This is a genomic window from Streptomyces sp. NPDC093260 (genome assembly GCF_040683715.1).
GTDB classification, from domain to species: Bacteria; Actinomycetota; Actinomycetes; order Streptomycetales; family Streptomycetaceae; genus Streptomyces; species Streptomyces sennicomposti.
Genome location: NZ_JBFBEK010000010.1, coordinates 1 through 55,806, shown reverse-complemented (window position 1 = coordinate 55,806; position 55,806 = coordinate 1). Strand labels below are relative to the sequence as shown.

Annotated in this window: 50 protein-coding genes and 2 pseudogenes (1 of these 52 only partly in view); 32 read left to right on the top strand and 20 right to left on the bottom strand. The window is 73.2% G+C overall.

All coding sequences use genetic code 11. The features are described 5' to 3' along the window. Positions 1-345 carry the 3' portion of a DUF5709 domain-containing protein gene (locus tag AB0N63_RS14960; protein WP_365528895.1) on the top strand. The gene continues 126 nt to the left of window position 1, outside the view, so the window shows 345 of its 471 coding nt (coding positions 127-471); the start codon falls outside the window, past its left edge; it ends in the stop codon at positions 343-345. 57 nt (positions 346-402) lie between these two features. Next, the gene (locus tag AB0N63_RS14955; protein ID WP_365528892.1) at positions 403-675 is read left to right on the top strand and encodes a type B 50S ribosomal protein L31; all 273 of its coding nucleotides are present in this window, start codon (positions 403-405) and stop codon (positions 673-675) included. A gap of 98 nt (positions 676-773) precedes the next feature. On the opposite strand, the gene AB0N63_RS14950 is transcribed toward AB0N63_RS14955, so the two are convergent. Next, positions 774-1,568 carry a metal-dependent hydrolase gene (locus tag AB0N63_RS14950; RefSeq protein ID WP_365528890.1) on the bottom strand — a complete coding sequence of 265 codons (795 nt, stop codon included), beginning with the start codon at positions 1,566-1,568 and terminating at the stop codon, positions 774-776. A 145-nt stretch (positions 1,569-1,713) separates the two neighbouring features. On the opposite strand from AB0N63_RS14950, the gene AB0N63_RS14945 reads away from it, so the two are divergent. Together AB0N63_RS14945 and AB0N63_RS14940 are read left to right on the top strand one after the other, a co-directional pair. Next, positions 1,714-4,227: a DUF3516 domain-containing protein gene (locus AB0N63_RS14945; protein WP_365528888.1), complete on the top strand. Its 2,514-nt coding sequence runs from the start codon at positions 1,714-1,716 to the stop codon at positions 4,225-4,227. 19 nt (positions 4,228-4,246) lie between these two features. Then, positions 4,247-5,113, top strand: a complete 867-nt coding sequence (locus AB0N63_RS14940; RefSeq protein WP_365528885.1) for an acyl-CoA thioesterase II — start codon at positions 4,247-4,249, stop codon at positions 5,111-5,113. Positions 5,114-5,158: 45 nt separating this feature from the next. Here AB0N63_RS14940 and AB0N63_RS14935 read toward each other — a convergent pair whose 3' ends face one another. Both AB0N63_RS14935 and AB0N63_RS14930 read right to left on the bottom strand, forming a co-directional pair. Then, positions 5,159-6,193 carry a DUF6397 family protein gene (locus AB0N63_RS14935; protein ID WP_365529330.1) on the bottom strand — a complete coding sequence of 345 codons (1,035 nt, stop codon included), beginning with the start codon at positions 6,191-6,193 and terminating at the stop codon, positions 5,159-5,161. A 123-nt stretch (positions 6,194-6,316) separates the two neighbouring features. Beyond that, the gene (locus tag AB0N63_RS14930) at positions 6,317-6,730 is read right to left on the bottom strand and encodes a roadblock/LC7 domain-containing protein (RefSeq protein ID WP_365528882.1); all 414 of its coding nucleotides are present in this window, start codon (positions 6,728-6,730) and stop codon (positions 6,317-6,319) included. 96 nt (positions 6,731-6,826) lie between these two features. Here AB0N63_RS14930 and AB0N63_RS14925 point away from each other — a divergent pair, with 96 nt between their 5' ends. Next, complete coding sequence (locus AB0N63_RS14925) at positions 6,827-7,255, top strand: PPOX class F420-dependent oxidoreductase (RefSeq protein ID WP_365528880.1); 429 nt, start codon at positions 6,827-6,829, stop codon at positions 7,253-7,255. Between the two features lie 368 nt (positions 7,256-7,623). After that, on the top strand, positions 7,624-8,223 hold the full coding sequence (locus AB0N63_RS14920; protein WP_365528877.1) for a class I SAM-dependent methyltransferase: 600 nt from the start codon (positions 7,624-7,626) through the stop codon (positions 8,221-8,223). Positions 8,224-8,245: 22 nt separating this feature from the next. Here the strand turns inward: AB0N63_RS14920 and AB0N63_RS14915 are convergent, their stop codons facing one another. Beyond that, positions 8,246-9,001 (bottom strand): alpha/beta hydrolase, encoded by a 756-nt coding sequence (locus AB0N63_RS14915; protein ID WP_365528874.1) that lies wholly within the window; start codon positions 8,999-9,001, stop codon positions 8,246-8,248. Positions 9,002-9,130: 129 nt separating this feature from the next. Between AB0N63_RS14915 and AB0N63_RS14910 the strand changes: the two genes are divergently transcribed. After that, a complete protein-coding gene (locus AB0N63_RS14910; RefSeq protein ID WP_365529328.1) occupies positions 9,131-9,664 on the top strand; it encodes a PadR family transcriptional regulator in 534 nt (177 codons plus the stop codon). On the opposite strand, the gene AB0N63_RS14905 is transcribed toward AB0N63_RS14910, so the two are convergent. Further along, positions 9,641-10,510: an oxygenase MpaB family protein gene (locus AB0N63_RS14905; RefSeq protein WP_365529326.1), complete on the bottom strand. Its 870-nt coding sequence runs from the start codon at positions 10,508-10,510 to the stop codon at positions 9,641-9,643. The genes AB0N63_RS14910 and AB0N63_RS14905 overlap by 24 nt on opposite strands. 404 nt (positions 10,511-10,914) lie before the next feature. Here AB0N63_RS14905 and AB0N63_RS14900 point away from each other — a divergent pair, with 404 nt between their 5' ends. Beyond that, positions 10,915-11,844, top strand: coding sequence for a hypothetical protein (locus tag AB0N63_RS14900; RefSeq protein ID WP_365528872.1), 930 nt, complete (start codon positions 10,915-10,917; stop codon positions 11,842-11,844). Positions 11,845-11,863: 19 nt separating this feature from the next. On the opposite strand, the gene AB0N63_RS14895 is transcribed toward AB0N63_RS14900, so the two are convergent. Together AB0N63_RS14895 and AB0N63_RS14890 are read right to left on the bottom strand one after the other, a co-directional pair. After that, positions 11,864-12,046, bottom strand: a complete 183-nt coding sequence (locus tag AB0N63_RS14895; protein WP_365528869.1) for a hypothetical protein — start codon at positions 12,044-12,046, stop codon at positions 11,864-11,866. A gap of 163 nt (positions 12,047-12,209) precedes the next feature. Continuing rightward, a complete protein-coding gene (locus tag AB0N63_RS14890; RefSeq protein ID WP_365528867.1) occupies positions 12,210-13,265 on the bottom strand; it encodes an acyl-CoA desaturase in 1,056 nt (351 codons plus the stop codon). A 250-nt stretch (positions 13,266-13,515) separates the two neighbouring features. Here AB0N63_RS14890 and AB0N63_RS14885 point away from each other — a divergent pair, with 250 nt between their 5' ends. From AB0N63_RS14885 to AB0N63_RS14875, 3 genes are all read left to right on the top strand, one after another. Beyond that, positions 13,516-16,401: a DEAD/DEAH box helicase gene (locus AB0N63_RS14885; protein WP_365528864.1), complete on the top strand. Its 2,886-nt coding sequence runs from the start codon at positions 13,516-13,518 to the stop codon at positions 16,399-16,401. Then, positions 16,398-17,711, top strand: a complete 1,314-nt coding sequence (locus AB0N63_RS14880; protein WP_365528861.1) for an SWF or SNF family helicase — start codon at positions 16,398-16,400, stop codon at positions 17,709-17,711. Before AB0N63_RS14885 ends, AB0N63_RS14880 begins: the two co-directional genes overlap by 4 nt. Positions 17,712-17,864: 153 nt before the next feature. Beyond that, the gene (locus AB0N63_RS14875) at positions 17,865-19,235 is read left to right on the top strand and encodes an esterase-like activity of phytase family protein (RefSeq protein WP_365528859.1); all 1,371 of its coding nucleotides are present in this window, start codon (positions 17,865-17,867) and stop codon (positions 19,233-19,235) included. Between the two features lie 63 nt (positions 19,236-19,298). On the opposite strand, the gene xylA is transcribed toward AB0N63_RS14875, so the two are convergent. Continuing rightward, entirely contained in the window at positions 19,299-20,465 is a 1,167-nt protein-coding gene (gene xylA / locus AB0N63_RS14870; RefSeq protein WP_365528856.1) for a xylose isomerase, read from the bottom strand. A gap of 180 nt (positions 20,466-20,645) precedes the next feature. Between xylA and xylB the strand changes: the two genes are divergently transcribed. From xylB to AB0N63_RS14850, 4 genes are all read left to right on the top strand, one after another. Next, positions 20,646-22,091 carry a xylulokinase gene (xylB, locus tag AB0N63_RS14865; RefSeq protein WP_365528853.1) on the top strand — a complete coding sequence of 482 codons (1,446 nt, stop codon included), beginning with the start codon at positions 20,646-20,648 and terminating at the stop codon, positions 22,089-22,091. Positions 22,092-22,143: 52 nt separating this feature from the next. After that, entirely contained in the window at positions 22,144-23,352 is a 1,209-nt protein-coding gene (locus AB0N63_RS14860; RefSeq protein ID WP_365528851.1) for an ROK family transcriptional regulator, read from the top strand. A gap of 339 nt (positions 23,353-23,691) precedes the next feature. After that, positions 23,692-24,312 (top strand): N-acetylmuramoyl-L-alanine amidase, encoded by a 621-nt coding sequence (locus tag AB0N63_RS14855; RefSeq protein WP_365528848.1) that lies wholly within the window; start codon positions 23,692-23,694, stop codon positions 24,310-24,312. A gap of 188 nt (positions 24,313-24,500) precedes the next feature. Then, positions 24,501-26,606, top strand: a complete 2,106-nt coding sequence (locus AB0N63_RS14850; protein WP_365528845.1) for a SpoIIE family protein phosphatase — start codon at positions 24,501-24,503, stop codon at positions 26,604-26,606. Between the two features lie 98 nt (positions 26,607-26,704). On the opposite strand, the gene AB0N63_RS14845 is transcribed toward AB0N63_RS14850, so the two are convergent. The 5 genes from AB0N63_RS14845 to AB0N63_RS14825 form a co-directional block, all read right to left on the bottom strand. After that, a complete protein-coding gene (locus AB0N63_RS14845; RefSeq protein WP_365528842.1) occupies positions 26,705-26,899 on the bottom strand; it encodes a hypothetical protein in 195 nt (64 codons plus the stop codon). Between the two features lie 164 nt (positions 26,900-27,063). Beyond that, positions 27,064-28,137 (bottom strand): acyl-CoA dehydrogenase family protein, encoded by a 1,074-nt coding sequence (locus AB0N63_RS14840; RefSeq protein ID WP_365528840.1) that lies wholly within the window; start codon positions 28,135-28,137, stop codon positions 27,064-27,066. Continuing rightward, positions 28,134-29,327: an acyl-CoA dehydrogenase family protein gene (locus tag AB0N63_RS14835; protein WP_365528838.1), complete on the bottom strand. Its 1,194-nt coding sequence runs from the start codon at positions 29,325-29,327 to the stop codon at positions 28,134-28,136. Before AB0N63_RS14835 ends, AB0N63_RS14840 begins: the two co-directional genes overlap by 4 nt. Continuing rightward, positions 29,324-30,301 carry an NADPH:quinone oxidoreductase family protein gene (locus tag AB0N63_RS14830; RefSeq protein ID WP_365528835.1) on the bottom strand — a complete coding sequence of 326 codons (978 nt, stop codon included), beginning with the start codon at positions 30,299-30,301 and terminating at the stop codon, positions 29,324-29,326. Before AB0N63_RS14830 ends, AB0N63_RS14835 begins: the two co-directional genes overlap by 4 nt. Before the next feature lie 139 nt (positions 30,302-30,440). Next, positions 30,441-31,028: an XRE family transcriptional regulator gene (locus AB0N63_RS14825; RefSeq protein WP_365528832.1), complete on the bottom strand. Its 588-nt coding sequence runs from the start codon at positions 31,026-31,028 to the stop codon at positions 30,441-30,443. A 144-nt stretch (positions 31,029-31,172) separates the two neighbouring features. Here AB0N63_RS14825 and AB0N63_RS14820 point away from each other — a divergent pair, with 144 nt between their 5' ends. From AB0N63_RS14820 to AB0N63_RS14785, 8 genes and pseudogenes are all read left to right on the top strand, one after another. Further along, entirely contained in the window at positions 31,173-32,144 is a 972-nt protein-coding gene (locus AB0N63_RS14820) for an NAD(P)/FAD-dependent oxidoreductase (protein WP_365529324.1), read from the top strand. An 806-nt stretch (positions 32,145-32,950) separates the two neighbouring features. Further along, a complete protein-coding gene (locus AB0N63_RS14815) occupies positions 32,951-34,489 on the top strand; it encodes an ATP-dependent DNA ligase (RefSeq protein ID WP_365528830.1) in 1,539 nt (512 codons plus the stop codon). Between the two features lie 161 nt (positions 34,490-34,650). Next, positions 34,651-35,106, top strand: a pseudogene (locus AB0N63_RS14810) (NUDIX domain-containing protein); the annotation flags it as partial. A gap of 75 nt (positions 35,107-35,181) precedes the next feature. After that, the gene (locus tag AB0N63_RS14805; protein ID WP_365528827.1) at positions 35,182-36,567 is read left to right on the top strand and encodes an NADP-dependent succinic semialdehyde dehydrogenase; all 1,386 of its coding nucleotides are present in this window, start codon (positions 35,182-35,184) and stop codon (positions 36,565-36,567) included. A 25-nt stretch (positions 36,568-36,592) separates the two neighbouring features. After that, positions 36,593-36,829 (top strand): DUF6213 family protein, encoded by a 237-nt coding sequence (locus AB0N63_RS14800; protein ID WP_009187382.1) that lies wholly within the window; start codon positions 36,593-36,595, stop codon positions 36,827-36,829. 560 nt (positions 36,830-37,389) lie between these two features. After that, positions 37,390-38,457, top strand: a pseudogene (locus AB0N63_RS14795) (type III polyketide synthase); the annotation flags it as partial. Continuing rightward, positions 38,454-39,725 (top strand): cytochrome P450, encoded by a 1,272-nt coding sequence (locus AB0N63_RS14790; protein WP_365528825.1) that lies wholly within the window; start codon positions 38,454-38,456, stop codon positions 39,723-39,725. The pseudogene AB0N63_RS14795 and the gene AB0N63_RS14790, both read left to right, overlap by 4 nt. Before the next feature lie 7 nt (positions 39,726-39,732). After that, positions 39,733-40,299: a cupin domain-containing protein gene (locus AB0N63_RS14785; RefSeq protein ID WP_365528822.1), complete on the top strand. Its 567-nt coding sequence runs from the start codon at positions 39,733-39,735 to the stop codon at positions 40,297-40,299. Between the two features lie 76 nt (positions 40,300-40,375). On the opposite strand, the gene AB0N63_RS14780 is transcribed toward AB0N63_RS14785, so the two are convergent. Then, positions 40,376-41,602, bottom strand: coding sequence for an acyl-CoA dehydrogenase family protein (locus tag AB0N63_RS14780; protein ID WP_365528820.1), 1,227 nt, complete (start codon positions 41,600-41,602; stop codon positions 40,376-40,378). 385 nt (positions 41,603-41,987) lie between these two features. On the opposite strand from AB0N63_RS14780, the gene AB0N63_RS14775 reads away from it, so the two are divergent. Beyond that, complete coding sequence (locus AB0N63_RS14775) at positions 41,988-42,632, top strand: TetR family transcriptional regulator (RefSeq protein WP_365528818.1); 645 nt, start codon at positions 41,988-41,990, stop codon at positions 42,630-42,632. Between the two features lie 161 nt (positions 42,633-42,793). On the opposite strand, the gene def is transcribed toward AB0N63_RS14775, so the two are convergent. After that, entirely contained in the window at positions 42,794-43,393 is a 600-nt protein-coding gene (gene def, locus AB0N63_RS14770; protein ID WP_365528815.1) for a peptide deformylase, read from the bottom strand. Between the two features lie 158 nt (positions 43,394-43,551). Between def and AB0N63_RS14765 the strand changes: the two genes are divergently transcribed. From AB0N63_RS14765 to AB0N63_RS14745, 5 genes are all read left to right on the top strand, one after another. Further along, positions 43,552-44,790 (top strand): MurT ligase domain-containing protein, encoded by a 1,239-nt coding sequence (locus tag AB0N63_RS14765; protein WP_365528812.1) that lies wholly within the window; start codon positions 43,552-43,554, stop codon positions 44,788-44,790. 20 nt (positions 44,791-44,810) lie between these two features. Further along, a complete protein-coding gene (locus AB0N63_RS14760) occupies positions 44,811-45,539 on the top strand; it encodes a glutamine amidotransferase (RefSeq protein WP_365528809.1) in 729 nt (242 codons plus the stop codon). Positions 45,540-45,828: 289 nt separating this feature from the next. Continuing rightward, the gene (locus AB0N63_RS14755) at positions 45,829-46,854 is read left to right on the top strand and encodes a 6-phosphofructokinase (RefSeq protein WP_365528806.1); all 1,026 of its coding nucleotides are present in this window, start codon (positions 45,829-45,831) and stop codon (positions 46,852-46,854) included. A 150-nt stretch (positions 46,855-47,004) separates the two neighbouring features. After that, positions 47,005-47,955 (top strand): cytochrome c oxidase assembly protein, encoded by a 951-nt coding sequence (locus tag AB0N63_RS14750; RefSeq protein WP_365528803.1) that lies wholly within the window; start codon positions 47,005-47,007, stop codon positions 47,953-47,955. A gap of 164 nt (positions 47,956-48,119) precedes the next feature. After that, the gene (locus tag AB0N63_RS14745; protein ID WP_365528800.1) at positions 48,120-48,290 is read left to right on the top strand and encodes a hypothetical protein; all 171 of its coding nucleotides are present in this window, start codon (positions 48,120-48,122) and stop codon (positions 48,288-48,290) included. A 52-nt stretch (positions 48,291-48,342) separates the two neighbouring features. On the opposite strand, the gene AB0N63_RS14740 is transcribed toward AB0N63_RS14745, so the two are convergent. From AB0N63_RS14740 to AB0N63_RS14725, 4 genes are read right to left on the bottom strand one after another with little or no spacing between them, the layout of a single operon-like run. Beyond that, on the bottom strand, positions 48,343-49,557 hold the full coding sequence (locus AB0N63_RS14740) for a histidine kinase (protein WP_365528797.1): 1,215 nt from the start codon (positions 49,555-49,557) through the stop codon (positions 48,343-48,345). Continuing rightward, positions 49,554-51,284 (bottom strand): cation acetate symporter, encoded by a 1,731-nt coding sequence (locus AB0N63_RS14735; RefSeq protein WP_365528794.1) that lies wholly within the window; start codon positions 51,282-51,284, stop codon positions 49,554-49,556. Before AB0N63_RS14735 ends, AB0N63_RS14740 begins: the two co-directional genes overlap by 4 nt. A 12-nt stretch (positions 51,285-51,296) precedes the next feature. Continuing rightward, the gene (locus tag AB0N63_RS14730; RefSeq protein WP_365528791.1) at positions 51,297-51,656 is read right to left on the bottom strand and encodes a hypothetical protein; all 360 of its coding nucleotides are present in this window, start codon (positions 51,654-51,656) and stop codon (positions 51,297-51,299) included. Between the two features lie 14 nt (positions 51,657-51,670). Beyond that, positions 51,671-52,426 carry a LytTR family DNA-binding domain-containing protein gene (locus tag AB0N63_RS14725; protein ID WP_365528789.1) on the bottom strand — a complete coding sequence of 252 codons (756 nt, stop codon included), beginning with the start codon at positions 52,424-52,426 and terminating at the stop codon, positions 51,671-51,673. Positions 52,427-52,503: 77 nt separating this feature from the next. On the opposite strand from AB0N63_RS14725, the gene AB0N63_RS14720 reads away from it, so the two are divergent. The 3 genes from AB0N63_RS14720 (at position 52,504) to rocD (ending at position 55,161) form a co-directional block, all read left to right on the top strand. Continuing rightward, positions 52,504-52,989 carry an Lrp/AsnC family transcriptional regulator gene (locus AB0N63_RS14720; protein ID WP_365528786.1) on the top strand — a complete coding sequence of 162 codons (486 nt, stop codon included), beginning with the start codon at positions 52,504-52,506 and terminating at the stop codon, positions 52,987-52,989. 142 nt (positions 52,990-53,131) lie between these two features. Continuing rightward, positions 53,132-53,944, top strand: a complete 813-nt coding sequence (gene ddaH / locus AB0N63_RS14715; protein ID WP_365528783.1) for a dimethylargininase — start codon at positions 53,132-53,134, stop codon at positions 53,942-53,944. Further along, positions 53,941-55,161: an ornithine--oxo-acid transaminase gene (rocD, locus tag AB0N63_RS14710; RefSeq protein ID WP_365528781.1), complete on the top strand. Its 1,221-nt coding sequence runs from the start codon at positions 53,941-53,943 to the stop codon at positions 55,159-55,161. The genes ddaH and rocD overlap by 4 nt, the downstream gene beginning before the upstream one ends. A 92-nt stretch (positions 55,162-55,253) precedes the next feature. Here the strand turns inward: rocD and AB0N63_RS14705 are convergent, their stop codons facing one another. Continuing rightward, positions 55,254-55,673 carry a CBS domain-containing protein gene (locus AB0N63_RS14705; protein ID WP_365528778.1) on the bottom strand — a complete coding sequence of 140 codons (420 nt, stop codon included), beginning with the start codon at positions 55,671-55,673 and terminating at the stop codon, positions 55,254-55,256. Positions 55,674-55,806: the final 133 nt, after the last annotated feature.

Genomic DNA, 55,806 nt, shown 5'->3' with positions numbered 1-55,806 from the left:
CGCGGCTGGTCCCCTCCGGAGCGGCCGTGGGCGGTGGACCACACCGGTGTGACCGCGGCGGAGCGCCGACAGGGCGAGACCCTGGACCAGCGCCTGGCCGAGGAGCTGCCCGACCTGGCCGCGCCGGACGGCGACGGCATCGGCGACTACGACGGCGGGGACGGGGAACTCCTGGACGACGAGGTCGGCGGCGCCCGCTCCGGCCGGCTGGTCGCGCCCGACGAGGGCGCGCACGAGGACGAGGAGAGCGCCCTGGTCGCCACGGACGTGGGCATCGACGGCGCCGCCGCATCGGCCGAGGAGGCCGCGGTACACGTCGTGGACGAGGACACCCTGTACGGCTGACCGAGGCGTCCGCGTCCCGCCGTCCCGACCTTCCCCACCGCCGCACGAGGAGCAGCCATGCAGCAGGACAAGCATCCCGACTACCACCCCGTGGTCTTCCGCGACCGCGCAGCCGGCTACGCGTTCCTCACCCGGTCCACCGCGACCAGTGAGCAGCGCATCGAGTGGGACGACGGGGAGACGTACCCGGTCGTGGAGGTGGAGATCTCCTCGGAGAGCCATCCCTTCTACACCGGCAAGGCCCGCACGGTGGACACCGAGGGCCGTATCGCCCGGTTCGAGCGCCGCTACGGCGGGACAGGGCAGGACACCGGCGACGCCCCCGCCTGACCGGCCGCACGCGTGGGGGCCGGGGGCAGGGCCGGAGGCCGCACGGCCGCGGGGGCGCGGCCCCTGGCGAGTCCGGCCCCGGCCGCCGTGCGGGCGCCTCAGATGAAGTTCAGCGCGGCCGCGCAGCCGATCCCGCCGAGCACCATGAACACCGGCATCAGCACCTTCAGCTCGACCCAGCTGCCCGCACGGAACCGCATGGCCTTCGGTGGGCCGATGGGGTACCAGCGCTTGCGGCCCACCGGTATCGGCCACAGGATCGGGCAGCCGGAGACGGTCAGCGCGTCCCCGATGTCGTGCACGAGCGCACCGAGCACGATCGGCAGCCCCAGCCAGAGGTACTCCTGGCCCGGTTCCGTGAACAGCCAGTCCGAGCCGTTCCCCGGCTTGTCCAGGATCCCGGCGAGGATCCAGGCGCTGGTCGCGGCCAGCAGCCACACCAGGACGTCGCTGCTGGAGCCTCGGGCCGCCCGCCACAGCAGGCCCTCGATGGCCAGCACCATATGGGCGAAAAGGATCGCCAGGACCGCCCAGCGCCCTCCGGTGATCGCCGCCGCGGAGGCGCCCGCGCCGATCAGCACCGCCCACAGCCAGGTGTGCGTGAGCGTGCGGTGGCCGCCGGAGCGGCGCGGGTCGCCCTTCTTTCGTGTCGCCTTGTAGACGGCGTAGGACAGCTTGTCGACGATCTCGCAGAGCCAGCGGGAGAGCGGTCCGAAGGCGCGCGAGATGGTGGCGGCCTTGTGGTCCAGGTCGGGGGCGAGTGCGGCGCCGGCGCAGATCAGCGCGCCGACGAGCAGCACCGGCCAGGGCATCGGGTGCCCTGCCGCCGCGGTCGCGGCTCCGACGCCGAGCCAGGCCGCCGCGCCCGACAGTGAGTGTGCTGGTCCCATCATGGCCGCTTCCCGCCCCATTCCTCGTATGCCGTTGTCCAGTTGGCCCGCTGCGCCGATCCCGCGTCGGCGACACAGCGTAGCGGTCGTGATCTTCGCTCCGGCATCCGATTCCCGCCCCGGCCGTGCGGCCAGGCAAGATGGGGGCGTGACCCTCATCGACCAGCTGCCGCCGACCGCCGACCCCGACGCCCTGTACGAAGCCTTCGAGTCGTGGGCCCAGGAGCGGGGCCTCACGCTCTACCCCCACCAGGAGGAGGCGCTGATCGAGGCGGTCTCCGGTGCGAACGTGATCGTGTCCACGCCCACGGGCTCCGGCAAGAGCATGATCGCCGCCGGCGCGCACTTCGCCGCCCTGGCCCGTGACGAGGTCACCTTCTACACGGCTCCGATCAAGGCGCTGGTGTCGGAGAAGTTCTTCGAGCTGTGCAAGCTGTTCGGCACGGAGAACGTCGGCATGCTCACAGGCGACGCCTCCGTTAACGCCGACGCGCCGGTGATCTGCTGCACCGCCGAGGTGCTGGCCTCGATCGCGCTGCGCGACGGAAAAAACGCCGACGTCGGCCAGGTCGTGATGGACGAGTTCCACTTCTACGCGGAGCCGGACCGCGGCTGGGCCTGGCAGATCCCCCTGCTGGAGCTGCCGCAGGCGCAGTTCGTCCTCATGTCGGCGACCCTCGGCGACGTGTCCTTCTTCGAGAAGGACCTGACCCGCCGCACCGGCCGTCCGACGTCGGTGGTCCGCTCGGCGACCCGTCCGGTGCCGCTCTCCTACGAGTACCGGCGCACCCCCCTGACGGAGACGCTCACCGAGCTGCTGCAGGCCCGGCAGGCGCCCGTGTACATCGTGCACTTCACGCAGGCCCAGGCGGTCGAGCGGGCGCAGGCGCTGATGAGCATCAACATGTGCTCGCGCGAGGAGAAGGACGAGATCGCCGAGCTGATCGGCAACTTCCGCTTCACCACGAAGTTCGGCCGCAACCTCTCCCGGTACGTGCGGCACGGCATCGGTGTGCACCATGCGGGGATGCTGCCGAAGTACCGGCGCCTGGTGGAGAAGCTGGCGCAGGCCGGTCTTCTGAAGGTGATCTGCGGAACGGACACGCTCGGCGTCGGCGTCAACGTCCCGATCCGCACGGTGCTGTTCACGGCGCTCACCAAGTACGACGGCAGCCGGGTGCGCACGCTGCGCGCCCGGGAGTTCCACCAGATCGCGGGCCGGGCCGGCCGGGCGGGCTTCGACACGGAGGGTTTCGTCGTCGCCCAGGCTCCCGAGCACGTCATCGAGAACGAGAAGGCGCTCGCCAAGGCGGGCGACGATCCGAAGAAGCGACGCAAGGTGGTCCGCAAGAAGGCGCCGGAGGGTTTCGTCGCCTGGTCGGACACGACGTTCGACAAGCTCATCGCCTCCGAGCCGGAGCCGCTGACGTCCCGGTTCCGGGTCACGCACACCATGCTGCTGTCGGTGATCGCCCGCCCGGGCAACGCCTTCGAGGCGATGCGGCACCTGCTGGAGGACAACCACGAGCCGCGCAAGCAGCAGCTGCGGCACATCCGGCGGGCGATCGCCATCTACCGCTCGCTGCTGGACGGCGGCATCGTCGAGAAGCTCGACCAGCCGGACGCGGAGGGCCGCATCGTCCGGCTCACGGTGGACCTCCAGCAGGACTTCGCCCTCAACCAGCCGCTGTCGACGTTCGCGCTGGCCGCGTTCGAGCTGCTGGACCCCGAGTCGCCGTCCTACGCGCTGGACATGGTCTCCGTGGTGGAGTCCACGCTGGACGACCCGCGGCAGATCCTGGTCGCCCAGCAGAACAAGGCGCGCGGCGAGGCGGTGGCCGCGATGAAGGCGGACGGCGTCGAGTACGAGGAGCGCATGGAGCGCCTCCAGGACGTCACCTACCCCAAGCCGCTGGAGGAGTTGCTCTTCCACGCCTACAACACGTACCGCAAGAGCCACCCGTGGGTGGGCGACCACCCGCTGTCGCCGAAGTCCGTGGTCCGGGACATGTACGAACGGGCGCTGACCTTCACGGAGTTGGTCTCCTTCTACGAGCTCGCGCGCACCGAGGGCATCGTGCTGCGCTACCTGGCGAGCGCCTACAAGGCCCTGGAGCACACCGTCCCGGACGACCTGAAGTCCGAGGACCTGCAGGATCTGATCGCCTGGCTCGGTGAGATGGTGCGCCAGGTCGACTCCAGCCTGCTGGACGAGTGGGAGCAGCTGGCCAACCCGGAGGTGATGACCGCCGAGGAGGCGCAGGAGAAGGCCGACCAGGTCAAGCCGGTCACCTCCAACGCGCGCGCCTTCCGCGTCCTGGTCCGCAACGCCATGTTCCGCCGGGTCGAGCTGGCCGCCCTCGATCAGGTGGAGGAGCTGGGCGAGATGGACGCCGAGTCCGGCTGGGACGCCGAGGCGTGGGGCCGGGCCATGGACGCGTACTGGGAGGAGTACGAGGACCTCGGTACCGGTCCCGACGCCCGCGGCCCCAAGCTGCTGATGATCGAGGAGGAGCCGCAGCACGGGCTGTGGCGCGTGCGGCAGATCTTCGACGACCCCAATGGCGACCACGACTGGGGCATCAGCGCGGAGGTCGATCTCGCCGCCTCCGACGCCGAGGGCCGCGCGATCGTCCGGGTGACCGCCGTAGGACAGCTGTGAGCACAGGAGAATCCAGCCCATGACGAACCCGGCCGACAGTCTCGTCGACCTGTTGGACCTCGAACAGATCGAGGTCAACATCTTCCGCGGCCGCAGCCCGCAGGAGTCCCTGCAACGGGTCTTCGGCGGGCAGGTGGCCGGCCAGGCGCTGGTCGCCGCCGGCCGCACCACGGACGGTGAGCGCCCGGTGCACTCGCTGCACGCGTACTTCCTGCGCCCCGGCCGGCCGGGGGTGCCGATCGTGTACCAGGTCGAACGGATACGGGACGGGCGGTCCTTCACGACCCGCCGGGTCACCGCGGTGCAGCAGGGCCGCACGATCTTCAATCTGACCGCCTCCTTCCACAAGCCTGAACAGGGGAGTTTCGAGCACCAGTTGCCGCCGGCCCGCAAGGTCCCGGACCCGGAGTCCCTGCCTACGGTGGCGGAGGAGATCCAGGAGCATCTGGGCGCCCTGCCCGAGCAGCTGGAGCGCATGGCGCGCCGCCAGCCCTTCGACATCCGTTACGCGGACCGGCTGCGCTGGACCGCCGAGGACGTGCGGGACGCCGAGCCGCGCAGCGCGGTGTGGATGCGCGCGGTGGGCCCGCTGGGCGACGACCCGCTGGTGCACACCTGCGCGTTGACCTACGCCAGTGACATGACGCTGCTCGACGCGGTGCGGCTGCCGGTCGAGCCGCTGTGGGGGCCGCGGGGCTTCGACATGGCCTCACTGGACCACGCCATGTGGTTCCACCGGCCCTTCCGCGCGGACGAGTGGTTCCTGTACGACCAGGAGTCGCCGATCGCGACGGGTGGCCGCGGCCTGGCCCGCGGGCGGATCTACGACAGGGAGGGTCGTCTGCTCGTGTCGGTGGTCCAGGAGGGGCTGTTCCGCTCCCTGTAGCCACCGGCCCGCCGTCGGTCGGACCCGCGCCGCCCCGGGCGGCGGTCACCTGGAGGCGACGCCTCTGCGGAGGATGCGGCCCAACAGGCCGTGCGGTCGTCCGGAGCCGTGGGGCGCTCTGGCCTGTGCGGGATGGTGCACGCACCGGCCCGAGCACTGACCGGGACCGGCCCGGTGGGTCTGCGTGCTCAAGCTCCGCAGCGGGTGCGGCGCCTCCGCGGCGCCGCGGTCGCCGTGCCGGGGAGTCGGGCGGGGCGCGGGCCGGTGGGCTCGGGCCTCGGTCACCGCTTGAGCCAGCTCGGCCCGCAGCCAGTCGATCTCATCGGCGTCCTGCGCCGTCGTGATCCGCTCCGTGAGGCGGGCCGCGGGTGATCCCGGCGCCCCGTGGGCTTCCGGGCGTGGCCGGAAACGGTTCAGATGGGCGTGTTCACAGGGGTCCGTGACGACCTCGGAGACCTGGAGCCGGTCCAGCAGGGAGGCCACCGCCGCCGCCCGCTCCCACGGGTCGTCGGACCGGCGCAGCAGGAACCCGAGGTGCCGGCCGCGCCAGTTACGCGGGCGCAGGTCCACCCTCGCGTCCAGTTGGTCGCGCAGTGTCTCGGGCAGCGGCTTGCTCAGCAGTTCGGCGTGTTCGGCGGCGGCCGCGAACTCGCGCAGGTCGTCCGCCAGATAGCGCCAGACCACGGTCCGGTACCGGTTGAGGTAGAAGGCCGAGGGGACGACCAGGCCGAGGCGGGCCAGCCGCGTGAACCTCGCGGAGGTGATCTCCAGGATCTCCGCGCCGTCCTTGGTCCCCACGGTCTCGACACGCTTTCGCAGCGCCTCCGGGAAATCCTCCCGGTCGAGCAGCCGCTGGACCTCGGCGCGGGCGACACGCCGTCCGCCCCCGCCTTCGTCGGGCAGGGTGCGGATGTGGCCGAGGTCGACGGCCAGGTCGAACTCCCTCCATTTCAGGCCGAGTTCACGGGCCGCTCGGCTCTGAGTGAAGGGCGCCTCGCGCGGCCGCGTGGTCGGGCGCGCCGTGGTCGTGATCTCGTGCGCGATGGTCCTGTTCTCGGGCGTGATGGTGTTGCCGGACATGTCCGTGCCCCCGTCGAGTATGTGGCCGGCGCCGTCTGCGCTCACCTGCGAAAAACCGTAGCCGGTGGCGAAGATCTGCGCGCGAGCCTGTGGATAACTCACGAGGTACGACGAACATGCAGGTCAGAAGCCTGACGGTGAGTCGTCCCCCGGTCTCCGGGCGTCCACGTCGAGGTGCTCGCCGACCCGGTTCACCAGCAGGGTCATCTCGTATCCGATCTGGCCGATGTCGGCCTCGGCACCGCTGAGGACGCACAGGCAGCTGCCGGCTCCAGCGGCCGTCACGAACAGCACGGCCTCGTCGAACTCGACCATCGTCTGCCGCACCGAGCCCGCCCCGAAGTGCCGACCCGAGCCCTTGGCGAGGCTGTGCAGTCCGGACGAGACGGCCGCGAGATGCTCCGCGTCCTCGCGCCGAAGACCCGTGCTCGCGCCGGTGACCAGTCCGTCGTTCGACAGCACCAGGGCGTGCCGTACGTGCTCCACCCGTTCGGTCAGATCGTCGAGCAGCCAGCCGAGTGTCTGGTTGTGCGCCATGCCGCGGTCTCCCCCCGTGGTCTCCTCCCCCGTGGCCCGGAGGAATCTCCCGCCAGCCTTCCCCACCGTCGCCGTGGCGGCAAGCAAGATGGACACATGGCACAGAACATGACCGATGAGGAATGGCGGGCCTTCGTCTCGTCCGGCACGCGTACCGGCAAGCTGTCGACCGTCCGCGCCGACGGGAGCCCGCACATCGCGCCGATCTGGTTCCTGCTCGACGGGGACGACGTGGTGTTCAACACCGGCAAGGAGACCGTGAAAGGCCGGAATCTGACGCGCGAGGACCGGGTCGCCCTGTGTGTGGACGACGACCGGCCGCCGTTCAGCTTCGTGGTGCTGCAGGGACGTGCCCGGCTGTCCGAGGACCTGGACGAGCTGCGCCACTGGGCCGCCCGGATCGGTGGCCGGTACATGGGCGAGGCCCGGGCCGAGGAGTTCGGGGAGCGCAACGGCGTTCCGGGCGAGCTTCTGGTCCGGGTCAGGGTCGACAAGGTGGTCGCGGTCCGGGACCTGGCGGACTGAAACGGGGAGGAGCCGGACGGACACCCCGCCCGCGTGGCGCCGCCTCCGGCTGACGGCGTCGAACTCGCCCGCGCGGACCCGCCCTCAGCTCACGGTGTCGAGCAGCCGGGCGGTGCGCATCCGTCCGGCGTGCTCGACGGGCCGGATCAGCACCCGTTGAGGCCCGGTCCGCACGGCAGCGGCGTCCGCGCCGATCCGGGTGACACGGGTGCGGCGTGCTCATGATGGCGACGGTGGCGCCGGTTCGGGCGGTCGGACCGGCCTTCCCTCCATGTGACCGCCTCGGTCGCCCGGACTGCCCGTACGGACGCGCTTCGCGTCTCGAAGGTGCGCCCGCGCCGTGGGCTCCGATGGAGGATCATGCGGTCATGAGCGAGGATCACATCCATGTCCGGGACTTCTTCACCGCACGCGCGGCCGACTGGGACAGCAGGTTCCCGGACGACGGCCCGGCGTACGCTGCGGCGGTCGCCGAACTCGGGCTGCGCGAGGGCGATCGCGTGCTCGACGCGGGGTGCGGCACCGGGCGCGCCCTGCCTCCGCTGCGCGCCGCGGTGGGGGCCTCGGGTGTCGTCGTGGGCGTCGATCTCACCCCGGCCATGCTGGACGCCGCCGTGCGGGCAGGACGGGACCGGGACGGGCGGCTGCTGCTCGCCGACGTCGGTGCGCTGCCGCTGAGGTCCCGGTCCCTCGACGCCGTGTTCGCCGCGGGCCTCGTCGCGCACCTTCCCGATCCTGCACGGAATCTGCGGGAGTTGCGGCGTGTGGTGCGCCGCGGCGGCACACTGGCGCTCTTCCACCCGATCGGGCGGGCGGCGCTCGCGGCACGACAGGGACGCCGGCTCACGCCGGACGATCTGCGCGCGGAGCCCAACCTGGGACCGCTGCTCGCCGCTTCGGGGTGGCGCATGACGTCCTACGCCGACGAGGACGCCCGTTTCCTGGCGCTGGCGGTGCGCGAGGACTGAGGCCCGCCCGGCGGGAGAGCCCTCAGAGGGTTCCGGCGACGGCAGCCGTGAACACGTCGGGGTTGTCGAACATGATGTTGTGAGCCGCTCCGGGCACGGTGACCACCCGCACTCCCGCGGCTTCGAGGCCGTCCCTGCCCGGCAACTCGCCGCTGTGCTCACCCTGCAGGTAGAGCCGGTCTACGGGGAGCGCTTCGAGGATCGCGCGCATCGTGGGGTCCGCGCCGCGTCGCAGGCCCACCGCGCTGCGGTGCAGGGCGCGCGGGTCGGTCAGCCGCATGGTCGCCGCCCACAGGGGGCCGACGCTGTGCAGCACGCGCGCGTAGCCGTCGTCGACGAACGACTCCTCCTCGAAGGAGGCGATGGCGCTGCTGCCCGCCGTGGGCGGCGGAGACGGGTCGAGGTTGGCCTCCGCGAGGACCAGCCGGGAGACGAGGTGGGGCCTGCGATGGGCCAGCACGATCGCGACGGCACCGCCCATGCTGTGCCCGATCAGCTCGCAGCCGGTCAGCTCCGCCGTGTCCAGCGCGGCGGCCAGGGCGTCCGCGTGGTCCTCCAGCGTGTAGCCGAAGTGTGCGGGCCGGTCGCTGATCCCGTGTCCCGGCAGGTCGACGAAGAGGCTGCGCCGGCCCGCGAGTTCGGGGCGGGCCGCGATGTGCGCGTGGTACACGGAGGAGACCGAGCCCAGTCCGTGGACATAGACCCGCGCGGGTTGTTCCCCGGGCACCTCCGTCCAGCGGATCCGGCTGCCCCGGCCGTCGAACTCGGCCTGTCTCATGCGGTTCTCTCCCTCCCCGACGCGCCGCCGCTCCGATCAGCGCCCACTGATGATACATCGGGAACGAGGTATCACTGAGACGATACACACAGGAAACGATGTACTACGCTCGTGCGAGAGAATGCGGGCATGCTGGAACTGGCGATCCTCGGTTTCCTTTACGACACCCCGCTGCACGGGTACGAACTGCGCAAACGCATCACGGCGCTGACGGGGCACGTGCGGCCCGTCGCCGAGAGCACGCTCTACCCGGCGATCAAACGGCTGGAGAAGGCGGGGCTGCTGGAACGGGCCACCGAGCCGGGAGCCGTGGCCGCGCCACGCCACGTCCTCACCCTCACCGAGGACGGCGAAAGCGAGCTGCGCCGCAGGCTCGCCGAGCCGGTGCGGCGGGACATCACCGACGAGAACCGCTGGTTCACCGTCCTGGCCTTCCTCAGGCACCTCCCGGACCCCGCCGCTCAGGCGGCCGTGCTGCGGCGCAGGCTGGCCTTCCTGGAGACGCCCGCCAGCTTCTTCTACGAGGGCGACCGGCCCTTGCGCGCCGAGGAACTGGACGATCCGTTCCGGCGCGGCGTCCTCACCGTCGCGCGGGCCACGACGCAGGCCGAACTGGCCTGGCTGCGCGCCACGATCGCCTCACTGGAGGGCGTCACCCGCTGAACCGCCGGCGTGTCGCACGGGGCAGCCCCGCAGGCCGGGGACCGGATGGGTGCCGAGGTCGGCCACCCGGTAGCCGTCCGGGTAGCTCTTGATCTCCCAGTTCTGCCGCGCGAAGTGCGGGGCCCGGCGCGGCGGCAGGAGGCGCACCGCCCGGCCCCGGGCGCGCACCGCGCGGTGCACGAAGGCGCGGGTGAGGGCGGTGGGCGGCTCGTAACGGAAGGCCTTGAGCAGGGGTTCGTCGAGCAGGGCGAGGGTGGCTCGGCGCAGCAGGGGCGCGAGGGGGCGCGGATACCAGGAGGCCATCAGGTCGAGGGTCGCGTCGGAGACCTCGCGGGATCTCTCGTCCCAGCCGAAGTTGAGCTCCTCGTAGGCGTCGAGGTGGGCTTCGAACTCCTCGTACGTCTCGGGGATGCCCCTGATGCCCATGTGCCGGCCGAGGGTGCGGTAGTGGACGGCGGACGCGATGGTCTCGTGGCGGGAGAGCCTGCGCCATCCGTAGGCGTCGATCCAGCGCCTGGGCACCACGACGAAGGTGCAGAGCACGTAGCGCATGTCGTCGTTGCTGATGTCGTAGCTGCGGTGCATCTGGTTGATGCGCCGGATCGCGGTGCGGCCCGCATCGCCGGCGAAGCCGTGCTCGACGATGGTGTCGAGGAGCAGGGACGTGTCGTCGTAGCGCTTCTGCGTGCGGTCGGTCAGCTCCGCGGTCTCGGCGAGCAGCCGGCCGATGCTCGGCACGGCGTACGTCCGGTAGAGGGCCAGTTCCAGGGCGCGGGTGATGTCCCAGGGGAACTCATAGGCGACGGTGAGCCGGTAGATCTCCGAAGCGTCGGCCACCGGATCCATGCGGCGGATCTGCTCCAGCCGTTCGAACCGCTTCGTCACGCCGTGCCCCTTCTGCCGTCGGTGCTCCAACTGTACGGGGGACAGCGGGAGATGCGCGGTCGGCGCGGGGAATCACGTGCGGACCGGGGGCGGATCTGCGAGGCAGCGGCCCGGGGTGTCCCCGGAGCCGCCGGTGTCCGGGGCGGCGGGCCCGGCCGCCGCGCGCTGAACACCTTGGCACGGGAGCGGGACGGGCCGACGCGGGCGCTGCCGGGCCTTCCCGCGGACTGACAGGATGCGGCCACGACGGCCGTTTCGCCCCCGTCCGGATGGAAAACTGCAGGTCCCGAAGGTCGAGGAGTCGTGACAAGCGGCTTCCGGTCGCACTAGGGTGCGCGCCGTTGGACGAACCGAGGGAGGCCTGGATGGCCGGGACGGACGAGGAAGCCGTCACCGCCGCGGACGACGCGCTCTATGTGCTCACGGCGGTACTGCTGACGCCCGCGCAGTTCCCGAGCGTGCTCGGCGACGACTACCCGGAGGCCTGCGCCGCTCTCGGGCTGGCGCCGCTGGCCGACGGGTACGGCCTGGTGCTGGGGCAGGACGGCGCCGGGGCGCGATGGACCGTCGTCGTCGACGACGTCTCGCTGGTCGCCGTCGCGATCGCCTCCTGGGACTGCGGCATGGAGTACGACCTGTCGCCCGACGAGCGCTCGGTCGTGGCCGCGCTGCCGGGCTGGCCCCTGGCCGTCGCTGTCGCGGCCCCCGGCGTGCCCGCGCCGCACGACCCGGACCCGAGTACGGCGGACGGACCGCTGCTGACGCCGCCGGACACCACCGTCTGGGGTTCGGCGCAACGCCGCCTGGGCGCCGACGAGATCGCGCGGCAGTGGACCGTGTGGCGGGGCCAGATCGCCGACGGCGCAGGCACGGCTCCCGGGCCCGCAGCGGACCCGGTGGAACGATCCCGTGCGGATGCGGACCCGGAATCGGGGACAGCGCCAGGTGCGGGAGCGGCACCGGAACAGGCCCCCGAGTCGGGCGGTGGCTCCCCGGACGCGCCCGCCGCGGGGACTGCGCCCCTGAGGCATCTCGGCGTCCGGCGCGTCCTCGCGGAGGCCCGCGCCTACGTGGACTCACCGCCGCCGCTGGGCCGGGTCAGGTCGTCCTTCGCTCCGGGCGACGCACGGACCCTGCGCGCCGACGGACCGGGCTGGTCGCTGGTGGCCCGCACCGACGACATGGCCTTCGTGCTCCTGGACGAGCAGCCCGGCGAGGTCCTGCCGGTCGGCCGGGGCCCTGAGCTGCCCGGCCTGCTCGAAGCCCTGGACAAGCTCGCGGTCCGCCCGCACTGATCCGGCCGTCGGCGGCCTCTCAGCGCCCGAGTTCCTTGCGGGTGACGCGGCGCAGCCGCCGTCGCTGCGACGGGTCCAGCGCGAGGTAGGCGGCGGTCGGGACTCCCAGGACGATCAGGAGGACGGCCCACAACGGCAGCCAGATCCACAGGATCAGCCCGACCGCCACACCGCCGACTGCGATCTTCGCTCTCTTCGACATCTGTCGCCTCCTTCGCGGCCGCTGCCGCTCTCTGTCGTGGAAACGGCTTCGCGCCCCCGACGGTTCCGGACCCCACCCCTGAGAAGCCCCCGAGACGTCCCGGCGCCGACCCCTACGGGTCGGCACGGAACGCCGCCGTACCCGGATGCCGGCGCACCGCGGCCTACGGCGTCCTGAGGTCCGCGCCCACCTCGTGCAGATGCCGCAGGGCCTGCCGGTAGGAGTCGAGGAGACCGGTCTCCGTGTAAGGAATTCCCACGTCACGGCAGTGGGCACGCACGAGAGGCTGCGCCAGTCGCAGGTGCGGTCGCGGCATGCTGGGGAACAGGTGGTGCTCGATCTGGTAGTTCAGGCCGCCCAGCAACCAGTCCGTCACGGCCCCGCCCCGGATGTTGCGCGAGGTGAGCACCTGACGGCGCAGATGCCCCCAGCGCTCGCCGTCCGGGTCGGGCATCTCCATGCCCTTGTGGTTGGGCGCGAAGGCGAGACCGAGATGCAGGCCGAACAGCGCCTGGTGGAAGGCGGCGAACGCCAGGGCCTTGCCGGGCGACAGGACGGTGAGCAGCAGCCCCGTGTAGGCGGCGACATGGGCCACGAGCAGTGTGCCCTCCACCAGGGCCTCGCGCGGCGGCTGCCGGCGCAGGTCCCGGAAACCGTGCACCTTCAGGGCGACGCCCTCCAGGAGGGTGAGCGGGAAGAACAGCCAGGCCTGGTTGCGGGTGAGCCAGCGGCGCAGGCCCTGCCGGCCGCCGGCCTGGTCGCCTGAGAACACCAGCACGTCGGCGGCGACGTCGGGGTCCTTGTCCACATGGTTGGGATTGGCGTGATGCCGGTTGTGCTTCGCGTTCCACCAGGCGTAGCTCAGCCCGAGCAGCAGGTTGCCGTGCACCAGCCCGATCAGCCGGCCGGTGTCCTTGTCGCCGGTGATCTGCGCGTGGCCCGCGTCATGGCCTATGAACGCGGTGCGGGCGAAGAGCACGGCGAGCGGCACGGCGAGGAGCAGCGCCCACCAGGAGTCGCCGACCAGCACCAGCCCGGTGACGACGCCGGCCAGGGCGAGCGCGTTGCCGACGACGACGCGCGCGTACCAGGCGTGACGTCGTTCCAGGAGCCCTCGGGCTTGGACCGTGCGCAGCAGGGGTGCGAATTCGCTGCCGGCGGACGGTCCGCCGGTCCTTGCTTCGGAACCGTCCGCGACGGCTGCGGCGGGCTGGGGCATGGTGAGGTCTCCGGCTCTCTCGGCAACGGCCTGACCTGGAGAAACGTACGGATCGGAGGCCGGTGACGGCCATGGCGCCAGCACCCGGGTGCGCACGGGGGCCAGCCCCGCGCGCTGGAGGGGGGTTGACGGCACCCGTAAGGGTCTGGCCTGCCGCAGCGTCTTTCGGCGCGTGCCCGGTCGGTCGTCGGAGTGCGGTACCCTCGGCGGCTCCACCCCCACTAGTCAAATTTGAGGAATCGACGTCTCCGTGCAGAGGACTTCCTTGACACCACCGAGCGAGATTTCCGAACTGGGCGACTGCTGCGCCGTGTTCGTGCCCGGCGATCCGGCGCGCACCGGCCGGGTCGCCCTCTGGCGCCCGAACGGCAGCGCGCCCGCGGTGACCGGTCGGACGGCCGTGGCCGAACTGACGGTGGCCCTGCCAGGGGACGGTGACGTGGCGCGCGTGACCGTGCCCGCCGTCATGCTTCCCCTGTCGGCGGCCCTGCCGTTGCTCACAGGCGCGCGTGCCACCGGGCGAGGTCATCGGGCGGCCGTGTTCTGGGGCGCGGCGGCCCTGTTGGGCCTGCACTTCACGGCTCGCGGTCTGCTGCTGCCGGGCCTGTCGGCCGAGGACCACGACGCCTGGCGCGCGGCCCCCCTGCGGGAGTCGGACGCGGAGCAGGTCCGGATGCTGGCCGCCGCGATGCCGCCGGAGGCGCACGCCGTCCCGCTCGACGGCACCGGGGTCATACGGCTGCCCGATCCGGAGCGTCTGCTGCGGGCCTTCCTGGACGCCGTCGCCGACACTCTGCCCCGCTCCCCCGCGGCTGCGCTCCTGGCGGGCGGGCCGGCGTACGCCGCGCGGGAGCCACAGCGCGTGCCCGAGCAGCGAGCCTGGGCCGCCGAAGTGGCCGCGGGCCACGACGCGGGCGTACGGGTCTCGTTGCGCGTCGAGATGACGCACCCGGCGGAGACGGAGCGGGACCGCCCGGAGCCGCGCTTCCGGGCGGTGCTGCAGGTGCAGAGCGTCAACGGTCCCGCGCGGGTGGCCGATGCCGCCGAGGTCTGGGCCGGTCACGGCGCCCCGGGCGGTGCGGGAGCCCTGGGCGAGCCGTTCGGTCCGCAGGCGCGGACGGACGTCCTGCTCGCGCTGCGGCGCGCGGCCCGGACCTGGCCCGCACTGTCGCCGCTGCTGTCGGCGGCCGTGCCGGACGCCGTCGAACTCGCCGCCGACGAGGTCGCCGACCTCCTCGGCGAGGGCGTGCGCCGGCTCGCCGCGGCCGGTGTGGACGTGCACTGGCCGGCGGAACTGGCCCTCGGGCTGACCTCGGGGGTGAGCGTCGGATCGCCGTCCGAGCACGTGGACCGTCCCGGCGGCGGCGCGTCGAGTCCCCGGACGGCCCTGTCCGCCGACGCCCTGCTGCCCTTGGACCAGTGGTTCTCCCTGGGCGGCCGGCGTCTGACGCGCGAGGAGCTGGACCGGCTGGCGCAGGCCGAGCGCCCCGTGGTGCGGCTGCGCGGTCAGTGGGTGCTCGTGGACCCCGACGAGCTGCGCCGGGCGCAACGGCTCCGGGACCGGAAGATCACCGCCGTGGAGGCGCTGGGCGCCGCTCTGACGGGCTCCGCCGAGATCGACGGCCGCACGGTCGAGGTCCGGTCCACGGGATGGCTGGCGGATCTGCGGGACCGGCTGACGGGGCCGCGGGCGCAGGAGCCCGTCGCGCAGCCGGCCGCGCTCCGCGCCCGGCTGCGCGACTACCAGTTGCGCGGGCTGGGCTGGCTGGTGCGGATGACGGAGTCGGGGCTGGGCTGCTGCCTGGCCGACGACATGGGACTCGGCAAGACGATCACGCTGATCGCGCTGCACCTGCACCGGCAGGGCGATCCGGCGACCACCGGGCCCACCCTCGTGGTATGCCCGACGTCGCTGATGGGCAACTGGCAGCGGGAGATCGAACGGTTCGCGCCGGGCACGCCGGTGCGGCGCTTCCACGGTGCCCGGCGTGATCTGGCCGACCTGGCCGACGGCGAGTTCGTGCTGACCACCTACGGCACGATGCGGCTGGACGCGCAGCGGCTCGCCGACGTGGCGTGGGGCATGGTCGTGGCGGACGAGGCGCAGCATGGGAAGAACCCGTACTCGGCCACCGCCCGGCAGCTGCGCACCATCGGCGCACGCGCGCGCGTGGCGCTCACCGGCACCCCGGTGGAGAACAATCTGTCGGAGCTGTGGGCGATCCTGGACTGGGCGACGCCGGGCCTGCTGGGCCGGCTCGGGGCCTTCCGCACCCGCTACGCGCAGGCCGTGGAGAGCGGGCGCGACCCGGTCGCCGCCGAGCGGCTCGCCCGGCTGGTCGGGCCGTTCCTGCTGCGCCGCCGCAAGTCCGACCCGGGCATCGCGCCCGAGCTGCCGCCCAAGACCGAGACCGACCACGCCGTGTCCCTCACCGCGGAGCAGACGGGCCTGTACGAGGCACTGGTGCGCGAGACGCTCGCGGAGATCTCCGGCGCGGGCGGCATGGCGCGGCGTGGCCTCGTGGTGAAGCTGCTGACCGGGCTGAAGCAGATCTGCAACCACCCGGCGCAGTTCCTCAAGGAGGACCGGCCGAGGATCTCGGGCCGCTCCGGGAAGCTCGAACTGCTGGACGAGTTGCTCGGCACCATCCTCGCCGAGGGCGCGAGTGTCCTGGTGTTCACGCAGTACGTGCGGATGGCGCGGCTGATCGAGCGGCATCTGGCGGCACGCGGCGTGCGGGCGCAGTTCCTGCACGGTGGCACTCCGGTGGCCGAACGGGAGGCCATGGTGCGGCGGTTCCAGGACGGTGAGGCGCCGGTGTTCCTGCTGTCGCTGAAGGCGGCCGGCACCGGGCTCAACCTCACGCGCGCGGAGCACGTCGTGCACTACGACCGCTGGTGGAACCCGGCGGTCGAGGCGCAGGCCACCGACCGGGCGTACCGGATCGGGCAGAGCCGGCCCGTGCAGGTGCACCGGCTGATCGCCGAGGGGACGGTCGAGGACCGTATCGCCGGTCTGCTGCGCCGCAAGCAGGACCTGGCCGAGGCGGTCCTCGGGGCGGGCGAGGCCGCGCTCACCGAACTGACCGATGCCGAGCTCGCCGAACTGGTGGGGCTGCGAGGGGGAACGCGATGAGGGAGCACGACACTTTCGCGGAGCGGACGTTCGAGGCGCTGCCGCCCGCGCACGGGCGCGGGTTCGCCGAGACGTGGTGGGGCCTGGCGTGGCTGAAGGCGCTGGAGGAGACGGCCCTGGACGGCCGCCAGGTGCGGGCGGGCCGCCGGCTCGCCCGGGCCGGAGCCGTGGGCGCGGTGTCGGTACGGCCGGGCCGGGTCACGGCCGTGGTGCGCGACCCTGACGGTACGGCGCACCGCGCGGACGTCCTGCTGGAACGCCTGTCGGACGAGCAGTGGTCGGGGTTCCTGGACGTGGCCGTCGAGCGCTCCGGGCATCTGGCGGCGCTGCTGGACCGTGAACTGCCGCCGCACCTCGTGGAGGACGCGGCGGCCGCCGGGATCGAGTTGCTGCCCGGGATCGGTGATCTCGAACCGGAGTGCGGCTGCGGGGTCTGGGACCACTGTGGGCACACGGCGGCGCTCTGCCACCTGGTGGCACGGCTGCTGGACCGCGATCCCTTCGTGCTGCTGCTGATGCGCGGGCGTGACGAGCGCGCTCTGCTCGGCGAGCTGCGCGCCCGTGACACCGCCGCCGCCACGGGCACCGGTGAACCGCCCGTTCCGGACGGTGTGGACGCGGCGGACGCCTACGCGGCGGACCGTGTGTTGCCCGCGCTGCCGCCGCTGCCCGCCGTACCCGGGACGCCCGGCCCGCCGCCCTCCTTGGGCACGGGGACGGCTCCGGCGCCCGGCGTCGATCCGGACGCGCTGGAGTCGCTGGCCTCACAAGCCGCCGCGGCGGCGCACCGGTACCTCGCCGAGGCGCTGGAGGGCTCCTCGGGAGAGGAAGCGCCAGACCGGTCCCGGTGCGCCATCGGTCTCGGTCTTCAGCTGACGGCCGCTCAGGACGCCGTGCGGCTGGCCGTGGGCGTGACCGACGGCGCTGCCCTGCGTCGGCTGGCCGAGGGGTCGGGGCGCGGGGGCGAGGAGCTGGCGCGGGCCGTGCGGGCCTGGCGGCTGGGCGGCGCGACGGGGCTGTCCGTGCTCGAGGAGACGTGGGCGGTGGACGGCGAGGCGCGGGCACGCGCGCGTGCCTCCCTGGAATCGGCCTGGGAGGAGGACGAGCGGCCGCCCCTGCGCGCGAGGGGCGACCGGTGGACCGTCGTCGGTGCGGACCGCCAGCTCCGGCTGGACCGGGACGGCCTGTGGTGGCCGTACCGGAGGGAAGGGGGCAACTGGACGCCGGTCGGCGGCCCGGCCCGGGATCCGGCGACGGCCCTGGCCGTGACGGAGGGCGACACCATGCAGGAGGAGCCGGAGCAGCCCTGAGGCGCGGGGCGTGCCGGGACCGTACCGGCACGCCCCGGGGCGGGAGCAGTCCGACCGACACCGGTCGCCCGGTGTTCACCGCTGCGACGCCGGGCGTTGCGCACGGGGGCCGACCCTGACGGCTGTCAGCGCACTTGTCTCTCAGGAGGCCGAATGTCCCCGCACGCCCCCGGCCGGCGCCGCGCCCACCGTCGTCTCGCGGCGGGAGTCCCGCTCGCCCTCGTCGCCGCCCTCACGGCCCAGGGCGCCGCGGCGGCCGCACCGGCCGGGACGGACCACGCCGGAAGCGGCGGCGGCCGAGGCGCCCAGGTCGTCCGCACCGCGACGCTCGGCGACATACCGCTCGGCGCGTTCAGCAACGCCCTGCTGCCCGGCACCGTGGGCGACGACCGGGGCGTGGACCTCGGGGGCATCGGCAGCGACATCTACCCGGCGGGCCGCAGGGGCGAGTTCTGGACGGTCACCGACCGCGGGCCCAACGGCCAGATCAAGGTCGACGGCAAGAAGCGCCGCACCTTCCCGGTTCCGGGCTTCGACCCGGCGATCGTGAAGGTCCGGGTGACCGGCGACACGGTGCGGGTGCTCGACGCAATCCCCCTGACCACGTCCTCGGGCAGGCCCGTCACCGGCCTGCCCGACCAGGCGGGCCGCGACGAGGCGCCGTACTCCTACGACGCCTCGACACCGCTCGCCTACGATCCGGACGGCCTGGACACGGAAGGCATCGTGCGGGCCGCGGACGGCGGCTTCTGGCTCGTCGACGAGTACGGTCCCTCGCTCGTCCACGTCTCCGCGCGCGGGAGGGTGCTCGCGCGGTACGTGCCCAAGGGGCTCGGCCTGAAGGGCGCCGGGTACCCCGTCGTGGAGGCGCTGCCGTCCGTGCTGCTGCACCGGAAGATCAACCGGGGTTTCGAAGGCCTCGCCCTGCTTCCGGACGGCGATCTGGTGATGGCCCTGCAGAGCCCGCTGTCCCTGCCCGACGCGGACGCCGGCGACGCCTCGCGCACCACCCGGCTGCTGCGCTTCTCGCCGCGCGAGCGGGCGGTCACCGCCGAGTACGCCTACCGCTTCGACCCGGTGGGCGTGGTCGATCCGGGCGAGGACGACACCTCCGAGCTGAAGATCTCGTCCGTAGTGGCTGTGGGCCGTGACCGGCTGTTGGTGGAGGAGCGCACCGACAAGGCGGCGCGGCTTCAGGTGGTGCGACTGGCGCGCTCGGCGGACATCCTCGGGAGCCGCTGGGACGACGACACCGCCACCCCGTCGCTGGAGCAGCTCGACGACCCCGCCGCCGCGGGCGTGCCGGTGCTCGCCAAGCGCCTGGTCGTCGATCTGGGCACGGTGCCGGGTGTGCCGGGGAAGATCGAGGGCGTCGCGCGCGTGGACGACCGTACGCTCGCCCTGGTCAACGACAATGACTTCGGGATGACGGACGGGGCGGGCGCGTTCGACGCGCACGGCCGGCTGGTGGACAGCGGGGTCGAGACGACGGTGACCTACGTGCGGCTGCCGCACCGCGTCTGACGACGCACGGGCACGCAGGCCGTGGGGCACGCGTGCGTGCCCCACGGCCTGCGTGTGTCCGGGTCAGCCGCGGGCGCCCAGCAGGTGGTCCATCGCCAGCTGGTCCAGCCGCTCGAAGGCCATCCCGCGCGCGGCGGCGGCGTCGACGTCGAAGTCCTCGAAGGCCGAGCCGTCCGCGAGCAGCGCCTGCAGGCCGTCCGCGGCCGTGGGCTGCGCCAGTTCGTCCAGGCGCGAGGCACGCAGGGCCTCCTGGACCTCCGGGTCGGCGCGGAAGGCGGCGGCGCGCTCCTTGAGGATGAGGTAGTTGCGCATGCAGCCGGCCGCCGAGGCCCACACGCCGTCGATGTCCTCGGTGCGCGGCGGCTTGAAGTCGAAGTGCCGCGGGCCCTCGTAGCCCGCGCTCTCCAGCAGGTCGACCAGCCAGAAGGCGGCGCGCAGGTCCCCGGCGCCGAAGCGCAGGTCCTGGTCGTACTTGATGCCGGACTGGCCGTTGAGGTCGATGTGGAAGAGCTTGCCGGCCCACAGGGCCTGGGCGATGCCGTGCGGGAAGTTGAGGCCCGCCATCTGCTCGTGGCCCACCTCGGGGTTGACGCCGTACAGCTCCGGGCGCTCCAGGCGCTCGATGAACGCCAGTGCGTGGCCGACGGTGGGGAGCAGGATGTCGCCGCGCGGCTCGTTGGGCTTGGGCTCGATGGCGAAGCGCAGGTCGTAGCCCTGGGTGGTGACGTACTCGCCGAGGAGGTCGAACGCCTCCTTCATGCGGTCGAGGGCGGCCCGGACGTCCTTGGCGGCACCGGACTCGGCGCCCTCGCGGCCGCCCCAGGCGACGTACGTCTTCGCGCCCAGCTCGGCCGCCAGGTCGATGTTGCGGATCGTCTTGCGCAGCGCGTAGCGGCGCACGTCACGGTCGTTGGCGGTGAACGCGCCGTCCTTGAAGACGGGGTGCGTGAAGAGGTTGGTGGTGGCCATCGGCACGGTCATGCCGGTCGCGTCGAGCGCCTGCCGGAAGCGCTTGATGTGCGACTCGCGCTCGGTCTCGGAGGACCCGAAGGGGATCAGGTCGTCATCGTGGAAGGTCACTCCGTGGGCGCCCAGCTCGGCCAGGCGCCGCACCGTCTCGACCGGGTCGAGGGCACCGCGGGTGGCGTCGCCGAACGGGTCCCGTCCCTGCCAGCCGACGGTCCACAGTCCGAAGGTGAACCTGTCCTCGGGGGTGGGCTGGTAGTTCATGCGGCGGCTCCTTGCTCGCTTGCGACTATTTCGTCATGGCGATTTACAAATTAGTATGCCGACGCGTCCCTGGGAAGGGACAGGAGGGGCCCGACCTCGGATCCACCCCGTCGGCGGGACCCGCGCAACCCACACAACCGCTGGTCAGATGCGGTGAGCCGCGAACATGAGGGAGAACCGATGTCAGCAGCCGAGGGTCCGCTCGTCGTCGGTGTGGACTCGTCCACCCAGTCCACCAAGGTGCTCGTCGTCGACGCGGCCACCGGTCGCGTCGTGGCGAGCGGCCAGGCGGCGCACGCCGTCTCCGGCGGGGCCGGGCGCGAGAGCGACCCGCGCCAGTGGTGGGACGCGCTGCGCGCGGCGCTGCACCAGTGCGGAGAGGCGGCGCACGAGGCCGCCGCCGTCTCGGTCGCCGGCCAGCAGCACGGGCTGGTCACCCTGGACGCGCAGGGCGATCCGGTGCGCCCCGCGCTGCTGTGGAACGACGTGCGCTCGGCCCCGCAGGCGCGGCGGCTGGTGGCGGAGCTGGGCGGCGGGAAGGCGTGGTCGGAGCGCACCGGCAGCGTGCCGGGCGCGTCCTTCACGGTCACGAAGTGGGCGTGGCTCGCCGAGAACGAGCCGGAGGCGGCGCGGTCGACGGCCGCGGTGCGTCTGCCGCACGACTACCTCACCGAGCGGCTGACGGGGCAGGGCACCACCGACCGGGGCGACGCCTCGGGGACGGGCTGGTGGGCGTCGGCGACCGAGACGTACGACGAGGAGATCCTCGGCCGCGTCGGCCTCGACCCGGCGCTGCTGCCCCGTGTGGTGCGGCCCGGCGAGGTGGCGGGCACCGTGCGCGACGGCCACGACCTGCCCTTCTCCAAGGGCACCCTGGTCGCGCCCGGCACCGGTGACAACGCCGCCGCCGCACTCGGCCTCGGGTTGCGTCCCGGCACGCCGGTGCTCAGCCTCGGCACCTCCGGCACGGTGTACGCGGTGTCCGTGCACCGGCCCGCCGATCCGTCGGGCACCGTGGCCGGCTTCGCCGACGCGCGCGGCGACTGGCTTCCGCTGGCCTGCACCCTGAACTGCACGCTCGCCGTGGACCGGATCGCCGGCCTGCTCGGCCGGGACCGGGAGGCGGTGGAACCGGGCGGCGCCGTCACGCTGCTCCCCTTCCTGGACGGCGAGCGCACCCCGAACCTCCCGGACGCCTCCGGGCTGCTGCACGGACTGCGCCACGACACCACGGCCGGGCAGCTGCTCCAGGCGGCCTACGACGGCGCCGTCCACTCCCTGCTGGGGGCGCTGGACCTGGTCCTCGACCAGGACGCCGACCGCACCACCCCGCTGCTGCTGATCGGCGGCGGCGCCCGCGGCACGGCCTGGCAGCAGACCGTACGGCGGCTGTCGGGCCGGCCGGTCCAGGTGCCGCAGGCCCGGGAACTGGTCGCGCTGGGCGCGGCGGCGCAGGCGGCCGGCCTGCTGACCGGCGAGGACCCGGCCGCGGTCGCCCGCCGCTGGAAGACGGCAGACGGCCCGGTGCTGGCGGCCGTCGAGCGGGACGAGGCGACACTCGCGCGGATCTCCGGGGTACTCTCCGACGCGTCCCCGCTGCTGGAGCGGGCGGCGCGAACCCACTGACGGGCGCCGGCGGGCGCCCGCCGGCCGGACACCGACCGAGGACGACGGAGGCATGAGCGCACCGCTGCACGAACCCCACCCGGCCGGTCCCGGGCGCGCGCTGCCCGACACCCAGCAGGGCATGCGGCGGCGCAATCTGGCCCGGGTCATGCACGCCGTCAGTGCCGAGGGGCCCCTGTCGAGGGCGGCGGTGGCCTCCCGCATCGGGCTGACGCGTGCGGCGGTCTCCACCCTGGTGGACGAGCTGATCCGGTCGGGGCTGCTCGAGGAGCTGGGCCCCGAGCGGCCCGGCCGGGTGGGCAGGCCGGGTTCGGCGCTCGCCGTCAGCGGTCGCGGTCCGGCCGGGGTCGGCGCCGAGGTCGGCGTCGACCACCTGGCGGTCTGCGTGGTCGATCTGCGGGGCGAGGTACGGGCGCGGGCCGTACGGCACGGCACCAACCGCGGCCGCTCCCCCGAACCGGTGGCAGAGGAACTCACCGCGCTGATATCCCAGGTCGTCGCCGAGACGGAGGCCCAGGGCCTGTGGCCCGCGGGGCTCGCCGTCGCCGTGCCCGGTCTGATCGCGCGGGACGGCCGTACGGTCGTGCGGGCGCCCAACCTGGACTGGCACCACACCGATCTGAGCGCCCTGCTGCCGGACGAGTTCGGCCCCGTCGTGGACAACGAGGCGAATTTCGGCGCCCTGGCGGAACTGTGGCTCGGCGAGGGCACACCGCAGGACTTCCTGCATGTGTCGGCGGAGATCGGCATCGGCGCCGCCGTGGTGGTCGACGGACGGCTGCTGCGCGGAACGCGCGGTTTCGCGGGCGAACTGGGGCACGTCCCGGTCGAACCGGAAGGACCCGCCTGCCCGTGCGGCGGACGCGGCTGCCTGGAGCAGTACGCGGGCGAGGAGGCCGTGCTGCGGGCGGCCGGCCTGACGGCGGGCGAGGGGCGGGTGGGACTGCTCGCCACCCGCGCCGCCGACGGCGACGAGGCCGTACGGCGGGCGCTGCGCGAGGCCGGCCGGGCCCTCGGGATCGCCCTGACCGGCGCGGTCAACCTGCTCGACCCCGAGGCCGCCGTGCTGGGCGGCGCGCTGGCCGGACTCGCGCCCTGGCTCCTGCCGGCGCTGGAGGCCGAACTCGACCGGCGCACCGCCGGTCCCGCCTGCCCGGTGTCCGTCTCCCGGCTCGGCCCCGAGGGGCCGCTGCTGGGGGCCGCTCATTCGGTGATCCGGGCCGTCCTCGACGACCCTGCGGCGGTCGCCGGACGCGCCTGACAGCACGTCATTCACTCGTTCGGGCGGCGGAGTTGTGCACAAGTCGCGGCCCGTCCACCGATCTTTGCCGTGCTCTTCTGCCCAACCCCTGAGCGCCGTACCGTGATTCACGCGAGACGCCGTCCCCGGGCCCGGGACGACGGCACGCGGCGCGGACGGACGCGGCATACGTACGTCGGCGCGAACCCGCCACACGCGTGCGGCCGGGCTCCGCGAGGAGCGGCCGGCCGTGCGCGACACTCGCCGCACCGGGCGGTGTCCCCGCGCGCAGTCGAGCACTCCCACGCCCCCACGCAGTCGAGCACACCAAGAGGACGCCCACGAGAAAGGTGATCGCCCATGAACCGCGCCGGACCCCCGCCGAGCAGACGGCGGATCATCAAGGGCGCCGCCGCCCTGGCCGCCGTCCCCACCGTCTTACTCCCCGCCGCCCATGCGGTCGCCCGTCCACGGCCGGCCGCGCGCTCCGAGACCGCCGCCTACCCGGCCGTGGAGTGGCAGCCGGCGAGCACCGCGAACTACACGGCCTCCAACCGGCCCACCAGCTACTCCCTCGACCGGGTGATCATCCACATCACCCAGGAGACCTACGCCGACACGCTGGCCATCTTCCAGAACCCGCAGAAGAAGGTGTCCGCGCACTACCTCGTCCGGTCCGCCGACGGGCACATCGCGCAGTGCGTGAGCGAGGCGAACGTCGCCTGGCACGCGGGCAACTGGGACTACAACACGCGCAGCATCGGCATCGAGCACGAGGGCTGGGTGGACCAGCCCGCCTACTTCACCAACGTCCTGTACGCCGAGTCGGCCCGGCTCACCGCGGCCGTCTGCGACCGCTACGGCATTCCCAAGGACCGCGCCCACATCATCGGGCACTACGAGGTGCCGGGCACCGACCACACCGACCCCGGGCCGAACTGGGACTGGGTCCGCTACATAAGAATGGTCAACTTCTCCTGACGGCCTCCGCCCCCGGGCCGCGGGAACGACCGCCCGCGGCCCGGCGCGGAACCGGGCGACCGCATCGGGCGCCGCCCCCGGCCGGGCGCTGCGCGTGCGACGGACCTGCGGCTGGAGCACGCTGGAAAAGCGCCCTCGGTCCACGTGTCGCGGCGGGCGCCCCGGCTCGCGGCCCGAAGGAGGTCCCAGTGGCGCACGGCGATCCGGGCCGGCCCGTGGACGAGACCTCGGCGGCCATGCTCCAGGCCCTGTTCACCAGCTCGCCCGTCGGGCTCCACCTGCTCGATCCGGATCTGCGGGTGGTGCGGCTGAACACGGCGACGCCCGCCACGCGTGGCGTGTCCCCGGACGACGTCGTCGGCCGGCCGATCCGCGACATCTACCACATGGTCGAGGGCAACGAAGCGGAGATCGTGCTCCAGAACGTGCTGGAGACCGGCGAACCGCTGTGGCAGCACATCATCCGCGCTCGGATCAAGGGAGAGGAGCCGGAACAGCGCTATTTCGAGATCACCGCACTGCGACTGGAGGGCCGCGACCACAAGGTGCTCGGTCTGGCGGTCACCGCCATCGACGTCACCGAACGCGAACGGGGCCGCTCCCGCACCAAGGTGCTGGAGGCCGTGCGGCGGCAGGTGGGACGCACCCTCGATCCGGCGGTGACCGGGTCGGAGCTGGTCTCAGCGCTGGTCCCGGAGTTCGCCGACGTCGCGATCGTCGAGGTGGTGGACTCGGTGATCCGCGGGGACGAACCCCCGCCGGCGCCCATGCCGCCGGGGACGCCGCTGATGCGCACCGCGTTCCGCAGCGGTGAGGCGCACCCGCCGCAGGCCTTCCCCGCGGGCGAGGTGCGCCGGCTGCCGGCGCCGACGCCGTTCACCCAGGCGCTGAGCGATCTGCGCCCGCGGGTGGTCCCGCTGCGCCCGGGAGCGCCGTGGATGCCCGTCGATCCGGTTCGCACGGAGGCGATGCACTCCTCCCGCTCCCACACGCTGCTGGTGGTGCCGCTGGCGTTGCGCGACGCGGTGCTGGGCCTGGTCAGCCTGTACCGGACCGGGGAGTCGCCGCCGTTCGACACAGGCGATCAACAGCTGGCGGTGGAGCTGGCCGCGCACACCGCCCTGGGCATCGACAACGCGCGCCGCTTCATCCGCGAGCACACCGTCGCCGCCACGGTCCAGCGTCAGTTGCTGCCCCGCAGGCCCGAGACCCACACCTCACTGGAAACCTCCTACCTGTCGGTCACGGGCGCCGATCCGGGCGCCTGGTACGACTCGATCGCCCTGTCCGGGGCGCGGACCGCGCTGGTGGTCGGCAACGTCTCGGGGCGGGGGCTGAACGCGGCGGCCACCATGGGCCAGCTGCGCACGGTCGTACGGTCCCTGGCGGCGTTCGACCTGGCGCCGGACGAGTTGCTGGCCCGGCTGCACGACACGGCGCTCGCGCTGGCCTACGAGCGGGCGAACCTGCCGCTGGGCGATCCGCTGCGCCGGGAGGCGCTGACCGCGAACTGCGTGTACGCCGTGCACGACCCGCTGGCCGGGACCTGTGTGATGGCGACGGCGGGGCGGCTGGCGCCGGTCGTGGCCCGACCGGGCGACCGCGTCACCGTGCCGGACACCCCGTCCGGGCCGTGTCTGGGTGCGACGGAGGACGCGCCGTTCGCGACGGCCGAGTTCGAGGTGCCGCCCGGCAGCGTGCTGGTCTTCACCAGCGACCCGGTGGTCACCGCCTACCTGGCGGACTCGTCCCCGCAGCTGCGGGGAGCGGCGGAGTACGCGGAGCGGCCGCTGCGGGACCTGTGCGACGCGGTCGTCTACGCCCTTCCCGACGGGCTCGGCGCGGGCGACGCCGCGGTGATCATCGCGCGGACCCAAGCGTTCCCGGAGTCCGACTTCGTCACCTGGCGGCTGGAGGCCGACCGTACCTCGGTCGCCTCCGCACGGCGCCACGCCCGTCGGCAGCTCGCCGACTGGGGCGTGGACGAGGAGACGTCGTTCAACACGCAGCTGATCGTCAGCGAACTCGTCACCAACGCGGTCCGGTACGGGACGCCGCCCATCGAGGTGCGGCTGATCCACGACCGGGCGCTCACCTGCGAGGTACGCGACGCCAGTCCGGCGGCGCCGCACCTGCGGCACGCGCATGTGGCCGACGAGGGCGGCCGCGGGCTGTTCATCACCGCTCAGGTGGCCCAGTCGTGGGGCATCAGGTACTCGCCCACGGGCAAGACCGTCTGGACCGAGCAGTCCCTCCCGGATGACGCCGAGCAGTCCCTCCCGGACCACCACTGACACCGCGCGGGGCCGCGCCGCCCGGGACGCCGACGGCCGTGTGGTCGACGTCCTCGGTCGCCGCTGACGTCCGGAAGAGCTTCGCGGGCCGGTGCGGTTCAGGGGTGCAGGCTGCTGACGACCTGCGCGGTGGCCAGCAGGCCCTCGTGGATGGTGGGCGCCATGCTGGAGTCGGCCAGGAAGAAGCCGAGCATGCCGCAGACCAGGGCGTGCGAGAACTTCAGCGCGCAGTTGCGCACGAAGATGATCGCCAGGATCGCGAGCAACAGCACCACAGAGATGGAAATCGCCATCGTCAGCCTCCTCCGCCACGCCCACTTCGCGGCTTTCGGCGGCAAGTGTGACGTAGCGGGGGGTTCGTCCGGGCGGCTGACATGTCGGCCGAACGTGTGGTTCTGCGCTTCGGCTCCCGTCGTGTGCCCGCCCCGGCCGGCGCGGGCACACGACGGGGTGTGCGTCAGGGGGCCTGGAGGTCCACCAGACCGGCCAGCGTCTCGCGGTGGGCGCCCGCGGTGCCGTAGGCGAGGGAGTCGGCCTTGGCCCGTTTCAGATACAGATGGACCGGGTGCTCCCAGGTCATGCCGATGCCGCCGTGCAGTTGCAGCGCCTCCTCGGCGGCGTGGACGGCGGCCGGGGCGGCGTGGGCCTGGGCGACGGCGGCGGCCACGTCGGCGTCGTCGTCGCGCGCGAGGGCGTCGGCGGCGTTGCGGGCGGCGGCGCGGAGGTTGACGACTTCCAGCCACAGCTGGGCGAGCCGGTGCTTGAGCGCCTGGAAGCCGCCGACCGGCCGGTTGAACTGCTTGCGGTCCTTCAGGTAGCGCACGGTCTCGGTCAACGACCAGTCGGCGAGGCCGAACTGCTCGGAGGCGAGCAGTCCCGCGCCGGTGCGCAGCGCACGGCGCACCGCGGGCCCGGCGTCGCCGACACGGCGGCCGGCGGCGCCGTCGAACCGTACGGTCGCCACCGGGCGGGTCAGGTCCAGGGACACCTGGCCGGTGACGGTCACCGCGTCGGAGTCCACCGCGTACAGGCCGCCGTCCTCGGCCGGGACGAGCAGGACGTCGGCGGCGGCCGCGTCCGCGATGCCGGTCAACTCCCCGTACAGCACACCGTCCTGGACCCGTACGGCGGGGAAGGCGGCGCCGGGGGCCAGGTGGAGGGCGACCGCCAGGACGCCGACGGAGCGGCCGGAGGCCAGCCGGGCGAGCAGTTCCTCCTCTCCGCAGGCCAGCAGCGCCTCGGTGGCGACGACGGCACTGGTGAGATACGGGACCGGAGCGACCGCCCGGCCCAACTCCTCGAGGACGACGGCCGCTTCGCGGTGCGTGGCACCCTGCCCGCCCTGCTCCTCGGGCACCAGCAGACCGGCAAGACCCATGTCCTCGGCGAGCGACTTCCACAGGGCGAGGTCGTGCGGCGCCTCCGACCCGGCCCGCGCGAGCACGCCCGCCGCGTCGCAGTGGTCCGTGAGCAGGTCGCGGACCGCGGCGCGCAGTGCCTCCTCCTCCTCGGAGTAGAGAAGATCGGTCATCGGGCCAGGTCCTTCCAGGCGACGTCCTTGTCGGTGCGCGGCTCGGCGGGCAGGCCCAGGACGCGTTCGGCGACGATGTTCAGCAGGATCTCGCTGGTGCCGCCCTCGATGCTGTTGCCCTTGGCGCGCAGATAGCGGTATCCGGCGTCGCGGCCGGTGAAGTCGACCAGTTCGGGGCGGCGCATGGTCCAGTCGTCGTACAACAGGCCTTCTCCGGCGAGCAGTTCCACCTCCAGGCCGCTGATCTCCTGGTTGAGGCGGGCGAAGGCGAGTTTCATGCCGGAGCCCTCGTAACCGGGCTGGCCGGCGGCGAGTTGCTGGCGCAGACGTTCGGCGGTGAGCCGGGAGACCTCGGCCTCCACCCACAGCTTCAGCAGCCGCTGGTGCAGGTCGTGGGTGCGCAGTTCCGGGCGTTCGCGCCAGGTCTTCGCCACCGGGCCGATCATGCCGCCCTCGCGGGGCAGCCGCATGCCGCCGATGGAGACCCGCTCGTTCATCAGCGTGGTCTGCGCGACCCGCCAGCCCTCGCCGATGCCGCCCAGACGGTGGGAGTCGGGGATGCGGACGCCGGTGAGGAAGACCTCGTTGAACTCGGCCTCGCCGGTGATCTGGCGCAGCGGCCGGACCTCGACGCCGGGGTCGGTCATGTCACACAGGAAGTAGGTGATGCCCTGATGCTTGGGCAGGTCGGGGTCGGTGCGCGCGACGAGGATGGCCCAGCGGGCGACATGGGCGCTGGAGGTCCACACCTTCTGCCCGTCGATCACCCAGTCGTCACCGTCGCGGACGGCGCGGGTGCCGAGCGCGGCCAGGTCGGAGCCGGCGCCGGGCTCGCTGAACAGCTGACACCACACCTCCCGGCCGGTCCACAGGGGCCGCAGGAAGCGCCGCTGCTGCTCCTCGGTGCCGTAGCGCAGGATGGTGGGGGCGGCCATGCCCAGGCCGATGCCGATGCGGCGCGGGTCGTTGTCGGGGGCGCCGGCCGCCTCCAGCTCGGCGTCGACGACGGCCTGGAGCGAGCGGGGGGCGCCGAGGCCGCCGAGGCCCTCCGGGTAGTGCACCCAGGCGAGGCCCGTGTCGAACCGGGCTTCGAGGAAGGCCTGCCGGTCGGTCGTCGCGGGTGGACGGGCGGCCAGCAGCTCCCGGGTGCGGCGGCGCAGTCCGGCCGCGTCGAGGCGGCGTTCGGTCATACGGCGGCTCCGTTCTCCGGCGCGGGCACCACGGCGATACGGCCGGTGGTGACGCCGTCGGCGACCCGCTGCACGGCGCCGGCGGCACCGGCCAGCGGCACCCGCTCGCTCACCAGCGGCTTGATCGCGCCCCGGGCGGCCAGTTCGGTGAGCTGCTCGTGGCAGTGCTGGACCAGCTTCGGGTTCTTGAAGTTGTACAGGCCCCAGTGCAGGCCGAGGATCGAGTAGTTCTTCACCAGCGCGTGGTTCAGCGCGGGACTGGGGATGGTGCCGCTGGCGAAGCCCACGACGACGATCCGGCCCTCGAAGGCGACGGTCTTGGCGGACTGGGTGTAGGCCGCGCCGCCGACCGGGTCGTAGACCACGTCGGCGCCCCGGCCGCCGGTGGCCTCCTTGACCGCCGCGACGACGTCCTCGGCGCGCCGGTCGACGACCACGTCGCAGCCCAGGTCACGGGCCACGGCGGCCTTGTCCGGGCCGCCGACGACACCGATGACGGTGGCGCCGGCCGCCTTGCCGAGCTGGACGGCCGCGCTGCCGACGCCGCCCGCGGCGGCGTGGACGAGCAGCGTCTCGCCGGCCTCCAGGCGCGCCCGGCGGTGCAGGCCGAACCAGCCCGTCTGGTAGCCGATGTGCAAGGCGGCCGCCTCGGCGTCGTCCAAGGCCTCGGGAGCGGGCAGCAGGGCCGCGGCGTCCGCGACGGCGTACTCTGCGAAACCGCCGTACGGCAGCGCCGGGTTGGCGATCACCCGGCGGCCATCCTCGGTCTCGCCGCAGATCTCCACGCCCGGGGTGAAGGGCAGCGGCGGACGGACCTGGTACTGGCCGCGGCACAGCAGCGCGTCCGGGAAGTTGATGTTGGCGGCACGCACCCTCAGCAGGACCTGGCCGTCGCCGGGCGCGGGCCGCTCGGTCTCCTCCAGCCGCATCACCTCGCTCGGTTCGCCGTTCTCGTGCACTCGCCATGCCTGCATGCGCCGCCTCCACGGGTGACTGCTTCGTCGGACCGGGTCATCCGCATACTAAGCGGTCGCTTGCCGATCGCGGAACCCATGGACCGGCCGGATCGCCCGACCGCCGGCCGAACGATCGGGTCACCGCCCCCGTGCCTGGTCAGTCGTCCTCGGCACGGCGGCTCGGTCGCGCCCGGACGTGCATCCGCTCGCCCTGCGGTCCGAACAGGCTCAGGAACTCCACCGGCCCCTCCCCCGTCGAGCCGAACCAGTGCGGCACACGTGTGTCGAACTCCGCCACCTCGCCCGCCCCGAGCACCACGTCGTGCTCCCCCAGCACCAGCCGCAGCCTGCCGGAGAGCACGTACAGCCATTCGTAGCCCTCATGGGTGCGCGGGTCGGGCTCCAGCTTGCGCTGCGGTTCGAGCACCTTGTACGCCTGCAGGCCGCCCGGCTGGCGGGTGAGCGGCCAGTGGGTGCGCCCGCCGCGCACGATCGGCTTGCGGGCGCGCACCCGGGGGTCGTCGACCGGCGGCGCGCCGACCAGTTCGTCGAGCGGCACCTGATGGGCCTGCGCGATCGGCAGCAGCAGCTCCAGGCTGGGTTTGCGCAGGCCGGACTCCAGCCGCGAGAGGGTGGAGACGGAGATGCCGGTCGTCTCCGAGAGGGCCGCGAGGGTCACCTCGCGCTCCTTGCGGAGCCGGCGCAGCCTCGGCCCCACACCCGCCAGTACGTCGTCGGTACTCATGTCGATATTGCAGGTTCGGCAAAGGCGTTTGTCAATCCGGCAGCGCTCGGGGGACCGTCGTGCGCGGAGGTGGTCATCGTGAGCGAGAAGACCGGACAGAGCGACAAGAGCGGGACCGAGAGGGTCGGGCGGGCCGGGAAGGCCGTGGAGGCCGGCCGGGCCGGGGCGTACGAGGTGGTCGTGGTCGGTGGCGGCGCGGCCGGGCTGTCCGCCGCGCTGGTCCTCGGGCGGGCCCGGCGTCGCACCCTGGTCGTGGACGCGGGCGAGCCGCGCAACGCGCCCTCCGCGCACCTGCAGGGGTTCCTGTCGCGCGACGGCATGCCGCCGGCCGAGCTGCTGGCCGTGGGCCGCGAGGAGATCGCGCGGTACGGGGTCGAGCTGGTCCGGGACCGGGCGGTGGACGCCGTACGGGACGCCGGCGGTGAGTTCGACGTCACCCTGGCCGGCGGGCGCACGGTGCACGCCCGGCACCTGGTCGTCGCGACCGGGCTGAAGGACGAGCTGCCGAAGGTTGCGCGGCTCGCCGAGCGCTTCGGGCGGGACGTGCTGCACTGCCCTTACTGCCACGGCTGGGAGGTGCGCGACCAGGCCTTCGGGGTGCTGGCCACGACGGCGCTGAGCGTGCACCAGGCGTTGATGGTGACCCAGTGGTCCAAGGACGTGACCCTGTTCCTGCACGAGGTGGACGAGGCGGAGCTGTCCGACGACGATCTGCGCAGGCTGGCCGCGGCGGGGGTCGCCGTGGTGCCGGGGAGGGTGACGGAGGTCGTGGTCGACGACGACCGGCTGACCGGGGTCCGGCTCGCCGACGGGACGGCGCACGCCCGCGAGGCGCTGTTCGTCGCGCCGCGGGCCGTGCCGCGCACCGAGCTGCTGCGGCGGCTGGGCGCCGAGCTGAGCGAGACGCCGTTCGGCGCGTATCCGGTGATCGACGAGCGTGGGCTGACCAGCGTGCCCGGGCTGTGGGCGGCCGGCAACGCGAGCGGTTTCGCCGAGCAGGTGATCAACGCGGCCAGCCGGGGCTACCGGGCCGGCGCGGCGATCAACGGCGAACTGCTGTTCGCCGACCTCGACGCGGCGGTGGCCGCCCGGAGCGGGGCGGCGGCGGGGGCGTAGCCGCCCGGGCACGCCGCGCCGCGGCCGGGCACCGGCCCGCGGGCGGCGCGCCCCGCGGAGCCGGGCCGCCGTCCCGGGCCCCGCCGTGCACGGGCCGCAGGCCGCAGGCCCCACGCGCCCCGGGCGCCGGACCGCGCACCGGACGGGCCGGGACGTGCCGTACGCACCGGATCACCGCGCCGACCCCCCTTCCGGGCCGCGTGCATGGGCTGCGGGTCGTGGAGGGCGGGCCGGAGCGCACACCGTGCGCGGAGGCCACCGCGCACGGCGCGGTCGGACGGCCGAGCTGGTCGGACGACCGAGCAGACCGACGACCGGACAGACAGGCAGAGAGCCGGCCGGACACGCAGACGGCCGGATGGACAGCCGTCGAGCCGACCAGGCAGGTGGACGACCGAGCAAACGAGCAGGACGGGCCGGCGAGACAGACGGACGGCCGGACCGAGAAGCAGACGGCCGGCCAGGCAGACGGAGAGCGGGCGGCCGGACGAGCAGGCTGACGGCCGGGCGGGCGGCCGAGCAGCCGGCCGGACCGACGAGCGAGCGGCCGGACGGGCAGACAGACGGGCGAGCGGACGGACGGCCAAGCCGTCTGGCGAGCAGCAGGCAGACGGGCGGAGGGACGGCCCGGCGGACGGACGGGGCGGACCGACGGCCAGACAGACGGTCGGTCGGCCAGACGGACGGTCAAGCCGCCGGGCCGGCAGCCGACGGCCGGGCCGACAAGCGGGCGGGCGGACGGACAGGCAAGGGCGCGGCGGCGGTTCGCAGGTGTGAGGTGTCCCTCTCCGGTGCACCATGACTGCATGTTGCTCGCCCGGCTGGCACAGGTGTCGCGGGAGGTCGCGGCCACCTCGGCGCGGTCCCGGAAGACCGCCCTGCTCGCGGGGTTGTTCCGGGAGGCCGAGGCGGACGACGTTCCGATCGTCATCCCGTATCTGGCGGGACGGCTGCCGCAGGGGCGGCTCGGCGTCGGCTGGAAGGTGCTCGGCCGCCGGGTCGCACCGGCCGCCGAGCCGTCCCTCACCGTGGCCCAGGTGGACGCCCGGCTCAGCGAGCTGGGCAAGGTGTCGGGGCCCGGCTCACAGGCGGAACGCGCCCGTATCGTAGACGAGTTGATGGCGGCGGCCACCGAGGACGAGCAGCGGTTCCTGCTGGGGCTGCTCACCGGCGAGGTCCGGCAGGGCGCGCTGGAGGCGATCGCCGTGGAGGGGCTGGCGCAGGCCACGGGCGCGCCGTCCGCGGACGTGCGCCGGGCGGTGATGCTGGCCGGGTCGCTGCAACCGGTGGCCCGGGCGCTGCTCGCGGACGGTCCGCAGGCCCTGGACCTCTTCCGGCTCACCGTGGGCCGCCCGGTGCTGCCGATGCTCGCGCACAGCGCGTCCTCGGTGGCCGAGGCGGTCGACAAGCTCGGCGCGTGCGCCGTGGAGGAGAAGCTGGACGGCATCCGCGTCCAGGTGCACCGCGACGGCGACACCGTCCGCGTCCACACCCGCACCCTGGACGACATCACCGACCGGCTGCCGGAGGTGACCGCGGCGGCGCTGGAGCTGGCCGGGGAGCGGTTCATCCTGGACGGCGAGGTGATCTCCTTCGGCGCGGACGGCCGCCCGCGCTCGTTCCAGGAGACCGCCGGGCGCGTCGGCTCCCGGCTGGACGTGGCGACGGCCGCCGCGGCGGTCCCCGTCTCGCCCGTCTTCTTCGACGTGCTGTCGGCCGGCGACCGCGACCTGCTGGACCTGCCGTTCACCGAGCGGCACGCCGAGCTGGCCCGGCTGGTCCCGGAGCCGATGCGGGTGCGACGGTCGCTGGTCGCCGGCCCCGGCGAGGTCCGGCGGGCCGAGGACTTCCTCGCCGAGACCCTGGAGCGCGGCCACGAGGGCGTGGTCGTCAAGGCCCTGGACGCCCCCTACAGCGCGGGGCGGCGCGGCGCGTCCTGGCTGAAGGTCAAGCCCGTGCACACGCTCGACTTGGTGGTCCTGGCCGCCGAGTGGGGCCACGGCCGCCGCACCGGCAGGCTTTCCAACCTGCACCTGGGAGCCCGTGGCGGCGACGGCGGCCTCGTGATGCTCGGCAAGACGTTCAAGGGCATGACCGACACGATGCTGGCCTGGCAGACCGAGCGGCTGCGGGAGCTGGCGGTGGAGGAGCGGAGCTGGGGCGTGACCGTGCGCCCGGAGCTGGTCGTCGAGATCGCCTACGACGGCCTGCAGCGCTCCACGCGCTACCCGGCCGGCGTCACGCTCCGCTTCGCCCGGGTCGTGCGCTACCGGGAGGACAAACGCCCCGAGGAGGCGGACACCGTGGAGACGCTGCTGGCGGCACACCCGGAGGTGCGGCCGTGACGGACCGGCGGAACGAGTACGACGAGCAGGAGCGGCGAGAGCAGGGAGAACAGAGCGGGAAGCCGGATGCCCCGGTCCCGCCGGAGGACCCGGACCAGCCCGACCACCCGGAGGCCCCGCACCCGCCGGAGGCGCCGCCCCGCCACCGCGACCAGCGCGGCAGGCGCAGCGCTGGCCTCCTGTTGTTCCGCCGCGCCGGCGACGGTCCGGAGGTCCTGCTCGGGCACATGGGCGGTCCGCTGTGGGCCCGCCGGGACGTGGGCGCCTGGACGGTGCCCAAGGGGGAGTACACGCCGGACGAGCCCGCCTGGACGGCCGCCCGGCGCGAGTTCCAGGAGGAGCTGGGGCTCGCGCCGCCCGATGGCGAGCCGGTGCCGCTCGGCGAGGTCCGGCAGGCGAACGGCAAGATCGTGACCGCCTGGGCGGTGGAGGGCGACCTCGATCCGGCGGCGATCACTCCCGGCACGTTCTCCATGGAGTGGCCGCCGCGGTCCGGGCGCACCGCTCAGTTCCCGGAGATCGACCGGGTGGAGTGGCTCGGCCTCGACCGGGCGCGCGAGGTGATCGTGAAGGCGCAGGCCGCGTTTCTGGACCGGTTGGCTGAGCACTCGCGCTGAGGAGGGCCCACGCGTTGCGGCCGGAACCGCGGCGCGCGAAGGTCGAAGCACAGCCCGCTCCCAGGGAGGTCAGTCATGTCCATCGCCACGGTGAACCCGGCCAACGGCGAGACGCTCAAGACGTACGAGGCCATGGACGAGGAGGAGATCGAACGCCGGCTCCAGCTCGCCGAGGCCACCTTCCGCACGTACCGGACGACGTCCTTCGCCGAGCGCGCCAGGTTGCTGAACAGGGCCGCCGACCTGCTGGACGAGGACCAGCAGGAGATCGCCCGGGTGATGACGACGGAGATGGGCAAGCCGGTCAAGCAGGCCCGCGCCGAGGCGGCCAAGTGCGCCAAGGCGATGCGCTGGTACGCCGAGCGCGCCGAGGGACTGCTCACCGACGAGGAGCCCGCCGAGGCCGATGTGAAGGACTCCGGCGCCTCCCGGGCCCTGGTCCGCTACCGGCCGCTCGGCCCGGTGCTGGCCGTGATGCCGTGGAACTTCCCGCTGTGGCAGGTGGTGCGGTTCGCGGCGCCCGCCCTGATGGCCGGCAACGTCGGGCTGCTCAAGCACGCCTCCAACGTGCCGCAGACCGCGCTGTACCTGGAGGACCTGTTCCACCGGGCCGGTTTCACCGAGGGCTGCTTCCAGACCCTGCTGATCGGCTCCGGCGCGGTGGACGACATCCTGCGCGACGAGCGGGTCAGGGCGGCCACGCTCACCGGGAGCGAGCCGGCCGGGCGTGCGGTGGCCTCCACGGCCGGCGAGATGATCAAGAAGACGGTGCTGGAGCTGGGCGGCAGCGACCCGTTCGTCGTGATGCCGTCGGCCGACGTGGACCGGGCCGCGGAGGTCGCGGTGACCGCGCGGGTGCAGAACAACGGGCAGTCGTGCATCGCCGCGAAGCGGTTCATCGTGCACACGGACGTCTACGACGCCTTCGCCGAGCGGTTCACCGCCGGGATGAAGGCGCTGACGGTGGGCGATCCGATGCGCGAGGAGACGGAGGTCGGCCCGCTCGCCAGCGAGCGCGGCCGGGCGGACCTGGAGGAGCTGGTGGACGACGCCCGGCGCAGCGGGGCGCAGGTGCTGTGCGGTGGTGAACGGCCCGAGGGCCCCGGCTGGTACTACCCGCCGACCGTGCTGGCCGGCGTCACCCGGGAGATGCGCATCCACCGCGAGGAGGCCTTCGGCCCGGTCGCGACGCTGTACCGGGCGGACGACCTGGACGAGGCGGTGCTGATCGCCAACGACTCGCCGTTCGGGCTGAGTTCGAACGTGTGGACGCGCGACGAGGGCGAGGTCGACCGGTTCGTGCGGGATCTGGAGGCGGGCGGCGTCTACGTCAACGGGATGACCGCCTCGCATCCGGCACTGCCGTTCGGCGGGGTGAAGCGCTCGGGGTACGGGCGTGAGCTGTCCGGGCACGGAATCCGCGAGTTCTGCAACATCACCACGGTGTGGCACGGGGCGTGAGGCTTCCGCGGCTACGATCGCCTTTGTGAACCGCGAAGTGACTCTCCCTCTGATCGTCGACGACCGCGGTACCCTCCAGGTGGCCGCGGCCGACGTGAGCAAGCTGCTGCGGACGGTGGGCGGCCGGTGGCTGCGTCTGGTGGAGGCCGGGCAGGAGGGCCTCGACGAGGACACGGTGGCCGCCCTCACCATCGAACTGGCCAAGCTGGCTGACCGGATCGACGTGGCCTGCATCGCCCACAGCAGCGGGACGACGCCCTAGGACCACCGTCCTCGCCCGCCGGTTCCGCCTCCGCTCCCCCGCCGCCTCCGACGGCGTACCGAAGGGGCGGCCGCGCGCCGGACAGACCCGCGCCGCGTCGGGCGGGACACCCCCGCCCACGGACGCCGCACGCACGGAGCCGCGCCGACGCCGTACCCGCCGGCTCCGCGCGAGGCGCGGCCCCTCACCATCCCGGCCGAGCCGGACGGCCGCCGACGCCGTGCGGACCCGTCGGCGGCCGTTCGGCTGTGCGCGCGGAGCGGCGCGGGAAGCGGGGCCCGGCTCGCCGTGCATCGGCCACCGGCCGGCCGGACCGGACGGCCGCCGACGGCCGGGGGGGGCGCGCAGCGGCTGCGACCTGCGGTTTCCCCGCCCCTGAGAGGCTCCCGCCGTCCCGTCGCACGGCACCGCCGCCCTTGTCCGCCGCCGGACCTCCGTCGCCGGATTGGAGTAGTCCGGCGCGAGATCGTCGCTCTCCCGGGCGAAGGTGGGTGGACCACCCTTCTGGGTGCACAACCCTCTGACCGGGGGGCTACCGGCCTTCCGGAAGGCGAAAGCAGGCACGGCTCATGGCGACTTTGTGCAGACCTTCGGTGTCCGTTCCAGAGCACGTCATCACGATGGAGGAGACGCTCGACCTCGCGCGTTCCCACCACGCGGACCACCCGCAACTCCCGCTGGCCCTCCGGCTGATCGAGAACACCGGTGTGCGCACGCGGCACATCGTGCAGCCCATCGAGGAGACCTTGAAGCACCCGGGCTTCGAGGCGCGCAACAAGCTCTACGAGCAGGAGGCGAAGTCCCGCGTCCCCGCCGTCATCCAGCAGGCCCTCGACGACGCCGAACTCCTCACCACCGACATCGACGTCATCATCTACGTCTCCTGCACGGGCTTCATGATGCCCTCGCTGACGGCGTGGCTGATCAACGAGATGGCGTTCGACTCCACCACCCGTCAGATACCCATAGCCCAGCTCGGCTGTGCGGCCGGCGGTGCGGCGATCAACCGGGCCCACGACTTCTGCACGGCCTACCCCGACGCCAACGCGCTCATCGTGGCCTGCGAGTTCTGCTCGCTGTGCTACCAGCCGACCGACCTCGGCGTCGGCTCGCTCCTGTCCAACGGCCTGTTCGGCGACGGCATCGCCGCCGCCGTGGTCCGCGGCACGGGCGGCACCGGCGTCCGGCTGGAGCGCAACGGCTCGTACCTGATCCCCAAGACCGAGGACTGGATCGCGTACGACGTCCGGGAGACGGGCTTCCACTTCCTGCTGGACAAGCGGGTTCCCACCACGATGGAGCCGCTCGCCCCGGCCCTCCAGGACCTCGCCGGGATGCACGCGTGGGACGCGTCCGACCTGGACTTCTACGTCATCCACGCGGGCGGCCCGCGCATCCTCGACGACCTCAGCAAGTTCCTGAAGGTCGAACCGCACGCGTTCCGGTTCAGCCGGGCCACGCTCACCGAGTACGGCAACATCGCCAGCGCCGTCGTGCTGGACGCGCTGCGCCGGCTCTTCGACGAGGGCGTGCCCGAGGACGGCGCGCGCGGTCTGCTCGCCGGGTTCGGTCCCGGCATCACCGCGGAGATGTCGCTGGGCAGCTGGCAGAACGGGGGCCGGGGATGAGCGAGAGCGTGCTCACCACGGCCTCGGCCGGCCCGCCCCCGACCGGCACGGCCCCGGCCGTGGCGTGCCCGGCCACGACCCTGCCCCCGGTCCGGCACTGGCCGGCCCGCGACCTGACCGGCGTCGACTTCGACCCGGTGCTGGCCGAGCTGATGGAGGAGGGCCCGGTCACCCGGATCGAGCTGCCCAACGGCGAGGGCTGGGCGTGGCTGCTGACCCGCATGGAGGATGTGCGGCTGGTCGCCAACGACCCCCGGTTCGGCCGGGAGGCGGTCATGGACCGGCAGGTCACCCGGCTGGCGCCGCACTTCATCCCGAGCCGGGGCGCGGTCGGCTTCCTGGACCCGCCCGACCACAACCGGCTGCGCCGCTCGGTGGCCCCCGCCTTCACGGCGCGGGGGGTCGGGCGGGTTCGGGACAGCTCCCGGCGGATGCTGGACGAGATGGTCACCGAACTCATCGCGGCCGGCCCGCCCGCCGACCTCACCAGCGCGGTGCTCAGCCCGTTCCCGATCGCGGTGATCTGCGAGCTGATGGGGGTGCCCGCCGCAGACCGGCACGGCATGCACACCTGGACGCAGCTGATCCTGTCCTCCGCGCACGGCGCCGAGGTCAGCGAGCGGGCCAAGGAGGAGATGGGCGGGTACTTCGCGGAGCTGATCGACGCGCGCGCCGACAGCACCGAGGAGGACGTGGCCTCGCTGCTCGGCGCCGCCGTCGGGCGCCGGGAGATCACCCTGGAGGAGGCCGTGGGTCTCGCGGTGCTGCTCCAGATCGGCGGCGAGGCGGTCACCAACAACAGCGGGCAGATGTTCTACCTCCTGCTGACCCGTCCCGAGCTGGCCGACCGGCTGCGCGCCGACCCGACGATCCGCCCGCAGGCGATCGACGAGCTGCTGCGGTACATCCCGCACCGCAACGCGGTCGGGCTGTCCCGGATCGCGCTGGAGGACGTGGAGATCCAGGGGGTCCGGATCCGGGCGGGCGACGCGGTCTACGTGTCGTACCTGGCCGCCAACCGCGACCCGGAGGTCTTCGCCGACCCGGAGGAGATCGACTTCACGCGCAGTCCCAACCCGCACGTGGCCTTCGGCTTCGGCCCGCACTACTGTCCCGGCGGTCAGCTGGCCCGGATGGAGTCCGAGCTGCTGGTCGACGCCCTCCTGGACCGGCTGCCGGGGCTGCGCCTGTCGGTGCCGCCGGGTCAGGTGCCGTTCAGGAAGGGCGCGTTGATCCGCGGGCCCGAGGCCCTGCCCGTGACCTGGTGAGGTGCCCATGACGACCATCGAGCCACCGATCACCGCGATCGAGGTCCCCCCGGCCACCGGCGCCGACGGGCTGCTCGTGCCACCGGGGCACGGCCGGGTCGTGGAGACGGCCGCGCAGCGCGTGACGTACAAGGTGACCGGCTCGCACTCGCGGGCGGCCTCGACCTTCGAGGTGGAGGTCCCGCCGGGCTTCGACGTCGGCGCCCATGTGCACACGCGCAGCGAGGAGTTGTTCTACGTGCTGGAGGGCGAGCTGGACGTGCTCGCCTTCGAGCCGCGGGTCCGGACCCCGGACAACTGGCAGAGGTGGGAGTCCCGCTCCGGCAGGCGCGTGGTGCGGGCCACTCCGGGCACGGTCATCGTCGTGCCGCCGGGCTGCCCGCACGCGTTCGCCAACCCGACGCAGAGCCCGGCGAAGATGTTCTTCCAGGCCTCCCCGCCGCCGGACCACGAGCGGTACTTCGACGAGCTGCTGGAGATCCTCGGCGGTGGGGGCCCGCCGGACCTGGAGGCCATCGAGGCACTGCGCAAGCGGTACGACATCGAGCAGCTGACGCCGCTCAGGCACCGCTGACGCCGGCGGCACCCGTGCGCCCCACCCGTGTCCGACGGGGGGGCGCACGCGCGTGCGAGGTTCTCCCGGCGGACCGCTAGCGGATCGGCAGGCCCGAGATCGTGCGGGCGATCACCAGCCGCTGGATCTCGCTGGTGCCCTCGAAAATGGTGTAGATCGCGGCGTCCCGGTGCATCCGCTCGACCGGGTACTCGCGGGTGTAGCCGTTGCCGCCGAGGATCTGGATGGCCTGCGCGGTCACCTTCTTGGCGGTCTCGCTGGCGAACAGTTTGGACATCGAGCCCTCGGCAGCGGTGAACGGCCTGCCGTTGATCGCCATCCAGGAGGCCCGCCACACCATCAGGCGCGCCGCGTCGACGGAGGTCGCCATGTCGGCGAGCTGGAAGGCGACGCCCTGGTTGTCGATGATCGGCCGGCCGAACTGCTCACGGGTCCTGGCGTAGTCGAGAGCGACCTCGTAGGCGGCGCGGGCGGTGCCCACGGCCATGGCGCCGACGGCCGGGCGGGACGCCTCGAAGGTGGCCATCGCCGCGTTCTTGACGCGCTCGCCGCCCTTCTTGGCCTTCTCGCGTGCGCGGGCGAGGCGCTCGTCCAGCTTCTCCTTGCCGCCGAGCAGGCAGGAGCCGGGGACGCGCACGTTGTCGAGGATCACCTCGGCGGTGTGCGAGGCGCGGATGCCGTGCTTCTTGAACTTCTGGCCCTGGGAACAGCCCGGCGTGTTCGGCGGGATGATGAAGGAGGCGTGGCCCTTGGAGCCGAGTTCCGGGTCGACGGAGGCGACGACCACGTGGACGTTGGCGATGCCGCCGTTGGTCGCCCACGTCTTGGTGCCGTTGATCACCCACTCGTCCTTGGTCTCGTCGTAGACGGCGCGGGTGCGCATGGAGGCCACGTCGGAGCCGGCGTCGGGCTCGGACGAGCAGAAGGCGGCGACCTTCACGTCGTTGGCGTCGCCGTACATCTGCGGGATCCAGGTGCCGATCTGCTCCTCGGTGCCGTTGGCGAGGACGCCGACGGCGGCCAGGCCGGTGCCGACGATCGACAGGGCGATGCCCGCGTCGCCCCAGAACAGCTCCTCCATGGCCATCGGGATGCCGAGGCCGGTGGGGTCGAAGTACTGCTGGGCGTAGAAGTCCAGGGAGTAGATGCCGACCTTGGCGGCCTCCTGGATGACCGGCCAGGGAGTCTCCTCACGCTCGTCCCATTCGGCGGCCGCGGGCCGGATGACGTCGGCGGCGAACCCGTGCAGCCAGTCCCGGACCTCCTTCTGTTCGTCGTTGAGCTCCATGGTGAACTCGGCCATGTCCCCTCCAGCGGCGCACAGGCTTGTTACTTGCGGTAACACTACTGTGTTACCGATGAGTAGGAAAAGTCAAATCGCCTGGGCCTCTCGCCGGGACCAGGCCTGATCAGGGGGCGGGGTCTGGCGCTGGGGGCCGCCCACGCCGTTCGGGCAGTGGGGGAACACCGCAAGGCGGAGGAGGGCGTCACGGCGGAGCCGCGGCAGCCGACGACGACGCGGCGCGGGGCCCCTGCCCGAGGAGCTCGGGGGGCGGTGCCGGGCCCCGCGAGCCCGGCATGATCCGGACGAGAGGCCCTAGTCTCGTCAGTAGCCCGTTCGAGGCGCCGAGGCCGGTCAGTGTTAGTTTGCGCAGGCGTCACCGAATCAGCACGGGTGGGGAGAGATCATGGACACCACGCAGCGGACCGATCAGCAGCGGTCCGCCGACCGCCGACGGCGCGAGCTGCTGGAAGCCGCCGACCGGGTGGTGCTGCGCGACGGCCCTCAGGCCTCGATGAACGCCATCGCGGCCGAGGCCGGCATCACCAAGCCGATCCTCTACCGCCACTTCGGCGACAAGGGCGGCCTGTACGCCGCCCTCGCCCAGCGGCACACCGACGCCCTGCTCGACTCGCTGCGGGCGGCACTGGACGCCCCGGCCGAGCGGCGCGAGCGGGTCGAGTCGACGCTGGAGACCTATCTGGCGGCCATAGAGGCCCGTCCGCAGGTGTACCGGTTCCTGATGCATCCGGCGGAGGGCGGCCAGGGCGGCGACCAGGGCTTCGACGTCGGCAAGCACTCCGCGCCGCTGCTGCGCCGGATGGGCGAGGAGCTGGCGCGGGTCATCGAGGAGCGGCTCGACCTCGGGCCGGGCAGCCAGCAGCTGGCCCGGGTCTGGGGCCACGGCATCGTCGGCATGATGCACGCGGCCGGCGACTGGTGGCTGGGCGAGCGCCCGTGCTCGCGCACGGAGCTGGTGCGCAGCCTCGCCGACCTGCTGTGGGGACGCCTCGCTGCGGCCGGTGACAAGATCGGCGGCCCCGGCTTCTGAGAGGCCGCTCCCCCGGAGCCCCGCCCGACGGACCGGACCCGTGTCCGCGTCCCGGCGGACTCGACCCGCGACCTAGCTCCCGAGGTGCTCGCGCGGGCGGCTCGGCCCCCCTTCCCGTCGGCGGCCCGGCGGCACGCCGGACCCGCGTGTCCGACGGAGGTTCAGCCTGACCGGACCGGTTCCGGCATCTCATCTCGCACCTGATCAATTCCGGCGGTGCGGCCCCGGTTCCACGGCGCCCGCGCCGCCTGCCGGAGCGCCTTGCGCCGGCGCCGGCCCGTGAGATGGTCCACATACAGGCGGCCGTCCAGGTGGTCGCACTCGTGCTGGAGGCACCGGGCGAAGAAGCCGGTGCCCTCGACGGTGACCGGCTCCCCGGTGACCGTGAACCCCTCGACGACCGCGCGGTCACGGCGTTCGACGCCCGCCTCCAGGCCGGGCAGGGACAGACACCCCTCCGGGCCGCGGAAGAGCAGTCCGTCGGCGGCCACCAGCCGCGGGTTCACCAGGTGCCCCAGGTGCCGTACGTCCTCGTCGTCCGGGCAGTCGTAGACGAACACCCTGAGGTCCGTGCCCACCTGGTTCGCGGCCAGTCCGACGCCCCGGGCGGCGTACATCGTCGCGAACAAGTCCTCCACCAGCGCGGCCAGTTCGGGTCCAAAGTCGGTGACCTCGCGGCAGGGCGCCGCCAGGGCCGTGTCGCCGAGGAGGGTCAGGGGCCGCACGCGCCCGCGGGCGCCCGGGATCGAGCCGTTTCGCATGGCGGCAAGGGTACGGTCCTGGTGACCGCGCGATGGGCGCGCGGGCGCCGCGACCGTGCCGGGGTTCGGGAGCACGATCGGATCTCGATAGGCTGAGGTCCACACCACGTTGCCGGATGGCTCAGGCGCGGCGCGTACGCAAGGAGGATCGAGAACTGATGGCAGGCAACTCGGACCCGCTCACGCCGCGGGCCAAGCTGGCCGTGACCGCGGGCAAGGCGGTCGCGGCGGCATCGCGCGCCGCGGGGCGCGGCAGCGGTTCGGTGATCGGGGGCCGGGTGGCGCTCAAACTCGATCCCGACCTGCTGGCCCGGCTCGCGCAGCACCTGGACGTCGTCCTGGTGTCGGCGACCAACGGCAAGACGACCACGACCCGGCTCATCGCGGAGGCGCTGCGGGCGGCCGGTCCGGTGGTCTCCAACGCGCTCGGCGCTAACATGCCGGCGGGCATCACCTCGGCGCTGGCGGGCGGCTCGGACGCCAAGTTCGCGGTGATAGAGGTCGACGAGAAGTACCTCGCGGGCGTCGCCCGGGACACCGACCCCAAGTGCATCGCGCTGCTCAACCTCTCGCGCGACCAGCTGGACCGGGCCGCCGAGACCCGGATGCTCGCCGAGAACTGGCGAGAGGGCCTGGCCGGCTCCAAGGCCGTGGTGGTCGCCAACTGTGACGACCCGCTGGTCGTATGGGCCGCGTCCTCCTCCCCCAACGTCATCTGGGTGGCGGCCGGGCAGATGTGGAAGGACGACGCCTGGTCGTGCCCGTCGTGCGGCGGCGTGATGCAGCGCCCCGGCGACGACTGGTACTGCAACGAGTGCGGTTTCCGCCGGCCCACCCCCAGCTGGGCCCTGTCCGGCGACCACGTGCTGGACCCGCACGGCTCGGCCTGGCCGATCCACCTCCAGCTGCCGGGCCGCGCCAACAAGGCCAACGCCGCCTCGTCCGCGGCCGTCGCCGCCGTCTTCGGGGTGCCGCCGCAGGTCGCCCTGGAGCGGATGTACCAGGTGCAGGCGGTCGCCGGCCGCTACGACGTGGTGCAGTTCATGAACCGCGACCTGAGGCTGCTGCTGGCGAAGAACCCGGCCGGCTGGCTGGAGACGTTCTCGCTGATCGACCCCCCGCCGACCCCGGTGATCCTGTCGGTGAACGCGCGCGGCGCCGACGGCACCGACACCTCGTGGCTGTGGGACGTGGACTACACCCGGCTGACCGGCCACCCCCTCCTCGTGATCGGCGACCGCAAGCTGGACCTCGCGGTGCGCCTGGAGGTCGCGGGCCAGCACTTCCAGGTCTGCGAGAACCTCGACCAGGCGGTGCAGCAGGCGCCGCCCGGCCGGATCGAGGTCATCGCCAACTACACCGCGTTCCAGGACCTGCGCCGCCGCGTCGGCAACTGACCACGGAGGACGATCACTTCATGAGCGACAACCAACTGCGGCTGGTGTGGATCTACCCGGACCTGCTCAGCACCTACGGCGACCAGGGCAACGCGCTCGTCGTGGAGCGCCGGGCCCGGCAGCGCGGCCTGGACGTGGCCCGGCTGGACGTGCGCAGCGACCAGCCGATCCCGACCTCCGGCGACATCTACCTGATCGGCGGCGGCGAGGACCGGCCGCAGCGGCTGGCGGCGGAGCGGCTGCGCCGCGACGGGCACCTGTACCAGGCCGTGCAGAACGGCGCGATCGTCTTCTCGGTCTGCGCCGGCTACCAGATCCTCGGCCACGAGTTCGTCAACGACCTCGGCCAGCGCGAGCCCGGTCTCGGCCTGCTCGACGTGGTGTCGGTGCGCGGTGAGGGCGAGCGCTGCGTGGGCGACGTCCTCGGGGACATCGACCCGCGGCTCGGGCTGCCGCCGCTGACCGGGTTCGAGAACCACCAGGGCGTCACCCACCTCGGCCCCACCGCACGCCCGTTCGCCCAGGTCCGCATCGGCAAGGGCAACGGCACGGGCGACGGCACGGAGGGCGCGTACAACGACACGGTGTTCGGCACGTACATGCACGGGCCCGTGCTCGCCCGCAACCCGCAGATCGCCGACCTGCTGCTGAAGCTGGCGCTGGACGTCAACGCGCTGCCGCCCATCGACGACCACTGGTACGAGGCGCTCCGCGACGAGCGCATCGCGGCGGCGCAGCAGCCCGCGTGACCGGCCTCCTGCGGCGCGGCGCCCGTCGGCGCGGTGACCCGGCGGTGATCCGCGCAGCAGGAAACGGTTCTTCTCCACGGCCGCCGCGGTGCGGTCCCGACCGTGCGTACACCGGCCCGTCAGCATGCGGCAACCAGCCCGTCTGACGGGCCGTACGCACAGGTGAGCGGCCCCGTCCAGCAGGCGGACGCATGCTGCGGCCCTCCCCCCTGCTGCCGTTAGGGTGGCGGGGATCGAGCCGGACAGCGCGGTCCGGTCCCGTGCCCACGTGGAGAAGGTTGTTCGGGCTATGCGCATTGGTGTCCTCACGTCCGGCGGCGACTGCCCCGGTCTGAACGCCGTCATCCGGTCCGTCGTGCACCGTGCGGTCGCCGACCACGGCGACGAGGTCATCGGCTTCCGGGACGGCTGGAAGGGCCTTCTGGAGTGCGACTACCTCAAGCTCGACCTCGACGCCGTCGGCGGCATCCTGGCCCGTGGCGGCACCATCCTCGGCTCCTCCCGGGTCCGCCCCGAGCATCTGCGCGACGGAGTGGAGCGGGCCAAGGGGCACGTGCGGGAGCTGGGGCTCGACGCGATCATCCCGATCGGCGGTGAGGGCACGCTCAAGGCGGCCCGGCTGCTGTCGGACAACGGCCTGCCCATCGTGGGCGTGCCGAAGACCATCGACAACGACATCGCCGTCACCGACGTCACCTTCGGTTTCGACACCGCGGTGACCGTCGCCACCGAGGCGCTGGACCGGCTGAAGACCACCGCCGAGTCCCACCAGCGGGTGCTGATCGTGGAGGTCATGGGCCGCCACACCGGCTGGATCGCGCTCCAGTCCGGCATGGCGGCCGGCGCGCACGCCGTGGTCGTGCCCGAACGGCCCTTCGACATCGAGGAGCTGGCCAAGAAGGTCGGCGAGCGCTTCGAGGCCGGCAAGCGGTTCGCGATCGTCGTCGCCGCGGAGGGCGCCAAGCCGCTGCCCGGCACCATGGACTTCGACGAGGGCGGCAAGGACGTCTACGGCCACGAGCGGTTCGCCGGCATCGCCCGGCAGCTCTCCATCGAGCTGGAGGAACGCCTGGGCAAGGAGGCCCGGCCGGTCATCCTCGGGCACGTCCAGCGCGGCGGCACCCCGACGGCGTACGACCGGGTGCTGGCGACCCGGTTCGGCTGGCACGCGGTGGAGGCGGTGCACCGCGGGGAGTTCGGCCGGATGACCGCGCTGCGGGGCACCGACATCGTGATGGTGTCGCTGGCCGAGGCCGTGGAGACCCTGAAGACGGTGCCCGCGGACCGGTACGCCGAGGCGGAGTGCGTGCTGTAGGACACGTGCGGGTCCGAGCCGCCCCCGGTCGCGAGCGCGGCCGGGGGCGGCTCTACTCTGGGTGCGGACAGACAGCTGGGGACAGACGGCTGCGGATGCGCACAGCTGTGGTCCAACAGCGCACAACCCCCACGAAACAGGAGCCGGCGGATGGATCACAGCGGGCACGGCATGACCATGGATCTGCCGCCGTTCACGCTGGGACGCGGCCTCGAGTGGTCCACGGACCCGTTCTTCCTCGTCGCCTGCCTGCTCGGGCTCGTCCTGTACGGGTGGGGCGTGGTGCGGCTGCGGCGCCGCGGCGACTCCTGGCCGGTGGGCCGGACCGTCGCGTACGTCGTCGGTGTGCTGACCGTGCTGCTGACGATGTGCACCGGGCTGAACGACTACGGCATGGTCATGTTCAGCGTGCACATGGTGCAGCACATGGTGATCAGCATGCTGTCGCCGATCCTGATCCTGCTGGGCGCGCCGGTCACCCTGGCGCTGCGGGCGCTGCCGGTGGCGGGCCGGGGCCGCAAGGGCCCGCGCGAGCTGCTGCTGGCCCTGCTGCACAGCCGCTACATGCGGATCGTGACGCACCCGGCGTTCACCATCCCGATGTTCATCGCGAGCCTGTACGCGCTCTACTTCACGCCGCTGTTCGACTTCCTGATGGGGTCGCGGGCGGGTCACATCGCGATGATGGTGCACTTCCTCGCGGTCGGTCTGGCGTTCTTCTGGCCGATCATGGGCGTGGACCCGGGCCCGCACCGGCCGGGCCATCTGATGCGGATGCTGGAGCTGTTCGCGGGCATGCCGTTCCACGCGTTCTTCGGCATCGCGCTGATGATGGGCTCCACCCCGATGGTGAAGACGTTCGAGAACCCGCCCGCCTCGCTCGGCATCGACGCCCTGTCCGACCAGAGCGCGGCCGGCGGCATCGCCTGGGCGTTCAGCGAGGTGCCCTCGGTGCTGGTGCTGCTGGCGCTGCTGTTCCAGTGGTACCGCTCCGAGCAGCGGCAGGCCAAGCGCAAGGACCGGGCCGCGGACCGCGACGGTGACAAGGAGCTGGCGGCGTACAACGCCTATCTGGCGTCGCTCAACGCGCGCGGGAACTGACCTCCCCGCACTTCGCGCCCTCACGCGCCGTCCCGCCCCACACCGCCACGCCTCTCCGGCCGCGCGCCGTTCCGCGCCCCCGCGCCCGTTTCCGCATCTGTGGCGCCCCGGGAGTGAAACGGGGGCACCATGGAGGGGAAGCGGACGTGAGGAGGGGTGTCGTGATGCCCGGTTCGACGGACGGTTCCACGAGAGCCATGGGGGCGCTCACGGTGGGCGCCCTGGTGGTGGTGTCGGCCTATTCGGTGGCGATCGGCGCCAACGGGTGGCTGTGGTTCGGGTGGGTCGTGCTGGGGCTGGTGACGCTGGGCATGGTGGTCACCCGCGGTTCCTGAAGCGGGCCGGACACGCGGTTTGCCGGTCCGTCGGTCACGACCGCCGGGCCGCTCAGTCGCCCGTGAGGTTCCCGAGCCGTCCGGCCGAGTGGACGCCCGGCTGGTACTTGGGCAGCCGGACGGTGATCTTCATCCCGGCGCCCGGCGCGGTCTCCAGGACCAGGCCGTGGTCGTCGCCGTACACCTGGCGCAGCCGGTCGTCGACGTTGGACAGGCCGATGCCGCCGGAGGGACTGTCCTCGCCGGCCAGGATGCGGCGCAGCAGCCGCGGGTCCATGCCGGCGCCGTCGTCCTCGATGACGACCAGGGCCTCGGCGCCCGCGTCCCGTGCGGTGATGCGGATGCGGCAGGTGCCGGCCTTGCCCTCCAGGCCGTGCTTGACGGCGTTCTCCACCAGGGGCTGGAGGCAGAGGAAGGGCAGGGCGACGGGCAGCACCTCGGGGGCGATCTGCAGCGTCACCGCGAGCCGGTCGCCGAAGCGGGCCCGCACCAGCGACAGGTAGTGCTCGATGGCGTGGAGCTCGTCGGCGAGCGTGGTGAAGTCGCCGTGCCGGCGGAACGAGTAGCGGGTGAAGTCGGCGAACTCCAGCAGCAGCTCGCGGGCGCGCTCGGGGTCGGTGCGCACGAACGAGGCGATCACGGCGAGCGAGTTGTAGACGAAATGGGGGGAGATCTGGGCGCGCAGGGCCTTGATCTCGGCCTCGATCAGCCGGGTGCGGGAGCGGTCGAGGTCGGCGAGTTCCAGCTGGACGGAGACGAACCGGGCGACCTCGGCGGCGGCCCGTACCAGCACGGCGGACTCGCCCGGCGCGCAGGCCACCAGGGCGCCGTGCACGCGGTCGTCCACGGTGAGCGGGGCGACCACCGCCCAGCGCACCGGGCAGTCGGGGGTGTCGCAGTCGATGCGGAAGGCCTCGCCGCGCCCGGTGTCCAGGGGGCCGGCGAGACGTTCCATGATCGCGTCGCGGTGGTGGGCGCCGACGCCGTCCCAGGCCAGGACGCGCCGGTCGTCGGTGAGGCAGAGGGCGTCGGTGCCGAGCAACGTGCGCAGCCGTGGGGCCGACTTGCCGGCGGTCTCCTCGGTGAGACCCGCGCGCAGTGGGGGCGCGGCGAGGGAGGCGGTGTGCAGGGTGCGGAAGGTGGCGTGCTCGACGGGGGTGCCGAGGCCGCCGAGGGCCGGAGGGCGGGCGGTGCGCCGGCCGAGCCGGAACCCGGCGGCCAGCAGCGGCAGCACGGCGACGCACAGTCCGGCGAGGAATCCGCTCATGCCTTCGCCTCCGCGCCGAGTTCCTCGGGCAGATGGAACCGGGCCAGGACGGCGGCCGTTCCGGCGGGGACCTTGCCGGGGGTGGCGAGGGAGACCAGCACCATGGTGAGGAAGCCGAGTGGCACCGACCACAGGGCGGGCCAGGCGAGCAGCGCGTGCAGCGGTCCGCTCCCGGCGAGGCCGGCCATCGTCGCGGTGACGGCGACGAGCGCGGCGCCGCCGCCCACGAGCATGCCGGCGGCGGCGCCGGGCGGGGTGAGCCGCCGCCACCAGATGCCGAGGACGAGCAGCGGGCAGAAGGAGGAGGCGGAGACGGCGAAGGCGAGGCCGACCGCGTCGGCGACGGGCAGCGAGCCGACCAGGACGCTCGCGGCCAGCGGCACGGCCATCGCGAGCACGGTGCCGAGCCGGAAGTGCCGTACGCCGCGCGCGGGCAGGTGGCCGCGCGAGGGCAGCACGTCCTGGGTGAGCACTCCGGCCACCGCCATGGTGAGGCCGGAGGCGGTGGACAGGAACGCGGCGAAGGCGCCGCCGGCGACGAGCGCGCCCAGCAGGTCGCCGCCGAGGCCGCCGAGCACCCGGTCGGGCAGCAGCAGGACGGCGGCGTCGGCGTTGCCGGTGAGGGTCAGCTCGGGGGCGTAGAGCCGGCCGAGGGCGCCGTAGAGCGGCGGCAGCAGGTAGAACGCGCCGAGCAGGCCGAGGACGGCGACGGTGGTGCGGCGGGCGGCGACGCCGTGCGGGCTGGTGTAGAAGCGGACGACGACGTGCGGCAGGCCCATGGTGCCGAGGAAGGTGGCGAGGATCAGTCCGTAGGTGGCGTACAGGGGGCGCTCCTCGCGGCCGGTGGCGAGCGAGGCGGACATGCCGCCGGTGCCGGCGCGGTCGGCCTCGGGGACGGTGGCGCCGGCGGCGAAGGTGAGGCGGGTGCCGCGTTCGACGTGGTGGGGGCCGGCAGGCAGGGTGACCCGGCGGCCGTGCAGGGGGCGGCTGTCGACGGCGCCGCTGACGGTGACGGTGAGCGGGCTGTCCAGCCGCAGGTCGAGGGTGGCGTCGACGCGGACGGTGCGCTGTTCGCGGAAGGCGGCCGGTTCGGCGAAGGCGCCCCGGGGCGCGCCGTCGTGCTGCCAGGCCAGGGCGAGGAAGAGGACGGGGACCAGCAGGGCGGTCAGTTTCAGCCAGTACTGGAAGGCCTGGACGAAGGTGATGCTGCGCATGCCGCCGGCGGCGACCGTGGCGACCACGACGACGGCGACGATGACCCCGCCGAGCGCGGCGGGCGCCCCGGTCAGCACGGCGAGGGTCAGTCCGGCGCCCTGGAGCTGGGGTAGCAGGTAGAGCCAGCCGACGCCGACGACGAAGCCGCCCGCGAGCCGGCGCACGCCCTGGGAGGCGAGCCGGGCTTCGGCGAAGTCGGGCAGCGTGTAGGCGCCGGAGCGGCGCAGCGGGGCGGCGACGAACAACAGCAGGACGAGGTAGCCGGCGGTGTAGCCGACCGGGTACCAGAGCATGTCGGGGCCCTGGACGAGGACCAGTCCGGCGATGCCGAGGAAGGAGGCGGCGGAGAGGTACTCGCCGCTGATGGCGGCGGCGTTCAGGCGCGGGCCGACGGTGCGGGAGGCGACGTAGAAGTCGGAGGTGGTGCGGGAGATGCGCAGGCCGAAGGCGCCGACCAGGACGGTGGCGACGACGACGAGGGCGACGGCGGGGACGGTGTAGGCGGAGTTCACGTGCGGGCGGCCTCAGCGGTCCTCGACGAGCCGGACGAAGTCGCGTTCGTTGCGTTCGGCGCGGCGCACGTACCAGCGGGCGAGCAGGACGAGGGGGGCGTAGAGACAGAAGCCGAGGACCGCCCACTTCAGGCGGCGGGGCTCGGGGGCGGCGGCGAAGACCAGCGGCAGCGGGCCGACGAGCAGCACGAGGACCGCGAACACCGCGAGGGCGGTGCGCAGTTGGCTGCGCATGAGGGAGCGGACGTAGGTGTGGCCGAGGGTGGTCTGCTCGTCGATCTCGGTGCGCGGCCGGTAGTGGCCCGGGGCCCGGCGGGTGCGGCGGGGCGGCCCGGTGACGACGACCCGGCGTTCGCCGGCGTCCTGCGGCATGGCGTACGTCCCTCCTAGCGCGCGGTGCCGCGCATCAGCAGGTCCCTCAGCTCACGCGCGTGGCGGCGGCTGACCTGGAGTTCCTCGCCGCCGACCAGCACGCTCACCGAGCCGGCGTCCAGGCGGAGTTCTCCTATGTGGCGCAGGGCGACCAGATGGCGGCGGTGGATGCGGACGAAGCCGCGCCCGCGCCAGCGTTCCTCCAGGGTGGACAGCGGGATGCGCACGAGGTGGGCGCCCTGGGGGGTGTGCAGACGGGCGTAGTCACCGCGGGCCTCGACGTGGGTGATGTCGTCGACGGCGACGAAGCGGGTGACGCCGCCGAGTTCGACGGGCAGGTGGTCGGGGTCGGGTTCGCTCACCGGTATCCGGGGTGCGGCGGCGCGCATCTGGTCGGCGCGGCGCACGGCCTCGGCCAGGCGTTCGCGGCGGACGGGTTTGAGCACGTAGTCCACGGCCTTGAGGTCGAAGGCCTGCACCGCGAAGTCCTCGTGGGCGGTGACGAAGACGACCAGGGGCGGGGCGGCGAAGCCGGTGAGCAGCCGGGCCAGGTCGAGGCCGTCGAGGCCGGGCATCTGGATGTCGAGGAAGACGACGTCGACGGCGTCGGGTCCGTCCGGGCCGCTCTCGAGCGCCCGGTTGATGCGGCGCAGTGCCTCGGTGGCGTCGCCGGCCCCTTCGGCGGCGGCGATGCGGGGGTCGGCGTTGAGCAGGTAGAGCAGTTCCTCGAGCGAGGGGCGTTCGTCGTCGACGGCGAGGGCGCGCAGCATGAACGTGGAGTGTAGGGGCGAAAGCCGGGCCTGGACATGTTCCGGGCACGGGCGTTCGCGCTGGTTACAGTGCTGACATGAACAGCAGGCCCGCGCCGTTCGACGGCCTCGACCGGAAGATCCTCACCGCCCTGATGGCGAACGCCCGTACGAGCTTCGCGGAGATCGGGGCGGGCGTCGGGCTGTCGGCGACGGCCGTGAAGCGGCGGGTGGACCGGCTGCGCGAGGCGGGCGTGATCACCGGGTTCACGGCCACGGTGAAGCCGTCGGCGATGGGCTGGCGCACGGAGGCCTACGTCGAGGTGTACTGCGAGGGCGCGGCGCCGCCGCGGCGGCTGGCGGAGGTGGTGCGCAACCATCCGGAGATCACGGCGGCGATGACGGTGACCGGCGGCGCGGACGCGCTGCTGCATGTGCGGGCGCGGGACGTGGAGCACTTCGAGGAGGTGCTGGAGCGGATCCGCACGGAGCCGTTCATCCGCAAGACGATCAGCGTCATGGTGCTCTCCCATCTGCTGCCGGACAGTCCGGAGGCCGGTGCCAGCCATCCCGCGCCGCAGTGACGCAGCGCTCGTGCGCGGGAGCGGCTGAAGACGCAGCGATGCTGCACGAACACGCAGGGTTCGTTTCTTGTCGTCCGTGCGGGCCGCTTCCTACCTTGGTGTCAACCCTCAGTCGACACCCGGGAAACGGAGGAACCCCTCTGTGTCCGAAACGCGTGTGCCGCGCCGGCGGCGCTTCCTCGTCTGCGAACCCAGACACTTCGCCGTGCAGTACGCGATCAACCCCTGGATGCGTCCGGACCGTCCGGTGGACGTCCCGCTCGCCCAGGCCCAGTGGCGGGCGCTGATCGACGCCTACCGCGCCCACGGTCACACCGTCCAGACCGTGGAACCCGTGCCCGGTCTGCCGGACATGGTCTTCGCCGCCAACGCGGCCGTCGTGGTCGGCGGGCGCGTCTTCGGCTCCCTGTTCAAGGCGCCCGAGCGGCGTCCGGAGTCGGCGCCCTACGACACGTGGTTCAAGTCGGCCGGCTTCGACGTCTACCGTCCCGAGTCGGTGTGCGAGGGCGAGGGCGACTTCGTCCCGGCGGGCCGCTGGGTGCTGGCCGGCACCGGCTTCCGCACCACCCGGGAGGCCCATCGCGAGGCGCAGGAATTCCTGGGCGTCCCGGTGATCGGGCTGACCCTGGTGGACCCGTACTTCTACCACCTGGACACGGCGCTGTTCGTCCTCGACGACGAGAACATCGCCTACTACCCGGAGGCCTTCTCGCCCGGCAGCCGCGAGGTGCTGGCCCGGCTCTACCCGGACGCGGTGATCGCCACCCGCGAGGACGCGATGGCCTTCGGGCTGAACTCCGTCTCCGACGGCCGCCACGTGTTCGTCTCCCCCGGTGCGACGGCGCTCGCCGAGCAGCTGGCGCACCATGGATATCTGCCCGTCCCCGTCGACCTGTCCGAGTTCCACAAGGCGGGCGGCGGCATCAAGTGCTGCACCCAGGAGATCCGCTCATGACCGCACCCGCACGCACCCGCACCTCCGACGAGCTGATCCGCGCCGAGGAGCCGGTGCTCGCGCACAACTACCACCCGCTGCCGGTGGTCGTCGCCCACGCGGAGGGCGCCTGGGTGGAGGACGTGGAGGGCCGCCGCTACCTGGACATGCTGGCCGGCTACTCGGCGCTGAACTTCGGTCACCGCCACCCCGCGCTGATCGAGGCGGCGCACCGCCAGCTCGACCGGCTCACCCTCACCTCGCGCGCCTTCCACAACGACAAGCTCGCCGGCTTCGCCGAGCGGCTGGCGCGGCTGACCGGCCAGGACATGGTGCTGCCGATGAACACCGGCGCCGAGGCGGTGGAGAGCGGCATCAAGGTCGCCCGCAAGTGGGCGTACGAGGTCAAGGGGGTGCCCGCCGACCGGGCGACGATCGTGGTCGCGGCGGACAACTTCCACGGGCGGACGACGACGATCGTCAGCTTCTCCACCGACGAGACGGCGCGGTCCGGGTTCGGGCCGTTCACTCCCGGTTTCCGGATCGTGCCGTACAACGACCTGGCGGCCCTGGAGGCCGCGATCGACGGGACGACGGCGGCGGTGCTGATCGAGCCCGTGCAGGGTGAGGCCGGCGTGATCGTCCCGGAGGACGGCTATCTGACCGGGGTGCGGGAGCTGACCCGCCGGGCGGGCTGCCTGTTCGTCGCGGACGAGATCCAGTCGGGCCTCGGCCGTACCGGGCGCACTCTCGCCGTCGAGCACGAGAACGTCGTCCCGGACGTGGTGCTGCTCGGCAAGGCGCTGGGCGGCGGCATCGTGCCGGTGTCCGCGGTGGTCGGCAGCAGGGAGGTGCTCGGCGTGCTGCGGCCGGGCGAGCACGGCTCGACCTTCGGCGGCAACCCGCTGGCCGCCGCGGTCGGCACGGCGGTGGTCGAGCTGCTGGAGACCGGCGAGTTCCAGCGCCGGGCCGCCGAGCTGGGGGCCGTGCTGCGCGAGGGGCTGACCGATCTGGTCGGCCGGGGCGTGGTCGGGTTCCGCGCGCGCGGACTGTGGGCGGGCGTCGACGTGGACCCGGCCATCGGCACCGGCCGGGAGATCAGCGAGCGTCTGATGCGGGAGGGCGTCCTCGCCAAGGACACCCACGGCTCCACGATCCGCCTGGCCCCGCCGCTGACGATCACGGAGACCGAACTGCGCTCGGCCCTCGGCACGTTGGCGAAGGTGCTCACCGCGTGAGCACCCGTCGCACCGAAGGGCCGCGTGACCTGGCGTGACACGCCGAGTGGGGGCGTCCTGAGCGGGGCGCCCCCGTCGCCGTGCCGGCCGGCCTACTGGTTGGACCTCGCCGCGCTGATGTCCCCGAGCGCCGAGTCGGGGTCCCGCTCGATGGCGAGATCGCCGATGGAGAGGATGCCCACCGCGTGCCCGTGGTCGACGACCGGGACCCGGCGCACGGAGTGCTCGCGCATCAGCCGCACCGCCTGGTCGACGTCCTCGTCGGGGGTGATGGTGACGATGTCGTCGCTGCACGCCGAGGCCACGGTGCGCTGTTCCTGGTCGCCGCCCTCGGCGAGCGAACGGACCACGAGGTCGCGGTCACTGACCAGGCCGCGCAGTTCGTCGCCCTCGGTCACCAGCACGATGCCTATGTCCTCGTCGCGCATCTTCTGGGCGACCGCCGTGACCGAGGTCTGGGGCTCCACCGTCACCAGTCGGCTGGTCATGATGTCGCGTACGTGCTGAGCCATGACGCCTCCCTTCGTCAGGTCGTGCGGTGCCGTTCACCGCGTCGCCGACGCCGGGTACCCGGCGTCGGCGCGGCCGCCCGCGGCATCCGGAGGGGGGCGTGCCGGTCGCCGGTCGGGCTGGGGGTTCCCGGCC

Bases quoted from the DNA above. Each gene is read 5' to 3' on its own strand.
- AB0N63_RS14855 (WP_365528848.1), top strand. From the start codon at position 23,692: ATGAACCGCGCCGGACCCCCGCCGAGCAGACGGCGGATCATCAAGGGC.
- AB0N63_RS14720 (WP_365528786.1), top strand. From the start codon at position 52,504: ATGAACAGCAGGCCCGCGCCGTTCGACGGCCTCGACCGGAAGATCCTC.
- AB0N63_RS14920 (WP_365528877.1), top strand. From the start codon at position 7,624: ATGAGCGAGGATCACATCCATGTCCGGGACTTCTTCACCGCACGCGCG.
- rocD (WP_365528781.1), top strand. From the start codon at position 53,941: ATGACCGCACCCGCACGCACCCGCACCTCCGACGAGCTGATCCGCGCC.
- AB0N63_RS14955 (WP_365528892.1), top strand. From the start codon at position 403: ATGCAGCAGGACAAGCATCCCGACTACCACCCCGTGGTCTTCCGCGAC.
- AB0N63_RS14910 (WP_365529328.1), top strand. From the start codon at position 9,131: ATGCTGGAACTGGCGATCCTCGGTTTCCTTTACGACACCCCGCTGCAC.
- AB0N63_RS14725 (WP_365528789.1), bottom strand. From the start codon at position 52,426: ATGCTGCGCGCCCTCGCCGTCGACGACGAACGCCCCTCGCTCGAGGAA.
- AB0N63_RS14875 (WP_365528859.1), top strand. From the start codon at position 17,865: ATGTCCCCGCACGCCCCCGGCCGGCGCCGCGCCCACCGTCGTCTCGCG.
- AB0N63_RS14740 (WP_365528797.1), bottom strand. From the start codon at position 49,557: ATGAGCGGATTCCTCGCCGGACTGTGCGTCGCCGTGCTGCCGCTGCTG.
- xylA (WP_365528856.1), bottom strand. From the start codon at position 20,465: ATGAACTACCAGCCCACCCCCGAGGACAGGTTCACCTTCGGACTGTGG.
- AB0N63_RS14950 (WP_365528890.1), bottom strand. From the start codon at position 1,568: ATGATGGGACCAGCACACTCACTGTCGGGCGCGGCGGCCTGGCTCGGC.
- AB0N63_RS14925 (WP_365528880.1), top strand. From the start codon at position 6,827: ATGGCACAGAACATGACCGATGAGGAATGGCGGGCCTTCGTCTCGTCC.
- AB0N63_RS14915 (WP_365528874.1), bottom strand. From the start codon at position 9,001: ATGAGACAGGCCGAGTTCGACGGCCGGGGCAGCCGGATCCGCTGGACG.
- AB0N63_RS14705 (WP_365528778.1), bottom strand. From the start codon at position 55,673: ATGGCTCAGCACGTACGCGACATCATGACCAGCCGACTGGTGACGGTG.
- AB0N63_RS14790 (WP_365528825.1), top strand. From the start codon at position 38,454: ATGAGCGAGAGCGTGCTCACCACGGCCTCGGCCGGCCCGCCCCCGACC.
- xylB (WP_365528853.1), top strand. From the start codon at position 20,646: ATGTCAGCAGCCGAGGGTCCGCTCGTCGTCGGTGTGGACTCGTCCACC.
- def (WP_365528815.1), bottom strand. From the start codon at position 43,393: ATGCGAAACGGCTCGATCCCGGGCGCCCGCGGGCGCGTGCGGCCCCTG.
- AB0N63_RS14900 (WP_365528872.1), top strand. From the start codon at position 10,915: ATGGCCGGGACGGACGAGGAAGCCGTCACCGCCGCGGACGACGCGCTC.
- AB0N63_RS14935 (WP_365529330.1), bottom strand. From the start codon at position 6,193: ATGTCCGGCAACACCATCACGCCCGAGAACAGGACCATCGCGCACGAG.
- AB0N63_RS14785 (WP_365528822.1), top strand. From the start codon at position 39,733: ATGACGACCATCGAGCCACCGATCACCGCGATCGAGGTCCCCCCGGCC.
- AB0N63_RS14730 (WP_365528791.1), bottom strand. From the start codon at position 51,656: ATGCCGCAGGACGCCGGCGAACGCCGGGTCGTCGTCACCGGGCCGCCC.
- AB0N63_RS14895 (WP_365528869.1), bottom strand. From the start codon at position 12,046: ATGTCGAAGAGAGCGAAGATCGCAGTCGGCGGTGTGGCGGTCGGGCTG.
- AB0N63_RS14765 (WP_365528812.1), top strand. From the start codon at position 43,552: ATGGCAGGCAACTCGGACCCGCTCACGCCGCGGGCCAAGCTGGCCGTG.
- AB0N63_RS14825 (WP_365528832.1), bottom strand. From the start codon at position 31,028: ATGAGTACCGACGACGTACTGGCGGGTGTGGGGCCGAGGCTGCGCCGG.
- AB0N63_RS14775 (WP_365528818.1), top strand. From the start codon at position 41,988: ATGGACACCACGCAGCGGACCGATCAGCAGCGGTCCGCCGACCGCCGA.
- AB0N63_RS14755 (WP_365528806.1), top strand. From the start codon at position 45,829: ATGCGCATTGGTGTCCTCACGTCCGGCGGCGACTGCCCCGGTCTGAAC.
- AB0N63_RS14760 (WP_365528809.1), top strand. From the start codon at position 44,811: ATGAGCGACAACCAACTGCGGCTGGTGTGGATCTACCCGGACCTGCTC.
- AB0N63_RS14880 (WP_365528861.1), top strand. From the start codon at position 16,398: ATGAGGGAGCACGACACTTTCGCGGAGCGGACGTTCGAGGCGCTGCCG.
- AB0N63_RS14940 (WP_365528885.1), top strand. From the start codon at position 4,247: ATGACGAACCCGGCCGACAGTCTCGTCGACCTGTTGGACCTCGAACAG.
- AB0N63_RS14745 (WP_365528800.1), top strand. From the start codon at position 48,120: ATGCCCGGTTCGACGGACGGTTCCACGAGAGCCATGGGGGCGCTCACG.
- AB0N63_RS14845 (WP_365528842.1), bottom strand. From the start codon at position 26,899: ATGGCGATTTCCATCTCTGTGGTGCTGTTGCTCGCGATCCTGGCGATC.
- AB0N63_RS14840 (WP_365528840.1), bottom strand. From the start codon at position 28,137: ATGACCGATCTTCTCTACTCCGAGGAGGAGGAGGCACTGCGCGCCGCG.
- AB0N63_RS14830 (WP_365528835.1), bottom strand. From the start codon at position 30,301: ATGCAGGCATGGCGAGTGCACGAGAACGGCGAACCGAGCGAGGTGATG.
- AB0N63_RS14805 (WP_365528827.1), top strand. From the start codon at position 35,182: ATGTCCATCGCCACGGTGAACCCGGCCAACGGCGAGACGCTCAAGACG.
- AB0N63_RS14780 (WP_365528820.1), bottom strand. From the start codon at position 41,602: ATGGCCGAGTTCACCATGGAGCTCAACGACGAACAGAAGGAGGTCCGG.
- AB0N63_RS14860 (WP_365528851.1), top strand. From the start codon at position 22,144: ATGAGCGCACCGCTGCACGAACCCCACCCGGCCGGTCCCGGGCGCGCG.
- AB0N63_RS14815 (WP_365528830.1), top strand. From the start codon at position 32,951: ATGTTGCTCGCCCGGCTGGCACAGGTGTCGCGGGAGGTCGCGGCCACC.
- AB0N63_RS14835 (WP_365528838.1), bottom strand. From the start codon at position 29,327: ATGACCGAACGCCGCCTCGACGCGGCCGGACTGCGCCGCCGCACCCGG.
- AB0N63_RS14890 (WP_365528867.1), bottom strand. From the start codon at position 13,265: ATGCCCCAGCCCGCCGCAGCCGTCGCGGACGGTTCCGAAGCAAGGACC.
- AB0N63_RS14930 (WP_365528882.1), bottom strand. From the start codon at position 6,730: ATGGCGCACAACCAGACACTCGGCTGGCTGCTCGACGATCTGACCGAA.
- AB0N63_RS14905 (WP_365529326.1), bottom strand. From the start codon at position 10,510: ATGGATCCGGTGGCCGACGCTTCGGAGATCTACCGGCTCACCGTCGCC.
- AB0N63_RS14750 (WP_365528803.1), top strand. From the start codon at position 47,005: ATGGATCACAGCGGGCACGGCATGACCATGGATCTGCCGCCGTTCACG.